Origin of the sequence: Burkholderia sp. BCC1988 (assembly GCF_905339895.1) — a bacterium.
GTDB lineage: Bacteria > Pseudomonadota > Gammaproteobacteria > Burkholderiales > Burkholderiaceae > Burkholderia.
In genome coordinates this window covers 112,383-153,275 of record NZ_CAJPHA010000022.1, presented here as the reverse complement: position 1 = coordinate 153,275, position 40,893 = coordinate 112,383, and the positions used below count along the sequence as shown (strand labels likewise).

The 40,893-nt window shown below is 67.9% G+C and carries 35 protein-coding genes and 1 pseudogene (1 of these 36 cut by a window edge); 18 read left to right on the top strand and 18 right to left on the bottom strand.

Annotation, left to right across the window (positions count from 1 at the left end; genetic code table 11):
- Window positions 1–213: pseudogene (locus tag U4012_RS28055) on the bottom strand (circularly permuted type 2 ATP-grasp protein); the annotation flags it as partial.
- A 779-nt stretch (window positions 214–992) separates the two neighbouring features.
- Here U4012_RS28055 and U4012_RS28050 point away from each other — a divergent pair.
- From U4012_RS28050 to U4012_RS28000, 10 genes are all read left to right on the top strand, one after another.
- The gene (locus U4012_RS28050; RefSeq protein ID WP_044843972.1) at window positions 993–1,988 is read left to right on the top strand and encodes a LysR substrate-binding domain-containing protein; all 996 of its coding nucleotides are present in this window, start codon (window positions 993–995) and stop codon (window positions 1,986–1,988) included.
- A 690-nt stretch (window positions 1,989–2,678) separates the two neighbouring features.
- On the top strand, window positions 2,679–3,107 hold the full coding sequence (locus tag U4012_RS28045; RefSeq protein WP_044843971.1) for a hypothetical protein: 429 nt from the start codon (window positions 2,679–2,681) through the stop codon (window positions 3,105–3,107).
- Window positions 3,108–3,179: 72 nt separating this feature from the next.
- Window positions 3,180–3,938: a hypothetical protein gene (locus U4012_RS28040; RefSeq protein ID WP_321802380.1), complete on the top strand. Its 759-nt coding sequence runs from the start codon at window positions 3,180–3,182 to the stop codon at window positions 3,936–3,938.
- 104 nt (window positions 3,939–4,042) lie between these two features.
- The gene (pgaA, locus tag U4012_RS28030) at window positions 4,043–6,976 is read left to right on the top strand and encodes a poly-beta-1,6 N-acetyl-D-glucosamine export porin PgaA (protein WP_415750411.1); all 2,934 of its coding nucleotides are present in this window, start codon (window positions 4,043–4,045) and stop codon (window positions 6,974–6,976) included.
- Between the two features lie 15 nt (window positions 6,977–6,991).
- Complete coding sequence (pgaB, locus tag U4012_RS28025) at window positions 6,992–9,085, top strand: poly-beta-1,6-N-acetyl-D-glucosamine N-deacetylase PgaB (RefSeq protein WP_321802374.1); 2,094 nt, start codon at window positions 6,992–6,994, stop codon at window positions 9,083–9,085.
- A complete protein-coding gene (gene pgaC / locus U4012_RS28020) occupies window positions 9,082–10,353 on the top strand; it encodes a poly-beta-1,6-N-acetyl-D-glucosamine synthase (RefSeq protein WP_044843967.1) in 1,272 nt (423 codons plus the stop codon). The genes pgaB and pgaC overlap by 4 nt, the downstream gene beginning before the upstream one ends.
- Entirely contained in the window at window positions 10,331–10,819 is a 489-nt protein-coding gene (locus U4012_RS28015; protein ID WP_124667685.1) for a Biofilm PGA synthesis auxiliary protein PgaD, read from the top strand. Before pgaC ends, U4012_RS28015 begins: the two co-directional genes overlap by 23 nt.
- Window positions 10,820–10,950: 131 nt before the next feature.
- On the top strand, window positions 10,951–12,774 hold the full coding sequence (gene glmS, locus U4012_RS28010) for a glutamine--fructose-6-phosphate transaminase (isomerizing) (protein WP_321802371.1): 1,824 nt from the start codon (window positions 10,951–10,953) through the stop codon (window positions 12,772–12,774).
- A complete protein-coding gene (locus U4012_RS28005; RefSeq protein ID WP_321802384.1) occupies window positions 12,774–14,081 on the top strand; it encodes a hypothetical protein in 1,308 nt (435 codons plus the stop codon). Before glmS ends, U4012_RS28005 begins: the two co-directional genes overlap by 1 nt.
- Window positions 14,082–14,361: 280 nt before the next feature.
- Complete coding sequence (locus U4012_RS28000) at window positions 14,362–15,198, top strand: cytochrome c (RefSeq protein WP_321802370.1); 837 nt, start codon at window positions 14,362–14,364, stop codon at window positions 15,196–15,198.
- 21 nt (window positions 15,199–15,219) lie between these two features.
- Here the strand turns inward: U4012_RS28000 and U4012_RS27995 are convergent, their stop codons facing one another.
- From U4012_RS27995 to U4012_RS27985, 3 genes are read right to left on the bottom strand one after another with little or no spacing between them, the layout of a single operon-like run.
- Complete coding sequence (locus tag U4012_RS27995; RefSeq protein ID WP_321802368.1) at window positions 15,220–16,476, bottom strand: Zn-dependent hydrolase; 1,257 nt, start codon at window positions 16,474–16,476, stop codon at window positions 15,220–15,222.
- The gene (locus U4012_RS27990) at window positions 16,469–17,008 is read right to left on the bottom strand and encodes an L-2-amino-thiazoline-4-carboxylic acid hydrolase (RefSeq protein ID WP_044843961.1); all 540 of its coding nucleotides are present in this window, start codon (window positions 17,006–17,008) and stop codon (window positions 16,469–16,471) included. Before U4012_RS27990 ends, U4012_RS27995 begins: the two co-directional genes overlap by 8 nt.
- 17 nt (window positions 17,009–17,025) lie before the next feature.
- Window positions 17,026–18,192, bottom strand: coding sequence for a branched-chain amino acid ABC transporter substrate-binding protein (locus U4012_RS27985; protein ID WP_044843960.1), 1,167 nt, complete (start codon window positions 18,190–18,192; stop codon window positions 17,026–17,028).
- A gap of 177 nt (window positions 18,193–18,369) precedes the next feature.
- On the opposite strand from U4012_RS27985, the gene U4012_RS27980 reads away from it, so the two are divergent.
- From U4012_RS27980 to U4012_RS27965, 4 genes are all read left to right on the top strand, one after another.
- A complete protein-coding gene (locus tag U4012_RS27980) occupies window positions 18,370–19,263 on the top strand; it encodes a LysR substrate-binding domain-containing protein (protein WP_044843959.1) in 894 nt (297 codons plus the stop codon).
- A 111-nt stretch (window positions 19,264–19,374) separates the two neighbouring features.
- A complete protein-coding gene (locus U4012_RS27975; protein WP_044843958.1) occupies window positions 19,375–19,593 on the top strand; it encodes a ribbon-helix-helix protein, CopG family in 219 nt (72 codons plus the stop codon).
- Window positions 19,587–19,769 (top strand): hypothetical protein, encoded by a 183-nt coding sequence (locus U4012_RS27970; RefSeq protein WP_321802363.1) that lies wholly within the window; start codon window positions 19,587–19,589, stop codon window positions 19,767–19,769. Before U4012_RS27975 ends, U4012_RS27970 begins: the two co-directional genes overlap by 7 nt.
- On the top strand, window positions 19,763–20,128 hold the full coding sequence (locus tag U4012_RS27965) for a type II toxin-antitoxin system VapC family toxin (RefSeq protein ID WP_321802361.1): 366 nt from the start codon (window positions 19,763–19,765) through the stop codon (window positions 20,126–20,128). The genes U4012_RS27970 and U4012_RS27965 overlap by 7 nt, the downstream gene beginning before the upstream one ends.
- A 39-nt stretch (window positions 20,129–20,167) precedes the next feature.
- On the opposite strand, the gene U4012_RS27960 is transcribed toward U4012_RS27965, so the two are convergent.
- Genes U4012_RS27960 through U4012_RS27950 form a run of 3 tightly spaced genes read right to left on the bottom strand, consistent with a single transcriptional unit; the run spans window position 20,168 to window position 23,151 of the window.
- Complete coding sequence (locus tag U4012_RS27960; protein ID WP_321802360.1) at window positions 20,168–20,869, bottom strand: aspartate/glutamate racemase family protein; 702 nt, start codon at window positions 20,867–20,869, stop codon at window positions 20,168–20,170.
- A gap of 10 nt (window positions 20,870–20,879) precedes the next feature.
- Entirely contained in the window at window positions 20,880–22,184 is a 1,305-nt protein-coding gene (locus U4012_RS27955; RefSeq protein WP_321802359.1) for a dicarboxylate/amino acid:cation symporter, read from the bottom strand.
- 1 nt (window position 22,185) lies between these two features.
- The gene (locus U4012_RS27950) at window positions 22,186–23,151 is read right to left on the bottom strand and encodes an ABC transporter substrate-binding protein (RefSeq protein ID WP_321802358.1); all 966 of its coding nucleotides are present in this window, start codon (window positions 23,149–23,151) and stop codon (window positions 22,186–22,188) included.
- A 320-nt stretch (window positions 23,152–23,471) separates the two neighbouring features.
- Here U4012_RS27950 and ahpC point away from each other — a divergent pair, with 320 nt between their 5' ends.
- The gene (ahpC, locus tag U4012_RS27945) at window positions 23,472–24,035 is read left to right on the top strand and encodes an alkyl hydroperoxide reductase subunit C (protein ID WP_006750178.1); all 564 of its coding nucleotides are present in this window, start codon (window positions 23,472–23,474) and stop codon (window positions 24,033–24,035) included.
- 129 nt (window positions 24,036–24,164) lie between these two features.
- Window positions 24,165–25,763 carry an alkyl hydroperoxide reductase subunit F gene (gene ahpF, locus U4012_RS27940; RefSeq protein WP_124522918.1) on the top strand — a complete coding sequence of 533 codons (1,599 nt, stop codon included), beginning with the start codon at window positions 24,165–24,167 and terminating at the stop codon, window positions 25,761–25,763.
- A gap of 114 nt (window positions 25,764–25,877) precedes the next feature.
- Here ahpF and U4012_RS27935 read toward each other — a convergent pair whose 3' ends face one another.
- The 9 genes from U4012_RS27935 to U4012_RS27895 form a co-directional block, all read right to left on the bottom strand.
- Window positions 25,878–26,711, bottom strand: a complete 834-nt coding sequence (locus U4012_RS27935) for an extensin (protein ID WP_321802357.1) — start codon at window positions 26,709–26,711, stop codon at window positions 25,878–25,880.
- 169 nt (window positions 26,712–26,880) lie between these two features.
- Window positions 26,881–27,780: a lipid A hydroxylase LpxO gene (gene lpxO / locus U4012_RS27930; protein ID WP_321802356.1), complete on the bottom strand. Its 900-nt coding sequence runs from the start codon at window positions 27,778–27,780 to the stop codon at window positions 26,881–26,883.
- A gap of 209 nt (window positions 27,781–27,989) precedes the next feature.
- Window positions 27,990–28,544: a carboxymuconolactone decarboxylase family protein gene (locus U4012_RS27925; RefSeq protein WP_124488841.1), complete on the bottom strand. Its 555-nt coding sequence runs from the start codon at window positions 28,542–28,544 to the stop codon at window positions 27,990–27,992.
- Between the two features lie 25 nt (window positions 28,545–28,569).
- Window positions 28,570–29,904 carry an aspartate aminotransferase family protein gene (locus U4012_RS27920; protein WP_044844010.1) on the bottom strand — a complete coding sequence of 445 codons (1,335 nt, stop codon included), beginning with the start codon at window positions 29,902–29,904 and terminating at the stop codon, window positions 28,570–28,572.
- A gap of 14 nt (window positions 29,905–29,918) precedes the next feature.
- Window positions 29,919–30,968, bottom strand: coding sequence for a C45 family peptidase (locus U4012_RS27915; protein ID WP_321802355.1), 1,050 nt, complete (start codon window positions 30,966–30,968; stop codon window positions 29,919–29,921).
- Between the two features lie 20 nt (window positions 30,969–30,988).
- Window positions 30,989–31,717 carry a glutamine ABC transporter ATP-binding protein GlnQ gene (glnQ, locus tag U4012_RS27910; RefSeq protein ID WP_014899691.1) on the bottom strand — a complete coding sequence of 243 codons (729 nt, stop codon included), beginning with the start codon at window positions 31,715–31,717 and terminating at the stop codon, window positions 30,989–30,991.
- On the bottom strand, window positions 31,714–32,370 hold the full coding sequence (gene glnP / locus U4012_RS27905) for a glutamine ABC transporter permease GlnP (protein WP_044843947.1): 657 nt from the start codon (window positions 32,368–32,370) through the stop codon (window positions 31,714–31,716). Before glnP ends, glnQ begins: the two co-directional genes overlap by 4 nt.
- Window positions 32,371–32,436: 66 nt before the next feature.
- On the bottom strand, window positions 32,437–33,189 hold the full coding sequence (glnH, locus tag U4012_RS27900; protein WP_044843946.1) for a glutamine ABC transporter substrate-binding protein GlnH: 753 nt from the start codon (window positions 33,187–33,189) through the stop codon (window positions 32,437–32,439).
- A 355-nt stretch (window positions 33,190–33,544) separates the two neighbouring features.
- Window positions 33,545–37,087: an ABC transporter ATP-binding protein gene (locus U4012_RS27895; RefSeq protein WP_321802354.1), complete on the bottom strand. Its 3,543-nt coding sequence runs from the start codon at window positions 37,085–37,087 to the stop codon at window positions 33,545–33,547.
- 120 nt (window positions 37,088–37,207) lie between these two features.
- Here U4012_RS27895 and U4012_RS27890 point away from each other — a divergent pair, with 120 nt between their 5' ends.
- A complete protein-coding gene (locus U4012_RS27890; protein ID WP_321802353.1) occupies window positions 37,208–38,161 on the top strand; it encodes a LysR family transcriptional regulator in 954 nt (317 codons plus the stop codon).
- 48 nt (window positions 38,162–38,209) lie between these two features.
- Here the strand turns inward: U4012_RS27890 and U4012_RS27885 are convergent, their stop codons facing one another.
- Complete coding sequence (locus U4012_RS27885) at window positions 38,210–38,581, bottom strand: MAPEG family protein (RefSeq protein WP_321802352.1); 372 nt, start codon at window positions 38,579–38,581, stop codon at window positions 38,210–38,212.
- A 299-nt stretch (window positions 38,582–38,880) separates the two neighbouring features.
- Here U4012_RS27885 and alr point away from each other — a divergent pair, with 299 nt between their 5' ends.
- Window positions 38,881–40,002, top strand: coding sequence for an alanine racemase (gene alr, locus U4012_RS27880; RefSeq protein ID WP_257775344.1), 1,122 nt, complete (start codon window positions 38,881–38,883; stop codon window positions 40,000–40,002).
- Between the two features lie 189 nt (window positions 40,003–40,191).
- Here alr and U4012_RS27875 read toward each other — a convergent pair whose 3' ends face one another.
- Window positions 40,192–40,893 carry the 3' portion of an enoyl-CoA hydratase gene (locus U4012_RS27875; RefSeq protein ID WP_321802351.1) on the bottom strand. It continues 93 nt past the right edge of the window, so 702 of the gene's 795 nt are visible here — the last part of the coding sequence; its start codon lies beyond the right edge, outside the window — the gene reads right to left on this strand; it ends in the stop codon at window positions 40,192–40,194.

Sequence of the window (40,893 nt, the reverse complement as noted above, 5' to 3'; positions counted from 1 at the left end):
GCGCGGCACGATGTCGAACGGAATCAGCCGCTCGGCGGCCTGTGCGTCGCCGTACACGGCGAACGTGATGCCGGTCCTGCGGAACACGCCTTCCGCGTCGTGGGCCTTCTGGGCGAGGCTTGCAGGGTTCTGCGTGTCGAGCCACTGCTTGAGGCGCGCGTAAGGCGCCCTCACCATATCGCCGGATTGCAGCATTTCATCGAATGGCTTCATCGATCTTTTTCTCCATCGATCGTTTTCCCCGGCATTGCGCATGCCGGACCGGCGTACTAACTGCCTTGCAAGGAACGTGCCTTGCTATGACCCCTCAGGTCCCCCTTTTTGTCGCGCGGCCGGCACGCCCCCGCAGCATGCCGCACCATGATGGTGCGACGCACGGCGCGGGACGCGCCAGCGGCGTGCCATGCCCGTGCACGGCCGCTGCTGCGCCGCGTCTGTGAAACATAGTTCCCCTGCGTGTCACGACTGTGCAAGCTGCACTGCACCAATACTTCCCCTGCCCGCACGCCTGCCCGTTGCCGCGCTGCTCGCCGGCAGCAGCTCCGAGCCCGTACCGGCACGGCTTCCCGCCGCCGTGCACTCGGCCGCGTCCCGCCACCTCCTCGGCCGGTCTTGCCGCATCGCAGCGAACCGCGTCGCGGCGGCGGCGGCCCGTCGCGGCGGCCCGTCCTGCACCGCGGACGGGAATGGCGCCGCATCCTTCGGTTACCGGGCGGAATGGCGGAAAGGCGGGCCGGCACGAGGCCGGCCCTGGGGGAAGTACCGTCTGCGGCAGGTCGGGCAGTTCGACGCGGTGAACTAACCGGTTAGCCGGGTCCGGCACCTCGAACTTATGCAGCCGTAATCCCGCCGACAACGCCCATGCATATTTCGACTGACACCGATCGAAAAAAAACATCGGCCCCCATGCGCGAGGCGCGGTACGCTACCAAACCGGTTCAGTGAAATGGTGCCGCTCCTCCCGGCGCCGACTATAAACAGCGAAGATCAACATGGAAGCAAAGTGGCTGGAAGATTTCCTGAGCCTTGCGGATACCAAGAGCTTTTCCCGGGCCGCGCGTCATCGGCACCTCACGCAGTCGGCGTTCAGCCGGCGCATCGCCGCGCTCGAAACGTGGATGGACGCGAAGCTGGTCGACCGCAGCATCAACCCGATCGCGCTGACGCCGGCCGGGCAGATGTTCCGCGGGCTGGCCGCGGACATCCTGCGCAGCATGTATGCGGCACGCAACCTCGTGAACGGCTATGACCAGTTCGCGGCAAGCGACCAGGTGGTGCGCTTCGCGGTCGCGCATACGCTCGTGTTCACGCTGTTCCCCGAATGGCTCAAGCAGCTGAACGGCGAAGTCGGCCACGTGACCGCGCGCGTCAACGCGGTGAACGTGCCCGAAGGCGTGCAGCAGCTCGTCGAAGGTGAATGCGACCTGCTGCTCGGCTATCACCATCCGCAACTGCCGATCGTGCTCGATCCGAACCACTTCCCGTTCGTCACGCTCGGCGTCGAACGGATCCTGCCGGTGTCGACGCCCGACGCGCGCGGCAAACCGGTATTCGAACTGCCCGGCACGCCGGACGCGCCGCTGCCGCTGCTCGCGTATTCGTCGGGCGCGTTCCTCGGGAACGTGGTCGAAATGCTGCTGCTGAACGCGGCCGAACCGTACGCGCTGCACCGGTGCTTCGAGACGCACATGTCCGAGGCGCTGAAGGGGATGGTCGTGGCCGGGCACGGGATCGGCTGGCTGCCCGAAAGCTGCGTGGCGAAGGAACTCGCGGAGGGCTCGCTCGTCCGCGCGGGCTCGGCGGACTGGATCACCGAACTCGAGATCCGCCTGTACCGGTCCGCGCGCAAGCGCGGGCTCGCGGCCGAGCAGCTGTGGACCTACATCATGAACCGGCCGCGCACCGCGGCCGACGGCGCGCGCGCGGCCGAGGAGTCGATCGCGCCGGCCATGCGCATCGCGCGCCGCAGCGCCGGCGGCAGCCGGTAGCGCCCTTCACCGTCCCTCGTCACCCGACTCGCCAGCGCGCCGCGCGGATGCAATCCGCCCGGCGCGCGGTTATTCGACGTGCGCAATCGCGGAGCATTTTCCGCTCCTGCTCCGTCTTCGATATGCGTTCCGTACCTCGATCAAACCCGTAAAAACAGGCAAACGTTTGCGAGCCGAATTGCATTTAATTTACATCGAAAACATCGACCCCGAATAAATTTCCGATTCATACGACAGAAATAACCTGTTACAGAACAAATTAAAAGTTTCTCTTTTCATGCAATGGCATTTTTCATCGATAAGGCCATATCACCTCTTTCGATTCCCTGACCTGCACTCCGAAATTCACCGTAATGCTTCGATGAAAGAGGAAAGTCTTCCTTTTATCAGTCGTTACTTTTCGGTACAAACGTCGGTACCACTTACGTCGGAAATTTGCAAAATGGTCATCGCTACCGATGAGCAAATTTCATATTCGGCAATATCGCCTTTGTTCAGAGCTGATCCATTTCGTCGAATTATTGCCAATCCTATTTAAATAAGACATTTAAAGCTTGTCCCATTCGGGCCACACATGATTGTTTGTTCGAAACCCATCGTGTATCAATAGCGTTGTCGCAAAACGAAATAGCGTCGCTAATTTTCAAATCGGAATAAGTGCATTGCCAGCGATTCCGGATGGAGGTTGCAATGTCTTCCTCGTTTGAACAGCATGGTCGCCGGCTCCTCGGCATTGTCGTATCCGCGCTCTGCATTCATGCCGCGGCCCAAACTCCGAACCAGGCCCCGACACCCTCGTCCGATACCGGCTCCGGGCGATACGTGATTTCGTACGTCTGCGGCGACGCGCGAATCGACGGTACGGCGCCGCTTCCCCCCGATGGCCGGCCGTACAACCTCGGTGTGTCGTTCGTATCGGGCGCCACCGGGCAACCGCTGTCGAACGTGCAGGTGCGGCTGCGACGGCATGGACGCGTCCTCGTCGAATTCAACGCGACGGGTTCGCGCTGTCTGTTCAGCGTGCCCGATGCAAGTTACCGGGTCGAAGGGACCTATCAGGGAGCGACCCAGTTCGCGGTGGTCGAAACTGGCGCACTCACCACGCAGTTGCGGTGGTGAACGTCAGTCGAATCCGCGCGCCGAGGGCGCGCACCCGCGTCATGCACTGCAATCCATCGACAGGAGAATCGAATGACTCGTGCAGAGCGACCGGACGGCGCGCCCGTCCGTCAGCCGAAGCCCTCCTGGGGACCGGGAAAGAATGCGGCGCTCAGCATCGTTGCATTTGCCGCGATCTTCGGCGCCTTCGCGTACGTCGAGCGAGACGTGGGGGGCAGCCATGCAACCGTGACGCACGACATCGCCGGCTTGATCGGCACCACCGTCGGGAAGTATCGCCAGGCCATCGTGGCCGCGACGGCCGACGCCTCCCGCGCGGCGTCGACGGCCGCGCAGGCCGAGCCGGTGACGCCTTCCGTACCGGGTACGCCGTTTGCGTCGGCAATGCCTGCCGGGTCGGCCGCGACCGCCCCGGCCGTGCCGCCACCACCGACCGCCCGCTCCGCCGCGAAACACCCGCGCCCCGCGCATGTGCCGACCACGACGCTCGCGGCCGGCGCACACGCCGCATCGGCCAGCGCTCGCGCGGCACGCCCCGCTGACACGCACCGGACGTCGCGTTCGCAGGCGCTGGCACGCACGAGACAACACCCCGAGCCCACGCCGACACGGCAACCGCAATCGGATATCGCCGACACGACGCACATGCAGACCACCAGCGTCACGCGCGACGAGATGGAAGGCGCCCGCGCTCTCGCCAGGGCGCGCTGGTGCGCACGGATCGACGAATGGACCTGCGTCGAGCACAACGCGAGCCGGGCCCTCGCCATCGACCCGAAGAACAGCGAATCGCGCGCGCTGCTTGGACAAGCGATCCGCAACCGCCTGTGAAGCGGCCGGACGCTGCCGGGCCTCACTGCCCGGCAGCACGACGACCGGCGACGCGCGTCGTCGGGCGTGCAACCGATGTGATCGTTTCAGAGTGAGGAGACATCGTGGCTAACAATCGTCAACAACAATGCACCACCGTCGCTCCGCCCAACCGGCGGATCCTCCTGCACGCGCCCTTGCTGTTGCTGCTCATCGCGTCCGGCTCCTGTCTTGCCGCCGAAGGCGACGCGGAACCGGGCAGCGCGAGGGAAGTCGCAGGGACCCACGGCGCGCCGGATGCGCTGCCGCCCGGCATGCAGCCGACGGAGGCGTCGATGCGGCTCGCCCAGGGCCCGGACGCCCTGCCCCCGCATGCGCCGACGCCGATCGCGCAGGCATCGGACGCATCGATGCAGATCGCGCAGGCGTCGAACCCGCAGCCGCAGGCGATGCCGACCACGGTCGTGGTGGAGCCGGACGCGGCGCAGCCGAGTGAACCGGCGCCGGACGCGCGATCGTCGGATGCGCAGACGCAGCAGCTTGCCCAGGCGCCCGACATCGCGTCGCCGAATATGTCAGCGCCAGCCGCGCAATCGTCGGATGCTTCAATCCAGCTTGCCCAGGCACCCGACACCGCGCCGCCGAACACATCGGCTCCAGCCGCGCAATCGTCGGATGCTTCAATCCCGCTTGCCCAGGCACCCGACACCGCGCCGCCGAACACATCGGCTCCAGCCGCGCAATCGTCGGATGCTCCAATGCCGCTTACCCAGGCGCCCGACACCGCGCCGCCGAATACATCGGCTCCGGCTGCGCAATCGTCGGATGCTCCAATGCCGCTTGCCCAGGCGCCCGACACCGCGCCACCGAATACATCGGCTCCGGTCGCGCATGCATCGGACGCGCCGACCCAGCCCGCACCGGCCGCTGCCGCCGCATCGCCGAATGCTGCGACGACAGCGACGACACCGACGCAAACCGCGCAGGCATCCGGCACCCCCATGCCGACCTCGCCTGCGCCGGTGACCCAGACGCCCGGCGCTCAGCCGCCGTCCTCGCAGGCACCGAATTCGCAGACGCCCGGCGCCCAGCTACCCGGCGAATCGATCCAGCGATCGCAAGGCCCCGACGTCCAGACACCGAATGCCCAGATACCGAATCTCCGTACCGCCGATGTCGCGACCGTGCGCAACGACGTGTTCGGCCTCGCGGCGAGCGGCGGCGCGATCCAGGCGCTCGAGGAAGCGAAGGCACGGCCCGATGCGTTCTCGGCCGTCGACGTCGCGCAGCTGGAAGAGCTGTCGATACGCCAGCAGGTGCGCGGCGGACGCGACAAGTCGCGCTCGATGACGAGTCCGGACCGCTTCGACGGGATCGACAACGCGCTGCGCGCGGCCGACGACCTCGACAAGCGGATGCCGGCCACGCCCGACTATGCGCCGGTCAGGACGGCGCTCGCGGGCGACCGCACGGTCGCCCTCGCGGCACGCGGCGACATGAAGCCGGCCGTCGCGACGTTCGAGACGATCCCGTCCAATGCGGAGATCTCGATTGACGCGCTGGCGGCGGTTGGCGACGCCTACCTGTACCTGAGCGAACCGGCCAAGGCGAACGGCGTGTACCAGCGCGCGCTGAACCAGGCAACCGCGTCGCCTACGGACCGTGCGACCCGCGGCTTCCAGTACGGCGCACGCACGCGTCCGATCGAACTTCGCGAAGGGCTGTTCTGGTCGTATGTCGACCAGGCACGCGCGGCGGACGCGAAGCAGGTGCTCGACGACATGGGCAAGTCCCTGCCGCCGGTCAACGAAGTGCGCAACGTCGGTCCGGAAGAAAGCGACTATCTGCGCTACTACCGGCTGCGCGCGCAATACCTGATCTTCACGGGTCACACCGACGAGGGGATCGCCGCGCTGGAACAGCTCGAGAAGGAGGTGCCGTTCAACGCGGAGGTCCGTGCCGCGCACGCCGACGCGGTATCCGGCCAGTCGCATCCCCGCCAGGCGATCGCGATGTATCGCGCATCGCTGACCGACCACCCGGACAGCGTCGAGATGCTCGCCGGCCTCGGCCGCGCGGCGCTGACGGCAGACGACTACGCAACCGCGAAGAACGTCGACCAGACCCTCGACAACACGTTCCCGGACAGCGGCGCCGTGCGCAGCTTCAAGCGCGACTACAAGGCATACCGCAGCCCCGTGTTCACGACCGACCTGAGCTTCGAGCACGGCAACAGCGCACTGGCCGACAACAGCTTCACGTCGGACAGCTATGTGTATTCGCAACCGTTCGGCGACAACTGGCGCGTCTTCTCGCATACGTTCTTCGGCCACGCGCAAACCGATTCCGGCAGCGTCAGCCGCACGCGCACGGGCGTCGGCGGCGACTACCGGCACGGGCCGCTCACCGTGCAGGGCGAAGTCACGCGCTCGTTCGGCTCGGACGGCCGAACCGGCGGCCGCGGGTCGATCGCGTACGCGCTGAACGACTACTGGACGGTCAGCGCCGGCCTCGACAGCAACGACAACTCGCTGCCGTGGAAGGCGTATGCCGCGCATATCTGGGGCCGCTCCGCGAACGCGTCGGTCGTGTATCGCCAGAACGACCGCCGCGAGGTCAAGCTGAGCTACGGCGTGAGCCGCTACAGCGATTCGAACCTGCACCAGGAAATCGCGGCAACCGCCACGCAGCGTGTGTACACGTCCGCCAAACAGCTCGTCAACGTCTCGCTGGAACTCGGCACCGACAGCAACACGCGCCGGGACGCGCCCTACTTCAGCCCGGGCCGCGACTATGCGGCCGCGGCGACCGTCATGCACCAGCTGACGCTGTGGAAGAAGGGCGACATGTCGCTGCAGCAGCGCGTCTCGGCGTCGGGCGGCGTGTACAACGAGCGCGGCTTCGGCAGCAGCCCGCTGTGGAGCGCGCGTCTCGAGCACGCGTGGACGTTCAAGCACGACATCACGCTGAGCTATGGCGTCGAGGTCAGCAGCCACGCGTACGACGGCCAGCGCGAGCGCTCCGAAACCGGCTTCCTGTCGCTCAACCTGCCGTTCTAGCAAGGAGATCGCGCAATGCAAACCAGACGGACCTTCATGTGCGGATGCCTCGGCACGTTCACCGCCTGTTCGCTGTTCCCGGGCGTGACGAACGCCAAGATGATCGACCTGCTGCCGCCATCCGATCCGGCCGACGGCAAGACGTTTCGCGTCATCTGCCTGCATGACGTGCGCGACAACCTGATGGAGTCGTTCAAGCCCCCGTCGGCGCTGGTCGATCCGTTCGCGGTCGATACCGGCACGCTGACCGCGATCTTCTCGTGGCTGCAGACCAACAACTACCACACCATCACGGTCAAGCAGATCGAGGCATCCCGGCACGGCGGCAAGCCGCTGCCGCCGCGCGCCGTGCTGCTCACGTTCGACGACGGCTTTCGCAGCCACTACACGAAAGTGCTGCCGCTGCTCGAGCGCTTCAAGTATCCGGCCGTGATGGGCATCGTCACCGCGTGGATCGATGCACCGCCGAATGTGCCGATCCGCATCAGCGACAAGGTCCAGGTGCCGCGCGACTACTTCCTGTCGTGGGACGAGGTGAAGAAGCTCGGCCAGTCGGACCTCGTCGAGCTCGGCTGCCATACCCACAACCTCCATCACGGCGCGATCGCGAATCCGCAAGGCAACGAGTTGCCGGCGACCACGTCGCACCTCTACCTGCAAGACCAGAAACGCTATGAAACCGACGCCGAATTCCACGCACGCGTGCACGACGACCTGCAGACGTGCGTGCGCCAGATCCGCGAACACACGGGCATCGTTGCTCGCTCGATGGTGTGGCCATACGGCGCGGAAAACCAGCCCGTGCGCCAGATATCGACGTCGCTCGGCATGGACATCCAGTTCAGCCTCGATGCCGGCCCGAATACGCCGGACGTGCCGCTGGACCGGCTGAGACGGATCCTGATGATGTACGACGTCGACATCGGCGGGTTCGAACGCTCGATGCGCGAGCCGGCCTCCAACCGCGGCGACGTCGACGTGCCCGAGCGCACCGTGCAGGTCGATCTCGACCAGGTCTACGATCCGGATCCCGCGCGGCAGGAAGCGAATCTCGGCAAGCTGATCGAACGCATCTACCGGATGCAGCCGAAATCGGTATACCTGCAGGCGTATGCCGACCCGAAAGGCACGGGCGTGGCCGAAGCGGTGTATTTCCCGAACCGGCACCTGCCGATGCGCGCCGACCTGTTCTCGCGCGCCGCGTGGCAGCTCAACACGCGCTCCAACGTGCAGGTGTACGCGTGGATGCCGGTGCTCGCGTTCCGGCCGCCGCCGGACAAGCAACGCGGGCTCGAGGCCGTCAGCGCATTCGGCGGCGCGCCGGCCCGCGAAAACGGCACGCGCGTGTTCCGGCTGAGCCCGTTCGATCCGGAGGCGCGGCTGATGATCCAGCAGATCTACGAGGATCTCAGCAAGCACGCGTCGTTCAGCGGCATCCTGTTCAGCGACGACGCCGTGCTCGACGACTACGAGGATGCGGGCCGGCATGCGCTGCGCACCTATTCGCAGTGGGGGCTGCCGGCCGACGTCGGCAAGATCCGCGAAAATCCCGACCTGTTGAAACGCTGGACGCGCCAGAAGTCGCGCTACCTGATCGACCTGACCCGCCAGCTCGAACAGATCGTGCTGGCCCATCAGAACGTGGGCGACGTGCTGACCGCGCGCAACATCTACGCGCTGCCGGTGCTCAAGCCCGAATCGGAAGCGTGGTACGCGCAGAACTACGACGATTTCCTCGCCACCTACGACTACGTCGCGCTGATGGCGATGCCGTACATGGAGCAGGCGAAGGATCCCGAGGGCTGGCTGGACCAGCTCGTGCGGGCCGTCCGCGCCAAGCAGCGCGGGCTGCAGCGCACCGTGTTCGAACTGCAGTCGTACGACTGGCGCGCGCAGAAGCAGGTGCCGGCCGGCACGCTGCTTGCGCAGATGCGACGACTGCGCAGCGAGGGCGCCGTGAATTTCGGCTACTACCCGGACAACTTCCTGAACGGCCAGCCGGAACTCGACGCGATGCGCGACGTGATGTCGCTGAAGTCGCGCCTCGATCCGACCTCCATCAACGCGCTGATGCAGATGCAGCATGCACAGGGGACCAAGACGCCATGACCACCCACGGCATCATCCAGCGCCTGCAGGACTTCGTCTTCTACTATCCGTTCTTCATGTCGTATCTGTGGATGATCGGCGGCGTCGTCCATTATTTCCTGCTCGAGGAAGGCCGCGAGCTGTCGACGCGCACGATCGCCGCGAGCGGCATCCCGAAGATCTCGATCGTCGTGCCGTGCTTCAACGAGGCCGCCAACGCACGCAGCGTGATCCGCCACCTCAACGCGATGGACTACCCGAACTACGACATCATCGCGGTCAACGACGGCAGCCGGGACCGCACGGGCGACATCCTCAACGAGCTGGCCGTCGAGATCCCGCGGCTGCTCGTCATCCATCACGCGCGCAACGAAGGCAAGGCGGTCGGGCTCACCACCGCGGCGGCGGTATCGAACGCGGAATACCTGCTCTGCATCGACGGCGATGCGCTGCTCGCGCATGACGCGATCGGCTGGATGCTCGAGCACTTCCTGACCGACCCGGGCGTCGGCGCGGTCACCGGCAACCCGCGCATCCGCACGCGCACGTCGCTGCTGGGACGCATGCAGGTCGGCGAATTCTCGTCGATCGTCGGCCTGATCAAGCGCACGCAGCAAGTGTACGGCCGCATCTTCACGGTGTCGGGCGTGATCACGATGTTCCGCAAGACCGCGCTCGCCGACGTCGGCTACTGGAGCTCGGACATGCTGACCGAGGACATCGACATCAGCTGGAAGCTGCAGTGCCGCGACTGGCGCGTCGTGTACGAGCCGCACGCGCTCAGCTGGATCCTGATGCCCGAGACGCTGAAGGGTCTCTACCGGCAGCGATTGCGCTGGGCGAAAGGCGGCATCCAGGTGCTGATCAAGTACGCGGGCACGCTCGCGCGGCCGACCCAGATGATGATGTGGCCGCTGTTCGTCGAGTACCTGATCGGCATCACGTGGGCCTATTCGATGTCGTTCATCCTGCTGCTCGCGCTCGTCGACGTCGTCTACCCGCTTCCGCCCGACTGGCATGTGTCCGTGGTGCCGCACTGGCACGGGATGCTGCTGGTCGCGACCTGCATCCTGCAGCTGATCATCGGCAGCATGATCGATCGTCGTTATGACGAAAAACTCCTGATGTATTTCCTTGACACCGTCTGGTACCCCGTCGCGTTCTGGCTGATCAGCATGATCACCACCGTCGTCGCCCTGCCCGCCGTCGTTCTGCGGGGCCGCGGCAAGCGCGCCGTCTGGGTCAGTCCCGACCGAGGCATTCAACATGAAGAACGCGCCGATTATTGACCTTTCCCTGCGCGCGCCGCGCGAAATGATCGCCGAGCGCGGCGTCGTCGTCGGGCCCGTGCTCGTCGCATGGTTCCGCCTCGTGCGGCCCGCGCTGGTCGGAGGAGTATGGGCATCGATCTGCATCTACACGTACCGCTACCTGCTGCCGTTCAACGAGGCCGAGATGCCGATCGAGCAGATCGTGTTCTACGTGACGAGCATCGCGCTGATCGCCGGCACGATCGTCACGTGGCTGATCGCGGGACGCGTCGTGCATCCGCTCGCGTACCGGTTGCGCGTGTCGAAGATGCTGCGGCGCTCGGCCAGCGTGAAGATGCGCTCGATGCCGCCGACCGCGCTCGCGGGCGCCCGCCGGCGCGGCGCGCGGCGCACGACGCGCATTCTCGTCGCGTCGCACGACGCGAACGGCTCGATCTCGGGCATCGAATGGATCGCGCATGCGGGACCGCAGCCCCGCGAGTAGGTCACCGGCGCCGTGCCGCAACGCACTGCGCACTGCGCACCACGCACGCCGCATGACGCGACGGCGCTCCTGAAATCGTCCTGGCGCGCGTCGCGCGCAGGCCGGAAAACTTCCTGTAGACGAGGTGAATCATGTGCGGAATCGTCGGAGCAAGCGGCCTGAAAAATCAGGTCCCGCAACTGGTCAATGCACTGAGCCGGCTCGAATATCGCGGCTACGATTCGTGCGGCATCGCCGTGCTGCGTGACGGCTGCCTGCGCAGCGAACGCACGTTGCGGCGCGTGGCAGACTTGCAGGACCGCGTGCTGACGCTCGGTCTCGAAGCGCAGACGTGCATCGCGCACACGCGCTGGGCGACGCACGGCGCACCGTCGGAAATGAACGCGCACCCGATCATGTCGGGCGACACGATCGCGGTCGTGCACAACGGCATCATCGAAAACCACGATGCGCTGCGCGCCGAACTGCGGGAGCGCGGCTATACGTTTCGCGGCGAGACCGACACCGAGGTGATCGCGCACCTGATCCACAGCATGTATCGCGACGACCTGTTCGACGCGGTGATTCGCGCGGTCAAGCGGCTGCACGGCGCGTACGCAATCGCCGTGCTGAGCGCGCGCGAGCCGCAGCGGCTCGTCGCCGCGCGCGCGGGCTCACCGCTCGTGATCGGCATCGGCGCGGACCAGAACTATCTCGCGTCCGATTGCGCGGCACTCGGCGACCTGACCGACCGTTTCGTCTACCTGGAAGACGGTGACGTCGCGCTGATCACGCCGGAGCGGATCGCCGTGGTCGACTCGGTCGGGAGCGAAGCACAGCGTCCGCTGTGCCTCGTCAAGGCGCGCGACGACGACGCCGCGCTCGGCCCGTACCAGCACTTCATGCAGAAGGAGATCTTCGAACAGCCGAAGGCAATCGCCGCCACGATCGACGGCATCGACACGGTCTCGCCCGCGCTGTTCGGCGGCAGCGACAGCACGCGTGCGCTGCTGTCGAAGACCCGAAGCGTGCTGCTGCTCGGCTGCGGCACCAGCTACTACGCGGGCCTGACCGCGAAATACTGGCTCGAGGGCATCGCGGGCATCCCGGCGCAGGTCGAGATCGCGAGCGAATACCGCTATCGCGATACCGTGCCCGATCCGCGCACGCTCGTTGTCGGCATTTCGCAGTCCGGCGAGACCGCCGACACGATCGGCGCGATCGAGCGCGCGCGCGCGATGGGCCAGGACATGTCGATGGCAATCTGCAACGTGGCGACGAGTTCGATCGCGCGTAGCGCGCCGCTCAGCTTCCTGACACGCGCCGGCATCGAGCTCGGCGTCGCGTCGACCAAGGCGTTCACGACCCAGCTCGTCGCGCTGTTCCTGCTGACGCTCGCGCTCGCGCAGCAGCGCGGCCGGCTCGACGCCGCGCAGGTCGCGATGCACCTGAAGCAGCTGCACGAACTGCCGGAGCGCATCGGTCACGCACTCGCGCTGGAAACGCAGATCATGGGCTGGGCCGCGAAGTTCGCGCGCACCGAGAACGCGCTGTTCCTCGGGCGCGGCATTCACTATCCGATCGCGCTCGAAGGCGCGCTGAAGCTCAAGGAAGTGTCGTACATCCATGCGGAAGGCTATCCGGCCGGCGAACTGAAGCATGGCCCGCTCGCGCTCGTCACGAGCGCGATGCCGGTCGTCACGATCGCGCCGGACGACCGCCTGTTCCAGAAGCTGAAGTCCAACATGGCCGAGGTGCGCGCGCGCGGCGGACGGCTGTACGTGCTCGCCGGCCATCATCTCGAGATCGACGCCGACCGCGACACGCACCTGATCCGCGTGCGCGAATCGGGCGACGCGCTGTCGCCGATCGTCAACGTGATCCCGTTGCAGCTGCTCGCGTATCACGTCGGCTGCGCGCGCGGCGCCGACGTCGACAAGCCGCGCAATCTCGCGAAATCGGTCACCGTCGAATGATGCGGCGGCCGGTCGCGGCGCAGGTCGCCAGCGCGCGCCCGCATGCGTTCGGGCGCGCCGCCGCGTGGCGCGTCGCGACCGTGCTCTGCGGCGCGTGCTGCGCGTTCGCCGCGCCGTCGCGCGCGTTTGCCGGCGCGCCGGTCGTGCACACCGTCACCGTGGAGGCGCCGGCGTCACCTCAGTCGCCGCAGGAGCGCGGCGACCCGCGGCGCTTCATGCACGGGATCGGCGTGGCCGACGCCGGCGACGGCCGGCGCTGGGTGTTCTTCAGCAGCTCGGGCATCGTGCCGCGCGGCGCGCTGCGCAACGGCGACTGGCCGCATGACGTGTACGTCGGTGAATGGCGGCCGGGCAAGCCGCGCCTGCTGCGCGTCCATACGTTCATCAGCCGCCCGGAAGCGCAGGAGCCCGTGTCGATCGCGCAGAACCCGCGCGGCGACATCTTCGTCACGTTCGAGGACGGCTGGAACACGCCGCAGGTGGTCAGCCAGCGATACGGCGTCTATCGGCGCGACCTGAAGCCGGTCAAGCCCTACCCGAACGACGTCGAAGCAGGCGGCCACTCGGGCCACGTCGCCGCGGTGGGCGAACGCTTCGTCGTGTTCTATTCCGCCGACTGGATCGACGGCGGCGGCGTCGACAACCTCGGCACCGGCAACGGCGTCTACGTGAAAACCTACGATGCCGAAGGACGCGTGATGAACCATGTGCCGGTCGCGCCGCACCGCCGCGAATGGTGGCCCGTGGTCGCGGGTTCGCCGCGGCGCGCGCTGCTGGTCTGGCAAAAATACATCGAGGGCAGCACGGACGCGACGCTCGAATACGCGATGTTCGATCCGGTCACGGCGAAACTCGACATGCTCGGGCCGCTGAACGGCACGATCCAGTACTACGTCTATTCGTCCGCGTATGTGCCGGCGGTCGACCGCTTCGTCGTCGTCACGACGACCGCGGACAATCGCGGCGTCGCGATGCTGATCGACCCCGACGGCCGCCGTCTGGCCACGCTCGACTGCCTGCCGGCGTCGGTGCGCGAGGCCGGGATCGGTGTCGACGGCACGCATGCCTACGTGCCGATCCGCGACGGGCGGCTGCTGACCCTCGCGCTTGCGCCGACGGGCATGTCGGTGAGCGGCGTGCAGCGTTCGCCGATTCCGTGGGGCTCGACCGGCATCGCCGGGTTCCCGGCACGCGGCGGGACGATGCATTTCGTGTCGCTGACGCCGTCCGGCGCACGCGAAGCGGATTTCGACACGACACGGGAAACGCCGTTGCCGAAGGGCGACGCGCAGTGTTCGACGCATTGACGGCAACCCGGCACGTCGATCCGGCCCGACGCGCTCGATCCGGGCGTTCGCGCCTTTGCCCGAATCGCGCAGTGCGATCCCCCCGCGCGTATCGGCCGCACCCGGTCGTCACCCGGTAGTCGGACTTGCAGCGGCAGCCCGGCCCGCTTCCTCGTGCCGCCCCCGCTCCCGCGCCGAAGTCGCCAGCGCCGCCCGTACCGGATAGACTGTCGCCCGATTCCATCCCTCGGCCGCGGCGCTCGCCTTTCTGCCGCCGCCGGAACGCCCCCACGGAGAACGAATGCTGAAGCGCCGGTGGTTTTCGCTGTTGCTGGTGACGGTGTGCCTGATCGCGACGCGCGCGTCCGCCCAGGGCTCGCTCGAACTCGAAACCGACGGCACGCCTCGCGTCCTGACGCGCCAGGCGCTGCTCGCGCGCGCCGACGCGGCGGACATCCGCGTGCCGCGCGACATCGCGTACGGCCGGCCGATGACGTTCCACGCGGTACCGTTCGCCGCGCTGCTCGGCGACACGCCGCTGCCGGCGGACGGCGTGCTCGAAACGCGCGCGGCCGACGGTTTCGCCGCGCAACTGCCGCTGGATCTCGCGCGCCGCCGTGCGCCGGCCGGCGCCGTCGCGTGGCTCGCGATCGAGGACCCCGCGCACCCGTGGCCGAAGCTGCCGGGCAAGCAGGTCAGCGCGGGGCCGTTCTATCTCGTGTGGCTCGGGCCGGACGCGTCGTCGGTGCGCGGCGAGCAGTGGCCGTATCAAATCGTGCGCATCACGATCGAATCGTCGCCGCTCGCGCGCTGGCCGTCGCTCGCCGTGGATCCGGCGTTGCCGGCGGACGATGCGGCCCGGGCGGGCCAGAGGCTGTTCGTCACGCAGTGCCTCGCGTGCCACCGCGTCGACGGCGCGGGCAGCAGCCAGGCCGGCCCCGACCTGAACACGCCGATGAATCCGGTCGACTACTTCCAGCCCGCCGCGCTGCGCCGCTACATCCGCAACCCGGCATCGGTGCGCGACTGGCCGGGCCGCGCGATGCCGGCGTTCCCGCCCGATCAGTTGAGCGACCGGGAACTCGACCAGATCGTCGCCTACCTCGCGTACATGGCGCGGCGCAAGGCCGGCAAGTAAGCCGCGCCCGTCAGGTGCGCGTCACGCGCCCGGTTCCTGCGCGCTTTGCAGCACCGCACGCAGCAGCACGTCGGCGCCCGCCGCCGACCATTCCGGCGTGATCGCCTCGGCTTCGTTGTGGCTCAGCCCGTCGACGCACGGCACGAAGATCATGCCGGTCGGCGCGACGCGCGCGACGTAGCACGCGTCGTGGCCCGCGCCGGACACGATGTCCATGTGCGACAGCCCGAGCGCCTGCGCCGCATCGCGCACCGCGTCGATGCAGCGCGGCGCGAACGGCACCGGCGGGTACGTGAAGATCTGCTCGATCTGCGCGCCGAGCCCCGCGTCGGCCGCGACGCGCGCCAGTTCCGCGCGCAGCGCCGCGTCGAGTTCGTCGAGCACCGCATCGTCGGGATGGCGGAACTCGACCGTGAAGAAGCAGCCGCCCGGCACCGTGTTGCGCGAATTCGGCCGCGCCTCGATCATCCCGACCGTCGCACGCGCGTGCGGCGCATGGCGGCGGCCGAGCGCATCGATGAATTCGATCATCCGCGCGGCGCCCACCAGCGTGTCGCGCCGGAATTCCATCGGCGTCGTGCCCGCGTGCGCGTCGACGCCCGTGAGCGTCACCTCGTACCAGCGCTGCCCCTGCCCGGCCGTCACGACGCCGATCGTCCTGCCCGCGCGTTCGAGAATCGCACCCTGCTCGATATGCAGTTCGTACGCGGCATGCACCGGATAGCCGCCGACGGGTTCGGCGCCCGCGTAGCCGATCCGCGCGAGCTCCTCGCCGATCGTCCTGCCCGCGCCGTCGGTGCGCGACAGCCCGTATTCGAGCGAATAGACGCCCGAGAACACGCCGGCCGAGATCATCGCCGGCGCGAAGCGCGAACCTTCCTCGTTGGTCCAGATCACGACGTCGATCGGGCGCTCGGTCTCGATGCCCGCGTCGTTCAGCGCGCGCACGACCTCGAGGCCGCCGAGCACGCCGTAGATGCCGTCGTAACGGCCGCCCGTCGGCTGCGAATCGGCGTGCGAGCCGGTCATCACCGGCGCGGCGTCGGGATTGCGGCCCGCGCGGCGCGCGAACACGTTGCCCATCCGGTCCACCCGCACCGTGCAGCCGGCATCGCGTGCCCACTGCACGAACAGGTCGCGCGACTCGCGGTCGAGATCGGTCAGCGCGAGACGGCAGACGCCGCCCTTCGGCGTCGCGCCGATCTGCGCCATGCGTTCGAGCGATGCCCACAGGCGCGCGCCGTCGACGCGCGGTGCGGTCGCGAGGTCGTCACGCATTGCCGGCCTCCGGGGTGTCGTCGCGCGGCGCCGCCTGCAGCGCATAGCGGAAATCGCAGCGCTTGCCGCCCTGCATGATCGTGCTCGTGCGCGTCAGCGCGATGCGCGGGTCGTAACCCTCGATGAAGTAGCTGTCGCGCGCGCAGCTCAGCAGGTGGCCGATTTCGCCGAGCCCCATCGCGTGATACATCTCCGCGTAGCTGCAGCGATGCACGTCGTAGTCGTAGTGCGTGTCGTCCGCGCGGCGCACCTCGACGTCGAGCGCATCGTCCTTCTCCCACAGCACCTGCAGCGCGATGAACGACTGCACGCTCGTGCCGTCGGGCTCCTGCGCGGCGAACGTGCGGCCCGCGTCGACGGCCGCGCCGCGCACGGCCTCCGCGATCACGGCCTGCGCGCGCTCGGTGCCGAATTCGCGCTTCATGATCTCGTAGATCGGCTTGATGATTTCCGCTTCGATGCGGCGCCGCGCGAGGATGCCGAGGCGCGTGTCCTCGGGTGCCGCCGCGGATGCGTGGGTGGTGTCGGTCATGGGGTTCGTCTCCGTCGTTATTTCGTTGCCGGGTGCGCGCCGCCGAGCACGTCGACGACGGTCCACTTGCCGCCGCGCACCTGGTAGATCGTGAATGCCGGGTCCTTCAGGTTGCCTTCGCCGTCGAACGCGACCCGGCCGGTCACGCCGGGCCGGTCGATCGCGCGCACGGCCGCGACCAGCTTCGCCGGCTGCGTCGTGCCGGCCTTTTGCGCGGCCGCGATCAGCGTGGCCGCCGCGTCGTACGCGAACGGCGCATGCAGTTCGATCGGCGCGTTGAAGCGGGCGCGGTACTGGGCGTCGAACGCCTTGCCGCCCGGCATCCGGTCGAGCGGCAGGCCCGGTTCGAGCGCCGTCACGCCGTCGCCGTCCTTGCCCGCGAGCGACAGGAAGGTCTGGCTCACGAAGCCGCCGGCGCCGAGCAGCGGCGCGTTCACGCCGAGCTGGCGCATCCGGCGCGCGATCGGCGCGGCCTGCGCGTCGAGCCCGCCGAAGAACACGAGATCCGCGCGCTTGCCCTTGACCGCGGTCAGCACGCCGCTGAAGTCGGTCGTCTTGTCGTTCACGTACTGGCGATCGACGATCGTGCCGCCGTTCGCCTGCACGCCCTTGATGAACTGGTCGGCGAGGCCTGCACCGAACGACGTGCGATCGTCGATCACCGCGATGCGTTGCGCCTTCAGCGTCTTCACCGCGTAGGCACCGGTGAAATTGCCGCCCGCATCGTCGTGACCCATGATGCGGAACGCCGTCGCGTAGCCCTGCTGCGTGTATTGGTGGCCGGTGGACGCCGGCGCGATCTGCGCAATGCCCGCATCGCGGTAGACGCGCGACGCCGGCACGCTGCAACCGGTGTTCCAGTGGCCGACGACGCCGATCACGTGCTGGTCGACGAGCTGCTGCGCGACCGCGACGGCCGTGCGCGGGTCGGATTGATCGTCGGCCGCGACGAGCTTGTAGACGACCGGCTTGCCGCCGATGCTCGGATGTTTCGCGTTCGCGTCGTCGATCGCGAGTTGCGCGCCGTTCTGCAGATCCTTGCCGATCCGCGCGGACGGGCCGGTGAGCGGCGCGGCGAGACCGATCAGGATCGTCTGCGGTGCGGACTGCGCGAAGGCGGGAACGGCGGCGATCAGCGCGGCCGCGGAGAATGCGAAGCTGGCGGGAAGAAAGGCGATTTTCATGTGCGGGGCTCGGGGATTCGAATCAAAACATGAAAAATATTAAATATTCGGCACTCTCACCCCAAATATTCAATTGTTGGATGCTTATGCCATTCCCGACACAATAGCTCAATAGCCTGTAAATAAAGGATATTTTTACGTTGTCGCTTACCCTGATTTTTCGATAAAATTCGACACATGAAAAATATCGAACAATTGCCGCACGATCCGCCGTTACGCGCCGTCCGCGCGTTCGAGGCATTCGCGCGTCTCGGGTCGGTCACCGCGGCCGCGCACGAGCTCGACATCACGCCGTCCGCGGTCAGCCACCAGTTGCAGCTGCTCGAGGCGTTCATCCAGACGCCGCTGACCGTGCGCGAAGGCCGGCTGCTCGCGCTCACCGACGAGGGGCGCGACTACTACCGCTCGATCAGCGCCGCGTTCTCGGTGCTGCGCAGCGCGACGCGCTTCGTGCGCGACCGGTCGTCGCTGCGGCAGATCACGATCAGCCTGATTCCGCTGCTCGGCATCGGCTGGTTCATCCCGCGGCTGCATGCGTTCCTCGCCGAGAACACCGACGTCGACGTGACCGTGCTGTACGCGCATCACCGCAACTATCGAAGCGACGCGTCCGACCTGTCGATCCGCTTCGGCACCGGCGACTGGCCCGGCTACCGCTGCGAGCGGCTGCTGCCGGGCGCGATGGTGCCGATGTGCAGCCCGTCGTTCCTGAAGCGCCACGGGCCGTTCCGCACGCCGGCCGATCTCGCGCAGGCGCCGCTCGTGCACGACGAGGATCGCAGCACCTGGGTCAACTGGCTGCAGGGCGCCGGCGTGCGGCACGTGTCGCATGCGGTGGGGCCGATGTTCGAGGACGGGCAACTGACGCTGAGCGCGGCGCGCGCGGATCTCGGCGCGGCGCTGCTGCGCGCGCCGCTGGTCGAGCGCGAACTGGCCAGCGGCGAACTCGTGAAGCTGTTCGACCACGCGCTCGACGACGGGCGCGACTACTACCTGTGCACGCGCGAGGATGCGGACATGCCGGACGGGGCGAGACGGCTCGCCGACTGGCTGAGGAAGATCGCCGCCTGAGCCGCCGTTGCGCCGCCTGCCGGCGCAACGGCGCGCTTGCCGGGCAAGCCGGTGACTTGCGGACGTCCGCACGCGTATATATGATATGCATATCATATATCGGAGGTTGCGATGAGCCGTATCCTGATCGATCTGTCGAATGGCCAGCTCGACGAACTGGCCGCCATCGTCGAGACTGAGCAACGCCCTCGCGCCGCGATCATTCGCGACGCGATCGACGCGTATATCGCGCAACACAAGCGCGCGCATGCCGATCACGTATTCGGCCTGTGGAAGGATCGCGCGGTCGACGGGCTCACCTATCAGGAGGCATTGCGTTCGGAATGGTAGAAGCACACATCGACACTCAAAGCGCGGCCGGGTATGCGGGCCGCGCGCTTCCGGCCGACGCCTGCCTCGTGCAGGTGCAGCAACGGCCGCCCCATGCCCACACCGTGTTCGGTGTCTGGAAAGCGCGTGCGCTCGACGGGCTCGCCTGGCAGGAGGCATTGCGCGCGGAATGGTAAGAGCCCTCTTCGATACCAACATCCTGATCGACTATCTCGGCGGCGCGGAGTCCGCGCGCGCGGAGCTGGCCCGCTACGACTACCGGGCGATCAGCATGGTGACCTGGATGGAAGTCATGGTCGGCACGACGGCCCGCGACGATGCGGCAATTCGCGCATGGCTTTCGTCGTTCGACATCATCCCGCTCGACAGCATGGTGGCGAACCGCGCCGTAACGATTCGCAAGGAACGTCGCATTCGTCTGCCCGATGCGATCGTCTGGGCATCGGCGCAAGTGAACGGCCTGTTGCTCGTATCGCGCAACACGAAGGATTTTCCCGTCACCGAACCGGGCGTCCGCGCGCCGTATCAGATCTAGCGCGAGCGGCGTCCGTCATGCGTGGCGGACAGCCGCGCGTCACACCGCCCGCCCCCATCCGCGCTCGGCCGCATAGGCGACCGTCGCGCGCGCCAGCTCGTTCGTGCTGTCGATCAATGCAAACGGCGCATCGCGCACCGCCCGCGCGGCGATCGGGATTTCCGTGCAGCCCATCACCGCGACGCCCACGTCCCGTCGCGCCAGCGTCGCGAGCGCGCGCGACAGGCACCGCACCGACGCATCGATCTTCCCCGCCTTGACCGCCGCGATGCACGCGGCGATGTCGCGCTGCGCGGCCACGTCCGGCATTACGGGTTCGAAGCCGCGCGCACGCAGCGCCGCCTGGTAGAAGCCCGACACCAGCGTGCCGCCCGTGGCGAGCACGGCGACGCGCCGCACGCCGGCCGGCAACGCGGCCACCGACGCATCGACGATATGCAGGATCGGCGCCGCGCTGCGTTCGCGCAGCGGCGCATACCAGTGATGCGCCGAATTGCACGGGATCGCAATCACGTCGACACCGCAGCGGTTCAGCAGCGCGACGCCATCGAGCAGCGCCGGCAGCGGATCGGGCCCGCCGTCGATGATCGCGCGCGAACGATCGGGCGTCTGCGTCAGGTTCGCGACGACCATCGGCAGGTGCTCCTGGTCGCAGCGCGCACGCGTCAGGCGCATCACGCGATGCATGAAGTCGACCGTGGCCAGCGGCCCCATTCCGCCCAGTACGCCGACGAGTGCCATGACGTCTCCTTCACGCGCGCGGCGGCCGCGCGCAGATCGCGGATACGACGGCCGAGTTGCCGATCACCAGCAACAGCGTCCGCAACATCTCGCAGAACGGATCGACCGCCACGAACAGCACGAACGCGGCCTCGAACGGCAGGTGCAGCGCCGCGCACACCATGCCGGCGAGCGACACCGTCACGACGCCCGACGTGCCCGTCGACGCGAACCCGGCCAGCACCGACGCGACCAGCACGACGCACAGCTCGCCGGGGCCTAGCGACCGTTCGTAGAGTTGCGCGACGAACAGCGTCGCACTCGCGTAATAGACCATCGGCCCGACGCGCAGCAGCGACACGGCGAGCGGCACGACCAGCTCGACGCGCGCGCGGGCAAAGCCGAAGCCGTCGGCCAGACACTCGATCATGCTCGGCATGCAGGCCACGCTGCTGCGCGTGGCGAGTGCCATCGCGAACGGCGTGCGCAAGCCGGCGAGCGTCCCGCCCAGCGTCGCGCCCGAGCGCTTCCAGATCACGACGATCGCCGCCGCGATCAGCACGAGCGCGACGACGGCGAACGCGGCGACGAAGCGGACCATCGCCTCGAGCGGCCCGAACCCCGACGTGCCGATCTGCGCGGCGCCGCCGCAGAACAGCACGATCGGCGTCGGATACGCGAGCCAGTGCATGATCTTCTGGCACGTGCAATAGACGGTCTCCAGCGTCTGGCTCAGCGCCGCCGAGATGCTGGCCGGCACGCGCCCCGACGCGAACCCGAAGAACAGCGAGAACACCAGCGCCTTCAGCGTGTCGCCGCTCGCGAGCGCCGCGAAGAAGTTGCCGGGCACCAGCGCGATCAGCATGTCGGCGAGGCCCGACGACTTCTCCGCGGGATCGCTGCCGTACAGCGTCATCACGGTATCGCTCGCCGCGCCGTCGCTGCCGACCAGCGCGCCGAACGCCTTCAGCGTCGCGGTCGACAGGTGCTCGCCCGGCCGCATCGCGACCAGCACGACCGCGCCGACCGCGACGACGAACACCGACACGCAGCTGAAGATCGTGATCACGCGCAGCACGAGATCCGACGCGTTGCCGTCGCGCAGCAGCCGCTGCAGGCTGAAGATCACCGCGGCCGTCATGAACGGCAGCGCCGTCATCTTGAGCAGGCCGACGTACACCTGGCCCACGTAGTCGAATTGCGGTGCGGCCGCCGGCCACAACACGCCCGCCATGATGCCGAGCGCGAGGCTGCCGAAGACCGTCAACGGATGGATCGCGAGCGCATGCAGCCGCTCGATGCGTGGTGTGATCCTGATGTTCTCGTTCATGTTCATGTCAGTGACCCATCGCATCGAGCAGGGATTTCACGTCGAGCCGCTTGTTGCGCTCGGCCAGGAACTGGTTGACGAACGCAAGCAGCGTCGGCATGGACACCGGCACGCCGACGGCAAGCGCGTCGGTGAGGTCGTCGAAGGTCGCGACGCGCAGCCGGATCGGCGCGGTCGGGTCGTCCTGCATCACGCGCTTGATCGCGAGCTCGTCGCGATACACGGCCGTGACCGCGCCGGCGTTCAGCGCGTCGAGCGTCGCCGGCCAGCTCGGATAGGTGCGCACCCGCGCGGCCGGGAAATCGTTGCGCGCGTATTCGGCGTAGGCCGACCCCGCGACGACGCCGATCGTGCCGCGATAGTCGCGCACGACTTCGGGCAGCGGCCGCCCTTTCGCGAGTTCGGCGAAGCCGACGCGGTTGATCAGCAGCGCGCGCCGCAGGCTGACGTACGGTGTGCTGAAGCGCACCACCTGCGCCCGCGGCAACGTACGCGACAGCTTGCTGATCGCGACGTCGGCCTGCCCGGTTGCGAGCAGATGCACGACGTCGTCGAACGTGCGCGCATCGCGGTCGAACTGCACCGGCACGCCGAGCTTTTTGGCGAGCTCGTCGGCGAGGTCGATGTCGACGCCCGCCAATGCGCCGTTGCGCGACATGAAGAACGGCGGCTGATCGACGCCGAGCACCGCGACGACGAGCGTGCCGCGCGTGACGATGCGGGCGAACTCCGGCGCGAGCAGCCGGCCGTCGGGCATCTGCACGAGCCCGGTCGCCGTGGTGGCGGGTGCCGTCACCGCTGCGGGCGCCGCCGGCGCGGACTCATCGAGGGCCAGCGCCGGCGCGGCGCACGACACGGTCACGAGTATGCAGGCCGCACGGCGCAAGAGCCGATGCAGGCATCGCCGCTCGGGGACGAACTCGCGGAACCAGGCAAGCAGCGCGCACGCGGCGCGTCCGGAAAAGAGGTTCATGGCGGCAGTGGGACGGGGAGTATCGAACGACCGCGCGGCCGTTCGTGCAGAACGGGCGCCGGACCCTTGCGCGGGGCGCGGCACCGTCGCCCGGTGCCGCGCCCTCCCGCACGCCCAATGTGTCAGAAGCGCCTTCCGGCCGAAATCCGCCGGAAGGCCCGGCCCGGATGGCACGGGACGCCCGGACGGGCCGCCGCGACGGGGCCGGATGCAGATAGAAATTCGCGATGCCGCGGATTGAAACAAGCAATTTCACAATCCAAGGGTGAACCCGGATACTGGCAACACTTCATCAACACCCAAGCAAAGGAACCCGCAAGATGCCGATCATCAACACCCAAATCAAACCGTTCAAGGCAACCGCATACCACAACGGCGATTTCGTGCCCGTGACCGAAGAGAACTTCAAGGGCAAGTGGTCCGTCGTCGTGTTCTACCCGGCCGACTTCACGTTCGTCTGCCCGACCGAGCTGGGCGACCTCGCCGACCGCTACGCGGAATTCCAGAAGCTGGGTGTCGAAATCTACGGCGTGTCGACCGATACGCACTTCACGCACAAGGCCTGGCACGACACGTCGGACACGATCGGCAAGATCAAGTACCCGATGATCGGCGACCCGACGCTCACGCTGTCGCGCAACTTCGACGTGCTGATCGAGGAAGAAGGGATGGCGCTGCGCGGCACGTTCGTGATCAACCCGGAAGGCGAGATCAAGCTGTGCGAAATCCACGACAACGGCATCGGCCGCGACGCCGGCGAACTGCTGCGCAAGGTGCAGGCCGCGCAATACATCGCGGCGCACCCGGGTGAAGTGTGCCCGGCCAAGTGGACGCCGGGTGCGGAAACGCTGACCCCGTCGCTCGACCTGATCGGCAAGATCTAAGGGTCGCCCGGCGCCTCGCTCGAGGCGCCCAGCAAGCACCCAGCCGGGCCGCTGCCTCGCGCGGCGGCCCGCACCCTCCTCCGGCACGACGTGCCCGAGCAGCCAAATCAATACGGAATCCGAAACGCCATGCTCGACGCCAATCTCAAGAACCAACTGAAAGCGTACCTCGAAAAGATCACGCGCCCGATCGAACTCGTCGCGTCGCTCGACGACAGCGCGAAATCGCAGGAACTGCTTGCGCTGCTGAACGAGATTGCGTCGCTGACGTCGCGCGTGACCGTAACCGAACGCCGCGACGATGCCGAGCGCAAGCCGTCGTTCTCGATCGGCGAACCCGGCAAGCCGGCCGGCATCCGCTTCGCCGGCATCCCGATGGGCCATGAATTCACGTCGCTCGTGCTCGCGCTGCTGCAGACGGGCGGCCATCCGGTCAAGCTCGACGACGACGTGATCGAACAGATCCGCGCGCTCGACGGCGACTACGCGTTCGAGACGTATTTCTCGCTGTCTTGCCAGAACTGCCCGGAGGTCGTGCAGGCGCTGAACGTGATGTCGCTGATCAACCCGCGCATCCGCCACGTCGCGATCGACGGCGCGCTGTTCCAGAACGAAGTCGACGCGCGCCAGATCATGGCCGTGCCCACGATGTTCCTGAACGGCGAATCGTTCGGCCAGGGCCGCAGCAGCGTGAAGGAAATCCTCGCGAAGCTCGACACGGGCGCCGGCGAGCGCGCCGCGAAGTCGCTCGAGAACAAGCCGGTGTTCGACACGCTGATCGTCGGCGGCGGCCCGGCCGGTGCGGCCGCGGCAATCTACTCGGCGCGCAAGGGCATCGCGACGGGCGTCGTCGCCGAGCGTTTCGGCGGCCAGGTGCTCGACACGATGGCGATCGAGAACTTCGTGTCGGTGCAGGAAACCGAAGGACCGAAGTTCGCCGCGGCGCTCGAGCAGCACGTGAAGCAGTACGACGTCGACATCATGGACGTGCAGCGCGCCGACGCGCTGATTCCGGGCGACGTGCATCAGATCCGCCTGGCGAACGGCGCGGTGCTGAAGGCGAAGACGATCGTCCTCGCGACCGGCGCGCGCTGGCGCGAAATCAACGTGCCGGGCGAGCGCGAATACCGCAACCGCGGAGTCGCGTACTGCCCGCACTGCGACGGCCCGCTGTTCAAGGGCAAGCGCGTCGCGGTGGTCGGCGGCGGCAACTCGGGCGTCGAGGCCGCGATCGACCTGGCCGGCATCGTGAAAGCCGTCACGCTGATCGAATTCGGTGCGCAACTGCGCGCGGACGAAGTGCTGCAGCGCAAGCTGCGCAGCCTGCCGAACGTGACGATCGTCACGCAGGCGCAGACGACCGAGCTGACCGGCGACGGCAGCAAGCTGAACGGGCTCGTCTACAAGGATCTGCGTTCGGGCGAAACGAAGCGCGTCGATCTCGAAGGCGTGTTCGTGCAGATCGGCCTCGTGCCGAACACCGAATGGCTGAAGGGCACGGTCGAACTGTCGAAGCACGGCGAGATCGTCGTCGATGCGCGCGGTGCGACGTCGGTGCCGGGCGTGTTTGCCGCCGGCGACGTGACGACGGTGCCGTTCAAGCAGATCGTGATCGCGGTGGGCGAAGGCGCGAAGGCATCGCTCGGCGCGTTCGATCACCTGATCCGGCAGGACGCGACGCCGGCTACGGCCGACGCGCCGCAGGCCGAAGAAGCGATCGCCGCGTAACGCGCGACGCACCGCACAGGTTCGTCTCTCTTGGCCCCGCATGCCCTGGTCGGCGTGCGGGGCCCTTTTTCATCCGGTGCGGAGCAGCACGGCGCGCGCGCTGCGGCGCCCTGCTCACTGGGTCGCGCCGGGCCCGGCGTTCGCCGGTGCAGGCGCCTTGATATTGCTCGACTGCCTGACCAATTGGTCGGTCATCGCGGCAGCGACCGAATTCGCCCCCGCCGACGTGTGCTGCCGATCGCGGCTCGGCGTCGCCACGTATTGCGGCGCCGGCAACGACGGATCCAGCTTCGCCGATTCACGCACGAGCGCAGCGGTTTCCGGGGTTTCGGATTTCATGGCGGACGGTGCTGCCGCGTGTCGCTCGAGCCCGTCGCGTTTGCGCGCCGCGTGCTGCGGAGGCTGATACGCCGCCTGCTGGCTCGGCCGGGCTGCCTGCGCGGCCTGGGCCGGCGGCGCCGATTGCGTCGATTGCGCCGGCTGGGCCGATTGTGCTGCTTGTACCGGCGCTTGTACAGGTTGCGCGGGCTTGGCCTTCGGCGGGGTCGCATCCTCCGGCTCGACCGTCACGACGTGGACGGTCGGTGGCGGCGCACTCGGTTTCGCCGGTTTCGCCGGTGCGGCGATGACCGGCGCGACGGCGGCGGAGGCCGGTGCCGCATTCGTACGCGCAGCGGCCGCGGCAGGCGGCGCTACGGCCGCGGGTTGCGGCACCGCCTCGTCCACATGCGCGGACGGGACGGCGACGGGCGCGGGCGGCGCGATCGTGCCTTGTGCGGTGTGACCGTCGTTCGCCGCGGTCACCGCGGCGGCAGGTGCTGCGGCATCGCCGATGCCGGCTTCCGCGATCGCGCGGTGGTCCGCACGCAGCAGCATCACGTAGCCGCTGCCTGCCGCGGCAACCAGCAGACCGCCGGCGATCATCAATGTCTTACGGGTACGAGTCATGCTTGCTCACCGATCCAAATCGACGTGAACAAGCCATGATACGCGTGCGTTCGCGCATGATCCCGCACGAATACAATTGGTTGCATTGACGTCGACCCCAAGAACTCGGAGGCCATACGATGCTGCGCGCCCTATCGTCTGACGGTTCGGCACCGTCTGCCTTCCGCCATCAAATGCAGAAGATCGCGACCGCGATCCCGCCGAACAGCGCCCACTTGACGACGTAGTACACGGTGCGATTCCACGCCTTCAGCCGCTTGCCGGCGCGGCGAATCGCATACAGGTACTTGAATGCATGATTGAGCCCGCCCGTGCGGTCGCCCGTTTCGTTCGGCGACGCGGCCGCGCGCATCAGCAGTTGCCCGAACGCATCGTTGATGCGCTGCGCCCAACGATATTTCATCGGGCGGTCGATGTCGCAGAACAGGATCACGCGATCGTGCGCGGTGCGATTCTCGGCCCAGTGCAGATAGGTCTCGTCGAACATCACGGCCTCGCCGTCGCGCCACGCATACGACTCGCCGTCCACGACGATCCGGCACGCGTCGTCGTTCGGCGTGTCCAGCCCGAGGTGGTAGCGCAGCGAGCCCGCATATGGATCGCGATGCAGGCCGAGCTTGCCGCCCGGCGGCAACTGCGCGAACATCGCGGCCTTGATCGACGGAATCCGCGACAGGATCTCGACCGTGCGCGGACACAGCGCCTGCGCGGACGGATGCGGCGCGTCGTACCACTTCAGATAGAAGCGCTTCCAGCCGTTGCGAAAGAACGAATTGAAGCCGATGTCGTTGTACTCGCCCGACGCCTTGATCCGGCTGGCATCGCGCAACGCGAGCGCCTCGTCGCGGAAGGTCCGCCATTCGCGCTGCAGCACGGCGAGCTCCGGAAAGTGCCGCGTGTCGAGAAACGGCGTGGTCGGCACCGACGAGAACGCGTAGGAAAAGCAGTTCAGCGGTGCAGTGAAGGTCGAGTGATCGGATAGTTGCCTGAACAACCGGTGCCGAACCTTGCCGCGCCGGTGCGTATGGACGACACACGCAATGAACACGATCAACAGGACCCAGCGCATCGATATTTCCCCCGTAAATTGTTTTACGGAATTCTAGGTACGGGGAAAATTTCCTGCGCTGAAGCGCAGGCGGTGCGAGGTGCGTCGGCAAGACGCAAAGAGGATGCCGATCGAATCATGCCGGCACACCGAAAAGCCCGTGCCGACGGGCTTTTCGACGCAATCGGAATGCGCGCGCGGCATGCTGCAGACCCGCGCGCATGCGGCGATTATTCCGGAAACGGTAACTCAGTTTGTCCGTCAGCGCGCATACCGAACGTGTTGAGCGTCATCGCCACGAGCGCGTAATAGCCGAGCAGCGCGACGAGGTTCACCACGGTCTCGTGGCCGAATCGCGCCTGCGCGCGCGCGAACGTCGCGTCGCTCACGCGCCGCGTGTCGTACAGCTCGGTCGCGAACGCATGGATCAGCGCATCGTCGTCCGATTCGAATGCCGGCTCGACGCCACGGCGGATCGCTTCGGCCGTCGCGGCCGGCACGCCGGCATCGAGCGCGATCGGATGGTGGATGTGCCACTCGGCCTGCGAGCGCCAGCGCGCGGCCGTCACGAGAATCGCGAGTTCCGACAGCCGCAGCGGCAAACCCGTGCGATAGCGGCAGAACGCGCCGAGCCGCTGCGCGTGCTGCGCAAGCTCGGGGCTCGCGATCCAGCCGAGGAACGGCCCGTTCAGGTTGCCGCGCGGGCCGCTGAGAATGTCCGCGAGCACGGCCTTCTGCTCGTCGGTGGCCGATGCGGGATCGAAGGGAGGCAGTCTGTCTGTCATGGCGAGGATTCGGTGAGGTCGTGATTCACGCGCCCGCCGACGCGAGCGCCGCGTCGATCGCGCCGGACAGCCGCTCGACGATCGTGTCGATCTGCTGCGCGGTGCAGACGAACGGCGGTGCGACCAGGATGTGATCGCCGTGCACGCCGTCGATCGTGCCGCCCATCGGATACACCATCAGGCCGCGCTGCATCGCCTCGCGCTTGACCGCAGCATGCAGCTTCAGCGCGGGATCGAACGTCGCCTTGCTGTCGCGATCGCGCACGAGCTCGACGCCGACGAACAGCCCGCGGCCGCGCACGTCGCCGACATGCGGATGCGCACCGTACTGCTCGCGCAGCGACGCCCGCAGTTGCTCGCCGCGCGCCTTCACGTTGTCGAGCAGCTTCTCTTCGGCGATCACGCGCTGCACTTCGAGCGCGGCCGCACAGGCGGTTGCGTGGCCGAGATACGTGTGGCCGTGCTGGAAGAAGCCCGAGCCGTCGACGATCGTCCGGTAGATGCGATCGCTCACCAGTGTCGCGCCGATCGGCTGGTAACCCGCGCCGAGCCCTTTCGCGATCGTCAGCAGGTCGGGCGCGACTCCGTCTTCGTCGCATGCGAACAGGTAACCGGTACGCCCCATCCCCGACATGATTTCATCGAGAATCAGCAGCACGCCGTACTTGTCGCACACCGCGCGGATCTTCTTCAGGTAGGTACGCACCGGCGGCACCGCGCCGGCCGTCGCGCCGACCACCGTCTCCGCGACGAACGCCGCGACGTTTTCCGCGCCGAGTTCGACGATCTTCTGCTCCAGTTCGTCGGCCAGGCGCTGCGCATACGCTTCGTCGGTTTCTCCCGCCTGCTGGTCGCGATACGCATAACACGGGCTCACGTGGTGCGCTTCGATCAGCAGCGGCAGGAACGGCTCGCGCCGCCATGCGTTGCCGCCGATCGCGAGTGCGCCGAGCGTGTTGCCGTGATAGCTCTGGCGGCGTGCGATGAAATGGCGGCGTTGCGGCTCGCCCTTTTCGACGAAATACTGGCGCGCAAGCTTCAATGCGGCTTCGACCGCCTCCGATCCGCCCGACACGAAATACACGTGTTCGAGGCCGGCCGGCGCGGCCTCGACGAGCCGGTCGGCCAGCTCCTCGGCCACCTCGGTCGTGAAGAACGACGTATGCGCATACGGCAGTTGCTGCGCCTGCCGCTTGATCGCATCGATCACGCGCTGGTTGCTGTGCCCGAGGCACGACACGGCCGCGCCGCCGCATGCGTCGATATAGCGTTTGCCGGTCGAATCGATGATCTCGATGCCGTCGCCTGCGACGGCGACGGGCAAGGTGGCGCGCGGAGCGCGATGGAAAACGGTCGTCATGCGTTGCCTCATGGTCAGGACGCGCGGGGCGCGTGCGCGGACGGCACGATGCGCGTCGCGAAGCGCTGCGTGCCGTGTTGATGAACGGTGAAGTCGATCGCGGTGTCGCGAATCGCGAACACCGCGGTCGCCAGCGTGTTTTCGTCGTCGGGATCGGCCGGATCGTCGCGATAGATCGGCAGCCCTTCCGGTGCGCGATCGCCGAGCACGCGCAGCAGCGCAGCTTCGTCGATCGCATCGATGGCCGGCGTCAGCGCATCGACGCGCCGCTGGCGATCGCCGGACGATTGCGTGACGATCTGCGCTTCGGCCTCGCAGCCCGGATGCACGAGATGATTCGCGTGGCCGGTGAGTTGCGAAACGTCGACGACCGAACAGCGCGCGACGCTCGCCTCGATGCTCAAGAGCCGCGTATCGCCGGTCGCGCCGAGCGTGTGGTGAAAGCCGCTCGCGCGCGCATGGGTGCGCAGCACGTCGGCGGCTGCGTCGAGCGACGTCGCATCGAGCACCGCACGCGCGAGGATCATCCGCGGCACGCCGGCCGCCGGCGTGCGGATGCGCAGGTTGTTGATCGCCTGCGCGATGCCCGCGCGGTTCGCGGCGAACGTATGTCCGGGCAGCGAGCCCGGGTAATAGAAGCTGATGAAGCCCGGCTTGCCCTGCGGCTGCACGTCGACCAGCAGGCAACGCTCGCGCAGGTACGGATCGCCGTCCTCGTTGTGCGCGATCCAGCGCGTGCCGTGCGCGTCGCGCCCGGCGAGCGTCGTGCAGCCGTCCGGCGCGTTGTGGATCAGTTCGCCGCGGCAGTTCCACAGGAAGATGTCCTCCGCCGGCCAGCCGACGCCCGCCGCGATCCCGTCCAGTTCCGCGACGAGGTCGGGGTACGCGGCCAGCGCGGCCTGCCGCAGCGCGGCGACGAACGGATGGCCGCGCCAGCGGCGCACGGCCTGCCATGCGCTGCTCTGCTGCATGTACGCATCGAACACGGGGCGGGCAAGCTCGCCGAGACGCACGCCGATGTCGAACGGCGTGCCGGCGATGACGGGGGAAAGGGAAAGCGGCATGTCGGGCAATTCGGTTTCGTTCAGGACACGTGTTTCAGGAATTCCTTCAGGCGCGGTGTCGGCGGCCGGTCGATCAGGTCGACCGGATGGCCGTCCTCGGCGATGCCGCCCTGATCCATGAACAGGAGCCGCGTGCCAACCCGCTTCGCGAAGCCGATCTCGTGCGTGACGACGATCATCGTCATCCCTTCGGTGGCGAGATCCTGCATCACTTTCAGCACTTCGTGGCGCAATTCCGGATCGAGCGCGGAGGTGGGCTCGTCGAACAGCATCAGCCGCGGCCGGATCGCGAGCGCACGCGCGATCGCGACACGCTGCTGCTGGCCGCCCGACAGCTCCGACGGGTAATGATTCGCGCGCGATTCGAGGCCCACCTTGTCGAGCAGCGCCATCGCCTGGTCGCGCGCGTCGGCGCGCGACGCGCCGCGCACCTGGATCGGCCCGAACATCACGTTCTCGAGCGCGGTCATCTGCGGAAACAGGTTGAACTGCTGGAACACCATGCCGGCCTCGAGCCGGATGTTGCGAATCGTCGACGCGTTGCCGCGCACGCTCTGGCCGTCGACCAGCAGCTCGCCGCCGGTGATTTTCTCGAGCGCGTTGATACAGCGCAACATCGTCGACTTGCCCGAGCCCGACGGACCGATCACGACCACGACTTCGCCCGCGTCGATCTTCAGGTCGATATGCTTGAGCACCGGCACATGGCCGAAGCTCTTCGACACGTTCTGGAATTCGATCATGCTCATAGGATCCTCATGCGCTTTTCGACGAGCCGCAGCGTCAGCGTCATCGCGCCGGTCAGCATCAGGTAGATGATGGCCACCGCGGTCCAGATTTCGACGGCCTGGAAATTGCCGGCAATGATTTCCTGCCCCTTGCGCGTCAGTTCGCCGACGCCGATCACGATGAACAGCGACGTGTCCTTGAGGCTCACGATGCACTGGTTGCCGAGCGGCGGAATCAGCCGCCGGAACGCGAGCGGCCCGACCACCTTCAGCAGCACGCGCGGCATCGACAGGCCCATCGCGAGCCCCGCTTCCGTCAGCCCCTTCGGGATCGACAGCAGCGCGCCGCGCACCACTTCCGCGAGATACGCGCCGGAATTCACCGTGATCGCGATGATCGCGGCCGTCAGGCCGTCGATGCGGATATGCGCGAGCAGCGGCAGCGCGAAGTACAGGAACATCACCTGCACGACGATCGGCGTGCCGCGGATCAGTTCAATATAAACCTGTGCGAGCACGTTCATCGCCTTCGGTCCGTATGCGCGGAACATGCCCGCGATCATCCCGACGACGAACCCGCCCACCAGCCCGAAAAATGCGATGAACACCGTCAACCGGACCCCGTCCATCAGGTCCGGCAACGCCGCCCAGATCGCCGACCAATCGAAATTCACGTGTCGCTCCCCGTTCGATTCAAGACCGGCGCGGCCGCCCGGCCGCGCCCTGTTGCGCCGTCACGCTCACAGCTTCGGCGGCTCGGCGCCGAACCACTTCTTGTAGATCTGCGCGTAGCGGCCGTCGGACTTGATCTTCACGAGCGACGCGTTGACCTTCGGCACGAGCGGGCTGCCCTTCGGGAAGCCGATCCCGTACTTGTCTCCGCTCACCGGCTGGCCCGCGACCTTCACCTTGCCCTTGCCTTCGTTGTTCACGAAGAACAGCACGTTCGGCGTGTCGTGCATCGCCGCGTCGACGCGGCCGGCCTCGAGCGCGAGGTACGCCTGGTCGATGTTCGGGAACTGGCGGATCTCCTTCGGCTTCAGGTGCGCCTTGATCCAGTCGATCGTCGCGGTGCCCGTCTTCGCGGCGATCACCTTGCCGTTCAGGTCGTCGATCGACTTGATCGACGTGTTGTCGGCCTGCACCATCGCCGCGAGCCCGCTGTCGTAGTACGGCGCGGAGAAGTCGATCGCCTTCTTGCGCTCTTCCTTGATGGTCATCCCCGACAGCGCGACGTCGATGTTCTGCGTCTGCAGCGCCGGGATCAGGCCCGCGAAATCCATCGGCTGGATCGTGTATTTCCAGCCCTGGTCCTTCGCGATCTCCGCCCACAGGTCGAGATCGAAGCCGACGTACTTGTCGCCCTGCTTGAACTCGAACGGCATGAACGACGTATCGGTCCCGACGACGAGCGTCTTGGTGTCCGCGTGCGCGATGCTGGCGCCGAGCGCGGCGACCACCGCGACGGCTTTCAGGAAGGAACGACGACTCATGGCTTTTCTCCGCATGGTTGAGCGATGTAACCGGCCGGCTGGCCGGGGAACGACGACATCAAGCCGCACCGCAACATGCGATGTTGAATTAGACATTAGTGCAACAAGTGTTGTCAACACGGATACTACGACAACAAAAAAACGCGCAACAAGTAATTGCATCGAGACAAACCCGCGCGGGACGGGCGGGATTGGTCAGAGGAAAAGGCGGGGGAATGACGGCGGGAGCGCGCGGCGGGGCCTGGACTCGGGAATGGGGCGGGCGAGCGGTATTTGCCGGCAACCGCCGCCGCTCAACGAACGGAATGAATCGCGAGCGGCCACGCCGCCCGGCATGACTTCAACACGACATCCGTTACGCCGCCACCCCGCTCGCCTGATGCGAAACCAGCCGCGCATACGCACCCTGCCGCGCGATCAGCGCCGCATGCGTTCCCGCCTCGATGATCCTGCCGTGCTCGAGCACGAGGATCGTGTCCGCGTTGCGCACGGTCGACAGCCGGTGCGCGATGATGATCGACGTCCGCTGTGCCATCAGATCCTCCAGCGCCGCGCGGATCTGCTGCTCGCTGATCGTGTCGAGGTGGGACGTCGCTTCGTCGAGGATCAGCACCGGCGCATCCTTCAGGAACGCACGGGCGATCGCGACGCGCTGGCGCTGTCCGCCGGACAGCTGCACGCCGCGCTCGCCGACCCGCGTCGCGAGCCCGTCGGGCAACCGCGCGACGAATGCGCCCAGCGCCGCGTGGTCGATCGCGCGCCGGACGTCCTCGTCCGATGCATCGTGCGCCGCGAGCCGGATATTCGCTTCGAGCGTGTCGTTGAACAGATAGGTATCCTGCGCAACCAGCGCGATGTGCCGGCGCAAATTGTCGAGCCGCAGATCGCGCAGGTCGACGCCGCCGAGCGTCACGCGCCCGTGCTGCGGATCCCAGAAGCGCAGCAGCAGGCTCGCGACGGTCGACTTGCCGGCGCCCGATGCGCCCACCAGCGCGACCGTGCTGCCGGGCGGCACCTCGAAACTCACGCGATCGATCGCCGGCACGCCGCGGCCCGGGTACGTGAAGCCCGCGTCCTCGAACCGCACGGTCGCGTCGCCGGACAGCGCATGCGCGCCGTCGACGACCGTCACCGGCTCCTTCTCGAGCGCGCGCAAGCGCCGCGTCGATGCAATCGTGTCGGCCAGCTGTCGCGCGACCTGGCCGATCTCGGCCACCGGCATGAACGCGGCCACCGCGACCAGCACCAGCAGCGGCAACGCTTCATGCGCGAACCAGCCGCGCGCGCACAGCAGCGCACCGAGCGCCGCGACGGCCAGCCCGCCGAGCCCGCTCGCGACTTCGAGCGCGGCGCTCTGCGCCGACAGATCGTCGAGCAGCTTCGCGCGCTGCTGCCGGTACGCGTCGGCTTGCGCGACGAACGCGGCACGCCGGCGCGCGAGCGCCTGGAACGCGGTCAGTTCCGCGAGCCCCTGGATCGTTTCGGTCAGGTGCGCGCCGAGCAGGCCGAGCGCCTCGCGTGCGCCGGTGCCGAGCCGGTCGACGTCGCGCCGCGCCAGCACGGGCGCCAGCCCGGCCCACAGCAGGAACGGCAGCAACACCAGCGCGAGCGGCCATGCGACCGACGCGAGCAGCACCAGCACGCCGGCCGGCACCAGCACCGCGACGAACGCGGGCGCGAGCGTATGCGCATAGAAGTATTCGACGGTCTCGACGTCCTGCGTCGCGAGCGCGACCAGATCGCCGGAGCGGCGCCGCAGCAAACCGGCCGGCGCGAGCCGTTCGAGCGTCGCGAACAGCGCGATGCGCATCTCGGCGAGCAGCCGGTACGCGATGTCGTGCGCGAGCCACGATTCGAGCCAGTGCAGCACCGCCGCGACTGGCGCGACGACCAGCAGCGCCGCGACGAGCGCGCCGTTCGCGTGTCCGTCCGACACGCCGCCGACCACCCGCGCACCGATCACGCCGACGCCGATGAACGCGAGCACGCGGCCGATCCCGAACAGCACGGTCAACAGGACCTTGCCCTTCCACGGACCGACGAAGCGCAGCAGCGCGCGCAACGTTTCGGGCCAGCCGATCGTCGCCGCGTCGTCGTTCAGCGGCCTGACCTGCGGGCCCGATGCAGCACGCGCGCCCGCGCCGCCGGCCACCGCGGCCGTGCCGACGGCTTCGGCGGCGGCCTCCAGCTGCGGCCCCATCAGCTGGCGATACGGGCCGTCGCGCGCGATCAGTTCCGCGTGCGTGCCCGCGTCGACCACCCGCCCCTGGTCGAGCACCAGGATGCGATCGGCGCCGATCACGCTGGACAGCCGGTGCGCGAGCACGAGCGTCGTACGCCCGCGCGTGAGCCGGTCGAGCGCCTGCTGGATCAGCGCTTCGTTCTCCGCATCGACCGACGACAGCGCCTCGTCGAGCAGCAGGATCGGCGCATCGCGCAACAGCGCGCGCGCGATCGCGATCCGCTGGCGCTGGCCGCCCGACAGCATCAGCCCGCGTTCGCCGATGCGCGTCGCGTAGCCGTCGGGCAGCGCCGAGATGAAATCGTGCGCGTTGGCGGCTCGCGCGGCCGCGATCATGTCCGCGTCGCTCGCGTCGGGACGGCCGAGCCGCAGGTTGTCGGCGACGCTGCCGTCGAACAGCGTCGCGTCCTGCGCGACCACCGCGATCATCTCGCGCACCTGATCGGCGTCGAGCGTGCGCACGTCGTGCCCGCCGATGCGGATCGTGCCGCCCTGCGCATCGTGCTGGCGCAGCAGCAGGCGCACGATGGTCGACTTGCCCGCGCCGCTCGGGCCGACGATCGCGACCGTCTCGCCTTCGCGCACCGTGAAGTCCAGCGCCGCATGGGCATCCGCGCGACGCCCCGGATACGCGAAGCTGACGCCGTCGAACACGATCTCCGGCCGCAGGTGCGGCACGCGCGGCGCCGCGGCGGCCGGCGTGTCGCTGCCCGCATCGAGCAGCGCGTGAATCGCGTTCGCCGCCGACTGGCCGATCATCCCCTGGTGCAGCACGCCGCGCAGGTCGCGCAGCGGCCGGAAGATTTCGCTGCCGGCCATCAGCACGATCAGCAGCGCCTCGAGGCTCATGTCGCCGTGGCGCACGCGCCATGCGCCGACCGCGATCGCCGCCGCCGCGCCGAGGCCGGTGCCGAGATCGGTGAAGAGCCGCGTCAGCAGCCCGAGCGCGAGCACCCAGAACGTGCTGTCGGACAATGCGCGCGCCTTCGCCGCCAGCTTCGCGCCGAACGCGCCGCTCTGCCCGAACGCCTTCAGCGTCGGCAGGCCCTGCACCGCGTCGAGAAACTCCTCTCCGAACGCCTTGAACGCGGCCGAGCGGGCGAGCGCCGCGCGCCGGTCGGCGCGATGCACGAGTTGCGGCAGCGCGAGCGTGACGAGCGCCGCAACCAGCAGGATCGCGGCCGTCGGCACGTCCCACCATGCGAGCACCGCGAAGATCATCACCGGCGCGCACGCGGCGATCACGAGCTGCGGCAGGTAGACGCCGAAGAAGGTCTGCAGCTGCTCGACGCCGTCGACGACGGCCAGCATCACGCCGCCCGTGCGCTCGCCGCTGAACCATGCGGGGCCGAGCGCCGCGATCCGGTCGAACAGCCGCGCGCGCAGCGTGGACTGCACGCGCCCTGCGGTGTGCTGCGCGAGCACCGTGCGACGATGGTCGAGCCATGCGCGCAGCAGCACGCAGGCCGCGGTTGCAACGACGGTTTCGGCGATATCGCGCGCCGGCGCGCCGGCAAAGACGAGCGCGAGCACACGGCCGAGAAACACGAACCGGAGGATGCCGACACCCATCGCGAGCAGCCCGAGCGCGACCGCGGCGGCAACCCGCCAGCGCAATCCCGCCATCATCGCCCATAGTCGTCGGTCGAAATACATGAAGCCCTCCGGTCGGTTTTTTCGTTGCGGTTCGATTGACCGGACCAAGGCTACCCGCGCCCCCGACGCGCGGCAAAAGATGATTTTTCAACGGGTGTTGAGTCAACTACAATACCCCGCATGTCGCACCTCCCTCCCCTCAGCGCGCTGCGTGCTTTCGAGGCGGCCGTCCGCCTCGGCGGGTTCGCGCGCGCGGCGGCCGAGCTGAACGTGTCGACGAGCGCGATCAGTCACCAGATCCGCGCGCTCGAGGAATCGCTGGGTGCCCGCCTGCTCGAACGCAGCACGGGGCTCGGCGGCATCGGCCTCACGCAAGCGGGCGCCCGCCTGCTGCCGGCCGTCAGCGATGCGCTGTCGAAGCTGACCGACGCGTGCGCCGAAATTCGCGGCACCACCGCGCAACGGCTGACCGTGTCCGCCAACGCGCCGTTTTCGTCGATGTGGCTCGCACGCCGCCTCGCGGAATTCTCGTCGCTTCATCCCGACACGCCGCTGCATGCGGTCGTGGTCGACGACGAACCGGATTTCGCGCGCAGCGGCGTCGATCTCGCGATCGTGCACGTGCCCGCGCACCGGCTGCGCGCCGACGACGACATCCTGATGCGGGAGACCGTGTTTCCGGTGTGCAGCCCCGAGCTGTTCCCGTACGCATCCGGGTACGTGTGCCGCTCGCGGCTGCTGCAGGAGATGCACGAGGACAGCCCCGAGATCGACTGGCGCAACTGGGCCGTGCACTTCGGCCTGCCGGACGACTTCGAGACGAAGATCGTCCGTTACAGCAGTTTCAGCCAGGTGATCGGCGCGGCGGTGGGCGGTGCGGGCATCGCGCTCGGCCGTGTGCCGCTGATCGAGCCCGAACTGCGCAGCGGCCGCCTGGTGCCGCTGGTGCCGGGCCTCGAGCGCGATGCGTCGTGGCGCTTCGTGCTGCGCCGCAATCCGTCGGCACGGCACCGGCTGCTCGATCCGTTGATCGCGTTCCTGCGCCGCGAAGCCGATGCCCCGCCGCTCCAGCGCACGAAGATCGTTGCGCCCGCATCCAACGACAGTCACGCGCGCGATGCGGGCGGCGCGTAGCGCGCCCGCGCGCACAGCGGGCGCAGGCATCGCCGGTTCGCTACCGCGTCACGGCGTCGCGAAGAACAGCGCGACGACGCACGCCATCCCGCCGGCCCACACGAGCGAACGCAGCGACGCCCAGTTCAGCAGGTACATCAGCGCATAGACGACGCGAATCGCGACGAACCCCATCGCGAGTTGGTCGACGTGGTGCGCATTCGCGCCGTTGTGCCATGCGACGACCAATCCGGCCGTGAACAGCGCCAGCGCTTCCCACGCATTCTGGTGCGCGGCCTGCGCCCGCGCGCGCCAGCCTTCGAGCTTCGCGAGGTACTCGCGCGGCGTGTGGTTGTCGTAACCCTTGCGGGCCTTGGCCAGGAACGTCATCGGGAATGGCAACAGCGCCGCGATGAACAGGCACAGCTGGGACGTCGTCATCAAAGTCCCCTCCTTTATGATTACATTGATCAATGACATGGTCGCGCAGAGCTTAGCATTGCGTCGCGCTGTTCGCGCACCGGTTTTCTAGACGGGAGACTCGGCAAGGCAGGCTGGCGAAGGCCGTGTCGACATGGGTCCGGCACAAAAAATTCCACCAAATCGCCGACAAATACGTTAATTAAAACTGGTCGAACACCAATAAGATAGCGCCCAACACTGGCCGGGTGCGCAAACGCACCAGCCACTGACCCGCGCCGCCGCGCGCGCACCGAACGACTTTCGACCCGAGCCCGCCCATGCCCCGTCCCATCGTCGCCCATATCCGTCCCGACGCCGTCCGCCACAACCTCGACTTCATCCGCCGCACCGCCGCGCAATCGCGCGTATGGGCCGTGATCAAGGCCAACGCCTACGGTCACGGGATCGAGCGGATCTATCCGGGCCTCGCGGCCGCCGACGGCATCGCGCTGCTCGATCTCGACGAAGCCGTGCGCGTGCGGGAACTCGGCTGGGACAAGCCGGTGCTGCTGCTCGAAGGCATCTTCGAGCCGGCCGACGTCGAACTGGCCGATCGTTACCGGCTGACGGTGGCCGTGCATTGCGACGCGCAGCTCGACCTGCTGATCGCCGCGAAGCCTCGGCAACCGATCGACATCCAGCTGAAGATGAACTCCGGGATGAACCGGCTCGGCTACCGGCCCCACGCATTCCGTGCCGCGTGGGAGCGCGCGGCGGCCGCGCCGTCGATCGGCAAGATCACGCTGATGATGCATTTCGCAAACGCCGACGAAGGCGAAGTCGACTGGCAGCTCGAGCAGTTCGATGCGGCCACCGCCGGGATTCCGGGCGAGCGCTCGACATCGAATTCCGCGGCCGTGCTGTGGCATCCGCGCGCGCATCGCGACTGGGTCCGGCCGGGCACGATCCTGTATGGCGCGTCGCCGACCGGCGCGTCACGGCACATCGCCGACACGCCGCTGATGGCCGCGATGACGCTGACCAGCAAGATCATCGGCGTGCAGACGCTCGCGCCGGAAGAAACGGTCGGCTACGGCCGCCGCTTCACCGCCGACCAGCCGATGCGGATCGGCGTCGTCGCGTGCGGCTACGCGGACGGCTATCCGCGCCACGCGCCGACCGGCACGCCGATCGCGGTGGACGGCGTGATGACGCGCGTCGTCGGCCGCGTGTCGATGGACATGCTGACCGTCGACCTGACGCCGTGCCCGGATGCCGGCATCGGCTCGAGCGTCGAGCTGTGGGGCGATCAGGTGAAGGTCGACGACGTCGCGGAAGCCAGCGGCACGATCGGCTACGAGCTGATGTGCGCGCTCGCGCGCCGCGTGCCGGTCGTGGTCGTGCCGTCCGGCGCGTCGACGGTGCAGCCGGCGCCGCGCACGGGCAGCTACGGGCGATAACCGGGGCGCGGATGCGGCGGCACGCTCGCGGGTCGCTGCGCATCCGGACGCTCGGAATCCGCTTGCGGGCCGCGTCGGGCGGTCCGCTTGTTTTGTGCGGTCTGCTTTTGCCGCATGTACCGACGGCGAAGCACAGGCGGGACGCAGCGCGCAACCGGTCCACGGGCGCCACACACTACGAACTACGAACTACTCACGCCACGTCGGCTTGCGCTTCTCGAGGAACGCATCGATCCCCTCGCCGGCGTCCTCTTCCATCATGTTGCGCGCCATCACGTCGCCCGCAAAAGCGTATGCGTCGTCCAGCGGCAGTTCTCGCTGCCGGTAGAACATCTGCTTGCCGTAGCGCACCGCCGCCGGGCTCTTCGCGACGATCTCCGCGACCTTGCGCGCGACGGCCGCGTCGAGCGCATCCTCGGGCACGGCCTCGTTGACGAGCCCCCACGCGGCGGCCGTCGCCGCATCGATGAAACGCCCGGTGACGAGCATGTCGAACGCGCGCTTCGCCGACACGTTGCGGCTCAACGCAACGGCGGGCGTCGAACAGAACAGCCCGACATTGATGCCCGACACCGCGAAGCGCGCGGTGTCGGCCGCCACGGCGAGGTCGCACGCGGCGACGAGCTGGCAGCCGGCCGCCGTCGCGATGCCCTGCACGCGCGCGATGACCGGCACCGGCAGCGCGCGCATCGCGAGCATCACGCGGCTGCATTGCGCGAACAGCGTGCGGTAATAATCGAGTTCGGGCTTGCCGCGCATCTGCCGCAGGTCGTGGCCCGCGCAGAACGCCCTGCCCTGCGCGGCGAGCACGACACAGCGCACGTGCGGATCGGCGGCCAGCGAATCGAACGCGTCCTGCAGGCTCGCCAGCATCGCCTCCGACAGCGCGTT

What these genes read in the sequence shown, in the direction of transcription:
- U4012_RS28050 (WP_044843972.1), top strand. Translation starts at nt 993, where the DNA reads ATGGAAGCAAAGTGGCTGGAAGATTTCCTGAGCCTTGCGGATACCAAG.
- U4012_RS28045 (WP_044843971.1), top strand. Translation starts at nt 2,679, where the DNA reads ATGTCTTCCTCGTTTGAACAGCATGGTCGCCGGCTCCTCGGCATTGTC.
- U4012_RS28040 (WP_321802380.1), top strand. Translation starts at nt 3,180, where the DNA reads ATGACTCGTGCAGAGCGACCGGACGGCGCGCCCGTCCGTCAGCCGAAG.
- pgaB (WP_321802374.1), top strand. Translation starts at nt 6,992, where the DNA reads ATGCAAACCAGACGGACCTTCATGTGCGGATGCCTCGGCACGTTCACC.
- pgaC (WP_044843967.1), top strand. Translation starts at nt 9,082, where the DNA reads ATGACCACCCACGGCATCATCCAGCGCCTGCAGGACTTCGTCTTCTAC.
- U4012_RS28015 (WP_124667685.1), top strand. Translation starts at nt 10,331, where the DNA reads ATGAAGAACGCGCCGATTATTGACCTTTCCCTGCGCGCGCCGCGCGAA.
- glmS (WP_321802371.1), top strand. Translation starts at nt 10,951, where the DNA reads ATGTGCGGAATCGTCGGAGCAAGCGGCCTGAAAAATCAGGTCCCGCAA.
- U4012_RS28005 (WP_321802384.1), top strand. Translation starts at nt 12,774, where the DNA reads ATGCGGCGGCCGGTCGCGGCGCAGGTCGCCAGCGCGCGCCCGCATGCG.
- U4012_RS28000 (WP_321802370.1), top strand. Translation starts at nt 14,362, where the DNA reads ATGCTGAAGCGCCGGTGGTTTTCGCTGTTGCTGGTGACGGTGTGCCTG.
- U4012_RS27995 (WP_321802368.1), bottom strand. Translation starts at nt 16,476, where the DNA reads ATGCGTGACGACCTCGCGACCGCACCGCGCGTCGACGGCGCGCGCCTG.
- U4012_RS27990 (WP_044843961.1), bottom strand. Translation starts at nt 17,008, where the DNA reads ATGACCGACACCACCCACGCATCCGCGGCGGCACCCGAGGACACGCGC.
- U4012_RS27985 (WP_044843960.1), bottom strand. Translation starts at nt 18,192, where the DNA reads ATGAAAATCGCCTTTCTTCCCGCCAGCTTCGCATTCTCCGCGGCCGCG.
- U4012_RS27980 (WP_044843959.1), top strand. Translation starts at nt 18,370, where the DNA reads ATGAAAAATATCGAACAATTGCCGCACGATCCGCCGTTACGCGCCGTC.
- U4012_RS27975 (WP_044843958.1), top strand. Translation starts at nt 19,375, where the DNA reads ATGAGCCGTATCCTGATCGATCTGTCGAATGGCCAGCTCGACGAACTG.
- U4012_RS27970 (WP_321802363.1), top strand. Translation starts at nt 19,587, where the DNA reads ATGGTAGAAGCACACATCGACACTCAAAGCGCGGCCGGGTATGCGGGC.
- U4012_RS27965 (WP_321802361.1), top strand. Translation starts at nt 19,763, where the DNA reads ATGGTAAGAGCCCTCTTCGATACCAACATCCTGATCGACTATCTCGGC.
- U4012_RS27960 (WP_321802360.1), bottom strand. Translation starts at nt 20,869, where the DNA reads ATGGCACTCGTCGGCGTACTGGGCGGAATGGGGCCGCTGGCCACGGTC.
- U4012_RS27955 (WP_321802359.1), bottom strand. Translation starts at nt 22,184, where the DNA reads ATGAACATGAACGAGAACATCAGGATCACACCACGCATCGAGCGGCTG.
- U4012_RS27950 (WP_321802358.1), bottom strand. Translation starts at nt 23,151, where the DNA reads ATGAACCTCTTTTCCGGACGCGCCGCGTGCGCGCTGCTTGCCTGGTTC.
- ahpC (WP_006750178.1), top strand. Translation starts at nt 23,472, where the DNA reads ATGCCGATCATCAACACCCAAATCAAACCGTTCAAGGCAACCGCATAC.
- ahpF (WP_124522918.1), top strand. Translation starts at nt 24,165, where the DNA reads ATGCTCGACGCCAATCTCAAGAACCAACTGAAAGCGTACCTCGAAAAG.
- U4012_RS27935 (WP_321802357.1), bottom strand. Translation starts at nt 26,711, where the DNA reads ATGACTCGTACCCGTAAGACATTGATGATCGCCGGCGGTCTGCTGGTT.
- lpxO (WP_321802356.1), bottom strand. Translation starts at nt 27,780, where the DNA reads ATGCGCTGGGTCCTGTTGATCGTGTTCATTGCGTGTGTCGTCCATACG.
- U4012_RS27925 (WP_124488841.1), bottom strand. Translation starts at nt 28,544, where the DNA reads ATGACAGACAGACTGCCTCCCTTCGATCCCGCATCGGCCACCGACGAG.
- U4012_RS27920 (WP_044844010.1), bottom strand. Translation starts at nt 29,904, where the DNA reads ATGACGACCGTTTTCCATCGCGCTCCGCGCGCCACCTTGCCCGTCGCC.
- U4012_RS27915 (WP_321802355.1), bottom strand. Translation starts at nt 30,968, where the DNA reads ATGCCGCTTTCCCTTTCCCCCGTCATCGCCGGCACGCCGTTCGACATC.
- glnQ (WP_014899691.1), bottom strand. Translation starts at nt 31,717, where the DNA reads ATGAGCATGATCGAATTCCAGAACGTGTCGAAGAGCTTCGGCCATGTG.
- glnH (WP_044843946.1), bottom strand. Translation starts at nt 33,189, where the DNA reads ATGAGTCGTCGTTCCTTCCTGAAAGCCGTCGCGGTGGTCGCCGCGCTC.
- U4012_RS27895 (WP_321802354.1), bottom strand. Translation starts at nt 37,087, where the DNA reads ATGTATTTCGACCGACGACTATGGGCGATGATGGCGGGATTGCGCTGG.
- U4012_RS27890 (WP_321802353.1), top strand. Translation starts at nt 37,208, where the DNA reads ATGTCGCACCTCCCTCCCCTCAGCGCGCTGCGTGCTTTCGAGGCGGCC.
- U4012_RS27885 (WP_321802352.1), bottom strand. Translation starts at nt 38,581, where the DNA reads ATGACGACGTCCCAGCTGTGCCTGTTCATCGCGGCGCTGTTGCCATTC.
- alr (WP_257775344.1), top strand. Translation starts at nt 38,881, where the DNA reads ATGCCCCGTCCCATCGTCGCCCATATCCGTCCCGACGCCGTCCGCCAC.